Source organism: Brevundimonas sp. SS2672 (genome assembly GCF_059579685.1).
The window spans coordinates 3,022,792-3,079,565 of record NZ_CM184201.1 but is presented as its reverse complement, the minus strand read 5'-3'; the positions used below and the strand labels follow the sequence as shown (position 1 = coordinate 3,079,565).

At 69.1% G+C, this 56,774-nt stretch carries 50 protein-coding genes and 1 pseudogene (2 of these 51 only partly in view); 36 read left to right on the top strand and 15 right to left on the bottom strand.

Annotated elements, in window-relative coordinates; translation table 11 throughout:
• A protein-coding gene (secB, locus tag AC52GN_RS15425; RefSeq protein ID WP_291780472.1) for a protein-export chaperone SecB crosses the window boundary here: on the bottom strand, positions 1-83 show its beginning. 430 nt of this gene lie to the left of the window's left edge; only the first 83 of its 513 coding nucleotides appear in the window; its start codon is at positions 81-83; the stop codon falls past the left edge of the window.
• Between the two features lie 254 nt (positions 84-337).
• Between secB and timA the strand changes: the two genes are divergently transcribed.
• The gene (gene timA, locus AC52GN_RS15420; protein ID WP_291781205.1) at positions 338-955 is read left to right on the top strand and encodes a TIM44-related membrane protein TimA; all 618 of its coding nucleotides are present in this window, start codon (positions 338-340) and stop codon (positions 953-955) included.
• Positions 955-2,106, top strand: a complete 1,152-nt coding sequence (locus AC52GN_RS15415; RefSeq protein ID WP_496527651.1) for an MltA domain-containing protein — start codon at positions 955-957, stop codon at positions 2,104-2,106. The genes timA and AC52GN_RS15415 overlap by 1 nt, the downstream gene beginning before the upstream one ends.
• Positions 2,107-2,110: 4 nt before the next feature.
• Here the strand turns inward: AC52GN_RS15415 and AC52GN_RS15410 are convergent, their stop codons facing one another.
• Positions 2,111-2,470, bottom strand: a complete 360-nt coding sequence (locus AC52GN_RS15410; RefSeq protein ID WP_496527650.1) for a DUF3060 domain-containing protein — start codon at positions 2,468-2,470, stop codon at positions 2,111-2,113.
• Positions 2,471-2,562: 92 nt separating this feature from the next.
• Positions 2,563-4,076 (bottom strand): annotated as a pseudogene (locus AC52GN_RS15405) (helicase HerA-like domain-containing protein).
• A 116-nt stretch (positions 4,077-4,192) separates the two neighbouring features.
• On the opposite strand from AC52GN_RS15405, the gene AC52GN_RS15400 reads away from it, so the two are divergent.
• The 14 genes from AC52GN_RS15400 (at position 4,193) to AC52GN_RS15335 (ending at position 19,940) form a co-directional block, all read left to right on the top strand.
• Entirely contained in the window at positions 4,193-5,377 is a 1,185-nt protein-coding gene (locus AC52GN_RS15400; RefSeq protein ID WP_291780484.1) for an AI-2E family transporter, read from the top strand.
• A gap of 437 nt (positions 5,378-5,814) precedes the next feature.
• Positions 5,815-10,677 (top strand): NAD-glutamate dehydrogenase, encoded by a 4,863-nt coding sequence (locus AC52GN_RS15395; RefSeq protein WP_496527649.1) that lies wholly within the window; start codon positions 5,815-5,817, stop codon positions 10,675-10,677.
• 200 nt (positions 10,678-10,877) lie between these two features.
• Entirely contained in the window at positions 10,878-11,345 is a 468-nt protein-coding gene (locus AC52GN_RS15390; RefSeq protein ID WP_312220218.1) for a universal stress protein, read from the top strand.
• Between the two features lie 87 nt (positions 11,346-11,432).
• Positions 11,433-11,990, top strand: coding sequence for a NifU family protein (locus tag AC52GN_RS15385; protein WP_312220217.1), 558 nt, complete (start codon positions 11,433-11,435; stop codon positions 11,988-11,990).
• A gap of 61 nt (positions 11,991-12,051) precedes the next feature.
• Positions 12,052-12,636, top strand: coding sequence for a helix-turn-helix domain-containing protein (locus AC52GN_RS15380; RefSeq protein WP_312220215.1), 585 nt, complete (start codon positions 12,052-12,054; stop codon positions 12,634-12,636).
• Between the two features lie 60 nt (positions 12,637-12,696).
• Positions 12,697-13,065 (top strand): helix-turn-helix domain-containing protein, encoded by a 369-nt coding sequence (locus AC52GN_RS15375; RefSeq protein WP_346485340.1) that lies wholly within the window; start codon positions 12,697-12,699, stop codon positions 13,063-13,065.
• 57 nt (positions 13,066-13,122) lie between these two features.
• Positions 13,123-13,833, top strand: a complete 711-nt coding sequence (tsaB, locus tag AC52GN_RS15370; protein WP_343830019.1) for a tRNA (adenosine(37)-N6)-threonylcarbamoyltransferase complex dimerization subunit type 1 TsaB — start codon at positions 13,123-13,125, stop codon at positions 13,831-13,833.
• Positions 13,830-14,264: a ribosomal protein S18-alanine N-acetyltransferase gene (gene rimI / locus AC52GN_RS15365; protein WP_496527648.1), complete on the top strand. Its 435-nt coding sequence runs from the start codon at positions 13,830-13,832 to the stop codon at positions 14,262-14,264. Before tsaB ends, rimI begins: the two co-directional genes overlap by 4 nt.
• 37 nt (positions 14,265-14,301) lie before the next feature.
• Positions 14,302-14,772 carry a Fur family transcriptional regulator gene (locus AC52GN_RS15360; RefSeq protein WP_291780508.1) on the top strand — a complete coding sequence of 157 codons (471 nt, stop codon included), beginning with the start codon at positions 14,302-14,304 and terminating at the stop codon, positions 14,770-14,772.
• 67 nt (positions 14,773-14,839) lie between these two features.
• Positions 14,840-16,255, top strand: coding sequence for a tRNA (N6-isopentenyl adenosine(37)-C2)-methylthiotransferase MiaB (miaB, locus tag AC52GN_RS15355; RefSeq protein ID WP_496527647.1), 1,416 nt, complete (start codon positions 14,840-14,842; stop codon positions 16,253-16,255).
• Positions 16,256-16,360: 105 nt separating this feature from the next.
• Positions 16,361-17,368, top strand: a complete 1,008-nt coding sequence (locus AC52GN_RS15350; protein WP_088491473.1) for a PhoH family protein — start codon at positions 16,361-16,363, stop codon at positions 17,366-17,368.
• Positions 17,368-17,823 carry an rRNA maturation RNase YbeY gene (gene ybeY / locus AC52GN_RS15345; protein WP_496527646.1) on the top strand — a complete coding sequence of 152 codons (456 nt, stop codon included), beginning with the start codon at positions 17,368-17,370 and terminating at the stop codon, positions 17,821-17,823. The genes AC52GN_RS15350 and ybeY overlap by 1 nt, the downstream gene beginning before the upstream one ends.
• Positions 17,820-19,409 carry an apolipoprotein N-acyltransferase gene (lnt, locus tag AC52GN_RS15340; protein ID WP_496527645.1) on the top strand — a complete coding sequence of 530 codons (1,590 nt, stop codon included), beginning with the start codon at positions 17,820-17,822 and terminating at the stop codon, positions 19,407-19,409. The genes ybeY and lnt overlap by 4 nt, the downstream gene beginning before the upstream one ends.
• Positions 19,410-19,517: 108 nt before the next feature.
• On the top strand, positions 19,518-19,940 hold the full coding sequence (locus AC52GN_RS15335) for a helix-turn-helix domain-containing protein (protein WP_496527644.1): 423 nt from the start codon (positions 19,518-19,520) through the stop codon (positions 19,938-19,940).
• A 79-nt stretch (positions 19,941-20,019) separates the two neighbouring features.
• On the opposite strand, the gene ahpD is transcribed toward AC52GN_RS15335, so the two are convergent.
• Positions 20,020-20,553: an alkylhydroperoxidase, AhpD family gene (gene ahpD / locus AC52GN_RS15330; protein WP_291780519.1), complete on the bottom strand. Its 534-nt coding sequence runs from the start codon at positions 20,551-20,553 to the stop codon at positions 20,020-20,022.
• A gap of 253 nt (positions 20,554-20,806) precedes the next feature.
• Positions 20,807-21,361 (bottom strand): peroxiredoxin, encoded by a 555-nt coding sequence (locus tag AC52GN_RS15325; RefSeq protein ID WP_291780521.1) that lies wholly within the window; start codon positions 21,359-21,361, stop codon positions 20,807-20,809.
• A gap of 222 nt (positions 21,362-21,583) precedes the next feature.
• On the opposite strand from AC52GN_RS15325, the gene AC52GN_RS15320 reads away from it, so the two are divergent.
• Complete coding sequence (locus AC52GN_RS15320; protein WP_269296483.1) at positions 21,584-22,477, top strand: hydrogen peroxide-inducible genes activator; 894 nt, start codon at positions 21,584-21,586, stop codon at positions 22,475-22,477.
• 10 nt (positions 22,478-22,487) lie between these two features.
• Here AC52GN_RS15320 and AC52GN_RS15315 read toward each other — a convergent pair whose 3' ends face one another.
• The 3 genes from AC52GN_RS15315 to acnA all read right to left on the bottom strand — a co-directional run bounded on the left by AC52GN_RS15315 (position 22,488) and on the right by acnA (position 26,311).
• On the bottom strand, positions 22,488-22,964 hold the full coding sequence (locus AC52GN_RS15315) for an RES family NAD+ phosphorylase (RefSeq protein ID WP_496527643.1): 477 nt from the start codon (positions 22,962-22,964) through the stop codon (positions 22,488-22,490).
• 7 nt (positions 22,965-22,971) lie between these two features.
• Positions 22,972-23,439: an antitoxin Xre/MbcA/ParS toxin-binding domain-containing protein gene (locus AC52GN_RS15310; protein ID WP_291780527.1), complete on the bottom strand. Its 468-nt coding sequence runs from the start codon at positions 23,437-23,439 to the stop codon at positions 22,972-22,974.
• A 166-nt stretch (positions 23,440-23,605) separates the two neighbouring features.
• Complete coding sequence (gene acnA, locus AC52GN_RS15305) at positions 23,606-26,311, bottom strand: aconitate hydratase AcnA (protein ID WP_496527642.1); 2,706 nt, start codon at positions 26,309-26,311, stop codon at positions 23,606-23,608.
• A gap of 186 nt (positions 26,312-26,497) precedes the next feature.
• Here acnA and ccmA point away from each other — a divergent pair, with 186 nt between their 5' ends.
• Positions 26,498-27,118 carry a heme ABC exporter ATP-binding protein CcmA gene (gene ccmA, locus AC52GN_RS15300; protein ID WP_496527641.1) on the top strand — a complete coding sequence of 207 codons (621 nt, stop codon included), beginning with the start codon at positions 26,498-26,500 and terminating at the stop codon, positions 27,116-27,118.
• Positions 27,115-27,780: a heme exporter protein CcmB gene (gene ccmB, locus AC52GN_RS15295; RefSeq protein ID WP_496527640.1), complete on the top strand. Its 666-nt coding sequence runs from the start codon at positions 27,115-27,117 to the stop codon at positions 27,778-27,780. The genes ccmA and ccmB overlap by 4 nt, the downstream gene beginning before the upstream one ends.
• Here ccmB and AC52GN_RS15290 read toward each other — a convergent pair.
• The 3 genes from AC52GN_RS15290 to AC52GN_RS15280 all read right to left on the bottom strand — a co-directional run bounded on the left by AC52GN_RS15290 (position 27,777) and on the right by AC52GN_RS15280 (position 29,266).
• Positions 27,777-28,319 carry a Smr/MutS family protein gene (locus tag AC52GN_RS15290; protein ID WP_496527639.1) on the bottom strand — a complete coding sequence of 181 codons (543 nt, stop codon included), beginning with the start codon at positions 28,317-28,319 and terminating at the stop codon, positions 27,777-27,779. The two genes, ccmB and AC52GN_RS15290, sit on opposite strands and share 4 nt — an antisense overlap.
• 80 nt (positions 28,320-28,399) lie before the next feature.
• Entirely contained in the window at positions 28,400-28,633 is a 234-nt protein-coding gene (locus tag AC52GN_RS15285; RefSeq protein WP_291780541.1) for a helix-turn-helix domain-containing protein, read from the bottom strand.
• Positions 28,634-28,657: 24 nt separating this feature from the next.
• Positions 28,658-29,266 (bottom strand): DUF2975 domain-containing protein, encoded by a 609-nt coding sequence (locus AC52GN_RS15280; RefSeq protein ID WP_291780543.1) that lies wholly within the window; start codon positions 29,264-29,266, stop codon positions 28,658-28,660.
• A 439-nt stretch (positions 29,267-29,705) separates the two neighbouring features.
• Between AC52GN_RS15280 and rdgB the strand changes: the two genes are divergently transcribed.
• The 10 genes from rdgB to AC52GN_RS15230 all read left to right on the top strand — a co-directional run bounded on the left by rdgB (position 29,706) and on the right by AC52GN_RS15230 (position 40,668).
• Positions 29,706-30,308: an RdgB/HAM1 family non-canonical purine NTP pyrophosphatase gene (gene rdgB, locus AC52GN_RS15275; RefSeq protein ID WP_312219960.1), complete on the top strand. Its 603-nt coding sequence runs from the start codon at positions 29,706-29,708 to the stop codon at positions 30,306-30,308.
• A gap of 89 nt (positions 30,309-30,397) precedes the next feature.
• A complete protein-coding gene (gene hemW / locus AC52GN_RS15270; protein WP_496527638.1) occupies positions 30,398-31,597 on the top strand; it encodes a radical SAM family heme chaperone HemW in 1,200 nt (399 codons plus the stop codon).
• A 33-nt stretch (positions 31,598-31,630) separates the two neighbouring features.
• A complete protein-coding gene (gene rsmI, locus AC52GN_RS15265; RefSeq protein WP_496527637.1) occupies positions 31,631-32,503 on the top strand; it encodes a 16S rRNA (cytidine(1402)-2'-O)-methyltransferase in 873 nt (290 codons plus the stop codon).
• Positions 32,500-32,928, top strand: coding sequence for a YraN family protein (locus AC52GN_RS15260; protein ID WP_496527636.1), 429 nt, complete (start codon positions 32,500-32,502; stop codon positions 32,926-32,928). The genes rsmI and AC52GN_RS15260 overlap by 4 nt, the downstream gene beginning before the upstream one ends.
• On the top strand, positions 32,925-33,737 hold the full coding sequence (locus AC52GN_RS15255) for a SirB1 family protein (protein WP_338577455.1): 813 nt from the start codon (positions 32,925-32,927) through the stop codon (positions 33,735-33,737). The genes AC52GN_RS15260 and AC52GN_RS15255 overlap by 4 nt, the downstream gene beginning before the upstream one ends.
• Positions 33,738-33,946: 209 nt before the next feature.
• Positions 33,947-34,897, top strand: coding sequence for a glutathione synthase (gene gshB / locus AC52GN_RS15250; RefSeq protein WP_496527635.1), 951 nt, complete (start codon positions 33,947-33,949; stop codon positions 34,895-34,897).
• A gap of 30 nt (positions 34,898-34,927) precedes the next feature.
• Complete coding sequence (locus AC52GN_RS15245) at positions 34,928-35,617, top strand: hypothetical protein (RefSeq protein WP_496527634.1); 690 nt, start codon at positions 34,928-34,930, stop codon at positions 35,615-35,617.
• A 66-nt stretch (positions 35,618-35,683) separates the two neighbouring features.
• A complete protein-coding gene (locus AC52GN_RS15240) occupies positions 35,684-37,294 on the top strand; it encodes a YifB family Mg chelatase-like AAA ATPase (protein ID WP_496527633.1) in 1,611 nt (536 codons plus the stop codon).
• Positions 37,295-37,317: 23 nt separating this feature from the next.
• A complete protein-coding gene (locus AC52GN_RS15235) occupies positions 37,318-38,877 on the top strand; it encodes a response regulator (protein ID WP_496527632.1) in 1,560 nt (519 codons plus the stop codon).
• Between the two features lie 54 nt (positions 38,878-38,931).
• Positions 38,932-40,668 (top strand): AmpG family muropeptide MFS transporter, encoded by a 1,737-nt coding sequence (locus AC52GN_RS15230; RefSeq protein WP_496527631.1) that lies wholly within the window; start codon positions 38,932-38,934, stop codon positions 40,666-40,668.
• Between the two features lie 56 nt (positions 40,669-40,724).
• On the opposite strand, the gene AC52GN_RS15225 is transcribed toward AC52GN_RS15230, so the two are convergent.
• The gene (locus AC52GN_RS15225; protein ID WP_312219667.1) at positions 40,725-43,004 is read right to left on the bottom strand and encodes an NADP-dependent malic enzyme; all 2,280 of its coding nucleotides are present in this window, start codon (positions 43,002-43,004) and stop codon (positions 40,725-40,727) included.
• 100 nt (positions 43,005-43,104) lie between these two features.
• Positions 43,105-44,007, bottom strand: coding sequence for a diaminopimelate epimerase (dapF, locus tag AC52GN_RS15220; RefSeq protein WP_496527630.1), 903 nt, complete (start codon positions 44,005-44,007; stop codon positions 43,105-43,107).
• Between the two features lie 49 nt (positions 44,008-44,056).
• Between dapF and AC52GN_RS15215 the strand changes: the two genes are divergently transcribed.
• The 6 genes from AC52GN_RS15215 (at position 44,057) to AC52GN_RS15190 (ending at position 53,633) form a co-directional block, all read left to right on the top strand.
• Positions 44,057-44,860, top strand: a complete 804-nt coding sequence (locus AC52GN_RS15215; RefSeq protein WP_312219663.1) for a potassium channel family protein — start codon at positions 44,057-44,059, stop codon at positions 44,858-44,860.
• A 110-nt stretch (positions 44,861-44,970) separates the two neighbouring features.
• Positions 44,971-47,142 (top strand): prolyl oligopeptidase family serine peptidase, encoded by a 2,172-nt coding sequence (locus tag AC52GN_RS15210; RefSeq protein WP_496527629.1) that lies wholly within the window; start codon positions 44,971-44,973, stop codon positions 47,140-47,142.
• A gap of 19 nt (positions 47,143-47,161) precedes the next feature.
• Positions 47,162-49,366 (top strand): prolyl oligopeptidase family serine peptidase, encoded by a 2,205-nt coding sequence (locus AC52GN_RS15205; protein ID WP_496527628.1) that lies wholly within the window; start codon positions 47,162-47,164, stop codon positions 49,364-49,366.
• 79 nt (positions 49,367-49,445) lie between these two features.
• On the top strand, positions 49,446-50,198 hold the full coding sequence (locus AC52GN_RS15200; RefSeq protein ID WP_346519309.1) for a DUF1223 domain-containing protein: 753 nt from the start codon (positions 49,446-49,448) through the stop codon (positions 50,196-50,198).
• Positions 50,199-50,277: 79 nt separating this feature from the next.
• Complete coding sequence (locus AC52GN_RS15195; protein ID WP_338577439.1) at positions 50,278-52,242, top strand: potassium transporter Kup; 1,965 nt, start codon at positions 50,278-50,280, stop codon at positions 52,240-52,242.
• Positions 52,239-53,633: an RsmB/NOP family class I SAM-dependent RNA methyltransferase gene (locus tag AC52GN_RS15190; RefSeq protein WP_496527627.1), complete on the top strand. Its 1,395-nt coding sequence runs from the start codon at positions 52,239-52,241 to the stop codon at positions 53,631-53,633. Before AC52GN_RS15195 ends, AC52GN_RS15190 begins: the two co-directional genes overlap by 4 nt.
• Here the strand turns inward: AC52GN_RS15190 and AC52GN_RS15185 are convergent.
• A complete protein-coding gene (locus AC52GN_RS15185; protein ID WP_496527626.1) occupies positions 53,630-54,433 on the bottom strand; it encodes an ABC transporter ATP-binding protein in 804 nt (267 codons plus the stop codon). The two genes, AC52GN_RS15190 and AC52GN_RS15185, sit on opposite strands and share 4 nt — an antisense overlap.
• Positions 54,426-54,836 carry a metallopeptidase family protein gene (locus AC52GN_RS15180; RefSeq protein ID WP_496527625.1) on the bottom strand — a complete coding sequence of 137 codons (411 nt, stop codon included), beginning with the start codon at positions 54,834-54,836 and terminating at the stop codon, positions 54,426-54,428. Before AC52GN_RS15180 ends, AC52GN_RS15185 begins: the two co-directional genes overlap by 8 nt.
• A gap of 158 nt (positions 54,837-54,994) precedes the next feature.
• Between AC52GN_RS15180 and AC52GN_RS15175 the strand changes: the two genes are divergently transcribed.
• Positions 54,995-56,774, top strand: the 5' portion of a protein-coding gene (locus tag AC52GN_RS15175; RefSeq protein ID WP_496527624.1) for a sensor histidine kinase. Its footprint extends 545 nt past the window's final position; the window shows 1,780 of its 2,325 coding nt (coding positions 1-1,780); it begins with the start codon at positions 54,995-54,997; the stop codon falls past the right edge of the window.

The following is a 56,774-nucleotide window of genomic DNA, read 5'->3' as shown; positions in this document are numbered from 1 at the left end:
AGGATACGGAAGCCGGGGCCTTGCGGCTGGGCTTGGTCGGGCGTCTGGCCGTTGGCGTCGGCGGGCGGCGTGGCGTCGGTCATGAGTCTGGAAACCGTCTTGCAGAAATGGAGGCGTCCCGCTCCCTCCGGAGGCGGGCGTGAAGGGCGGCGGTAGCATGGCGGGACCCTGTGTCGCAACGTCGAGACCGGCGTTCGTCCCTCGCTTCGCCTTGCGTCCGCCCGGATCGACCCCTAATCACGTTGTACGACCTGCCTTTTCGCCTCCCGGGGGAAACCCCGAGGCGTTTCCCGCCCGGGAAGATGAGGCCTGACTAGCCGAGGAACCCACCGTGCCGGTGACCTTTCAGATCGTGATCTTCGCCGTCATCGCGGCGGTGCTGCTGTTCCAGCTCTATAATGTGCTGGGCAAGAAGGTCGGCCGTCAGCCCGAGGACAACCCCAAGCCCGCTCCGGTTCCGGCCGCTCCGGCCGGGGCGCCCGAGGCCCCGCGCGGACCTGTCGTCGATCCCGCGCTGACGGCGGCGATCGCCGGGCTGAAGGCGCGCGAGCCGAACTTCGACCCGCACCGCTTCCTGGAGGGCGCGCGCCAGGCCTATGAGACCATCGTGCGCGCCTACGCCAAGGGCGACCGCGACGCCTTGCGCCCCTTGTTGACCGACAAGGTCATGGGCTCGTTCGAGGCCGGGATCGCGGCGCGCGAAGCCCGGGGCGACACGGAGGGCGCCGAACTGGTCCATCCGCCGCGCGCCGATCTTGAGTCGGCGACCGCCGAGGGCGACCGCGCCCTGGCCAAGGTGCGCTTCCTGGCCGAGGTGCGCGGCTCGCTCACGCCTTCGGGCGGCGAGACGGTGACCGAGGAGCGGCGCACCGCCGAGATCTGGACCTTCGAGCGCCGTCTGGGCGCGTCCGACCCCAACTGGGCCCTGGCCCGCGTCGAGCCGGCGACCGCCTGATGACGGCTCGGTCCGCGCCCCTCGATCAGACGGGCGCGACCCGTCTCCTTACGGCTCCGCTTGGACGACTGGGCGGTCTGTCCGGCGTCCTGGCCCTGTCCCTGCTGGCTGCGGCCTGCGCCTCGACCCCGCGCCCGGTTCCCATGCCGGGCCCCGGACCTGCGCCGACCGTCCCGCCGCCCGTGTCCCCGCCTGTATCGCCGCCCGCGGTCGGCGAGCTCAGCCTGGCCGCCCTGCCCGGCTGGTCCGAAGAGGATCACCTGGCCGCCCTGCGCGCCTACGCCGTCGGCTGCGGTCCGTCGCGCATCGCCGTCGAAACCTGTCGCGACGCGCGCGCCCTGGCCGCCGGGGCCAATCCCAGCGATGCGCGCGCCTTCCTTGAAAACCGCTTCACGGCGACCGAAGTCCGCACCGACGACGGTGGGCGCGGCCTGCTGACCGCCTATTTCGCGCCCGAGTATCCGGCCCGTCGCGTTCCGGACGCGGAGTTCGACGCCCCGGTCCTCAGCCGCCCGGCCAATCTGGCCGACGTCGGCGATCGCGCCGCCATCGAGGCGGGCTCGGCCCAGTCCTCCGTCCTAGCCTGGATGAAGGCCGAGGACCTCTTCTTCCTGCAGATTCAAGGTTCGGGAACCCTGACCTTCCCGGACGGCGCCCGTCTGAGGGCCGCCTACGCCGCCGACAACGGGGCCAAATTCGTCGGCATCGCCCGGCCGATGGCGGAACAGGGTCTGCTGCCGCGCGACGGGACCTCGGGCGAGGCCATCCGCGGCTGGCTGTCCGCCCATCGCGGGGCCGAGGCGCGTCGGGTGATGGCGCTGAACCCCCGCTACATCTTCTTTACCACCAGCGCCGACGACGGAAACGAGGCGACGGGGGCGGCGGGGGTGCCTTTGCCTGCGCGCCGGTCGATCGCGGTGGACCCCTCGCGCTGGACTTACGGCGAGGCGGCCTGGATCGAGGCGGACGGCGGCAATCTGCGCGGCGCGCGCGCCAGCTATCGCGGTCTGGTCATGACGCTCGACACCGGCTCGGCGATCCGCGGCCCCGTGCGCGCCGATCTCTACATCGGCCGAGGCGACGCAGCGGGGCATGAGGCGGGGGCGGTGCGCCACCCCTTGCGGATGTGGCGCCTTGTCCCGCGCGGCTGACTGATCAGTCTCGGACGCGGACGACGCTGTTGTTGGCGCCGCTCAGGCTCTGGCGGGGCTCGCCGGACGAACGCCAGCGCACGGCCTGACCGCTGCCCGAGACGTCCAGCACGGCGTTCGGCGACAGGGTGATGGTGACGAAGTTGTTCGCGCCGGACAGTTCCAGACCCGAACAGACGCCGGTGAAGGTCAGGGCGTGGCCCGTGCCCTGAACCTCGACGCGTCGACCTTCGCAGGGGATGGTCCGTATGTGGCCCATGCCCGCCACCTCTATGAGCTCAGGACCGATGTAGACCGCGCCGATCTGGGTCGGCAGGAAGGCAAGAGCCGTAACGACGATGGAGGCGACAGGCGAAATCAGCATGGGCGGGAATCCAGACGGTCAGGTTGAAGGCCGCGCTCAAATGCGCTGAAGCTTGGCCGGGTTCCCGGAGGCTGGACCTGATGGCGCCCGGCCTATCGTTTTTTCAGACTGCCCAGCACGCCGCGCAGCAGTTCGCGGGTGATGGTCGAGCCGGCGGTTCGCAGCACCGACTTGGTCAGAGCCTCCATCGGCGTTTGCCGGTTGGACGAGGCGCGCGGGCGCGGCGCGGCGGCGCGCGGGACGCAGCGGTCGAACGGGCGGCCTTTTCCGCCGCCTTGGCTTCAGCCGCCGCCGTGGCGGTCTCGGCTTCGATGCGGTCGGCCTGGGCGCGGCGGGCCTTCAGCACCTCTTCGGCCGACTCGCGGTTGACCGCCGTGTCATAGACGCCGCGCACCGGGCTGGCGGCCATGGTCGCGGCGCGTTCGGCCTCGGTCGCCGGGCCGAGGCGCGAGTCGGGCGGACGGATCTTGGTCTGGGCCACCACGGTCGGCGCGCCCTTCTCGTCCAGGGTCGACACCAGGGCCTCGCCCACGCCCAGGGCCTGGATGGCCTCTGCCGTGTCGAAGGCGGGATTGGCGCGGAAACTCTGGGCGGCGGCGCGCAATCCTTTCTGCTCGGCAGGGGTGTAGGCGCGCAACGCGTGCTGCACCCGGTTGCCCAGTTGGGCCAGGACGCTGTCGGGAATGTCGGCCGGGTTCTGGGTGACGAAATAGACGCCGACGCCCTTGGAGCGGATCAGGCGCACGACCTGCTCGACCTTCTCCAGCAGGCCCCTGGGCGCGTCGTTGAACAGCAGGTGGGCCTCGTCGAAGAAGAAGACCAGGCGCGGCTTGTCCGGGTCGCCGATCTCGGGCAGTTGCTCGAACAGCTCGGACAGCAGCCACAGCAGGAAGGCGGCGTAGAGCCGCGGGCTGTTCATCAGCCGCGTGGCGTCCAGCACGTTCACCTGGCCCCGGCCGTCCAGGGCGGTGCGCATCATGTCCTCCAGACGCAGGGCCGGTTCGCCGAAGAAGGCCTTGCCGCCCTGCTGCTCCAGCTGAAGCAGGGCCCGCTGGATGGCGGCGATGGAGGTGGGCGAGACGTTGCCGACCTCGCGGCCGATGGTCTGGGCGTTCTCGCCGACATAGGCCAGCAGGGCGCGCAGATCCTCCAGGTCCAGCAGCAGCAGGCCCTCCTTGTCGGCGACGTGGAAGGCGACGGTCAGCACTCCTTCCTGCACGTCGTTCAACTCCAGCATCCGGGCCAGCAGGACCGGACCGACATCGGAGACCGTGGCCCGGATCGGGTGCCCCTTCTGGCCGTACAGGTCCCAGAAGACGACGGGCGCCGACTTGCCGTTCAGGGTCAGGCCCATCTTGCCCGCGCGCTCGGCGAACTTCTCGACGCCGCCATCCTGGCTGATGCCGGACAGGTCGCCCTTCACATCGGCGCAGAAGACGGGGACGCCCGCCTCAGAAAAGCCCTGGGCCATGATCTGAAGGGTCACGGTCTTGCCCGTTCCGGTGGCGCCGGCGACGACGCCGTGGCGATTGGCCCGGTTCAGCAAGAGGCGCTCGGGCGCGCCCTCGAAGGACTGGCCGAGAAACAGGGCGGGGGCGTCGGTCATGAAGCGGGTCTCCTGCGTGCTCCGCCATGCTTAATCCACCACGCCGTCGCCGCAAGGCGGAACCTCGGCGGTTTACAGCGATTGACGCGGTTCCCGGCCACGACGACAGTTCCGACATGAAGCTTCCGATCACCGTCAGTCATTCCTCCCCGGCCACGAATGCGGTGGTGCTGATCGCCGTCGTGGCGGCGGGGGCCGCCCTCTATTGGCTCAGGGACATCCTGACGCCTCTGGCCATGGCCCTGTTCCTGATGATCATGATCGACGGGGTGAAGCGCGCCATCGAGCGTCGCACCCCGGTTCCGCCGCGCTTTGCGGGGGCGGCCGCCCTGATCGTGGTGGTGCTGGGCTTCCTGCTGTCGATCTGGATCATCGTCGACGGGGCGGCGGGCTTCTTCACCGACGCCTCGGGCGTGGCGGGCAGCATCGGCCCGCGCATCGACCAGATCAGCCGGGACGTCTCGGCCCTGGTCGGGGTCAGCGACCCGCCCACCCTGCAGGACATGATCGCCGGCATCGACGTGCGCGGCTGGCTGACCACGACGGCCTTCCAGGTGCAGGGGGCCGCCACCGGCGCCTTCTTCGTCATGATCTACCTGGGCTTCCTGCTGGCCTCACAGGCGGGCTTCCGCAAGAAGATGGTCGGCATGTTCCCTGAACGCGGCCCGCGCCAGGAGGCGCTGGAGGTGTTCGAGCGCGTGCGCGGCGGGGTCGAGGGCTATCTGTGGGTCCAGGCCGTGACCGGGGCCATGATCTGCGCCGTGGCCTGGGTGTTGATGCGGGCGGTGGGGCTTCAGAACGCCGAGTTCTGGACCTTCGTCATCTTCATCGTCGGCTTCATTCCGGTGCTGGGCGGGGCCGTGGCCGGTTGCGCCCCGCCCCTGTTCGCCCTGGTCCAGTTCGAGAGCTACTGGCCCGCCCTGATCCTGTTCGTGGGCCTGCAGACCCTGCTGTTCCTGGTCGGCAATCTGGTCCAGCCGCGGATGCAGGGCGACAATCAGAACATCGACCCCATCGTGGTGCTGCTGGCCCTGGCCTTCTGGGGCAAGCTGTGGGGCGTGGCGGGGATGTTCCTGTCGACGCCGCTGGCGGTGATGGCCATGGCCATCCTGGCCGAGTTCAAGGGCTCGCGCTGGATCGCGGTCCTGCTGTCGGGCGACGGCGAACCCTACGCCGCCAAGCGGCCGGGCAAGGTCAAGGACAAGGGGGCGGAAGAAGACGCCGCCCAGAAACGTTCCGTCTGGGGACGATCATCCTGGCTTCGCCGTATCCGGGGCCGCGACGTCCCGCCGCAGACATAGAACTCGAAAATTTTCTCTTCTTGTCCTTGAACTGCCGCAATCGACGCCTATTTCACCCTCACACGACGACGCGGTCCTCCCCTCCCCCTCCCGGACCGCGACGTCCCAGGCCGGCGCTTCCCCTCCCCCTCCTGAGCGCCGGACCGAGCAGGCCGTCGGACTCCGTTCGACGGCCTTGTTCGTTTCAGGGCCTGTTTTCGGATTGAAGCTTAAGCCGCTTCTGTCCGATCACGGCGGAATTGGGGCTTTTGTTTCTCGGTTCGACGGCGACCAGGGCCAAAACCGTCCACAACTGGGCCTCTGGCGCAACATGGTGCGCTGCACACCGAAATTCCCTGTGTTTCAGGGCCTCGACGGCCTAGCCGTTCTCGCCGGGAGCGCTAAGGTGCGGCTGTTTTCCCCAGCGGTTTTCCACCGCGCCGTTCGAGACCTGAGTCATGTCCGCTGCTTCGCGCATCGTTCCCGCCGTTCCCGCCGACCTGGGAGCGCTGGAGGCGGCCTATGCGCGGATTGCGGCGCCGCCGGGCGCGGCGGAGAAGACTCTGCTGGCTCAGGCCTTCGACGACTATTCCGCCGATGAGACGCCTGAACTCGGCGGCGACGACCTGGCCGTCCTGCTGGCCGGCGCCTGGCGCGGCGCCGAGGCGCGCAAGGCGGGCGAGCCCGCCCGCATCACCGTCGGCCCGCTGGCCGACGCCGCCGGCGTCAACACCGGCTATGACCAGATCCTGATCCTGCAGGACGACGGGCCGTTCCTGGTCGACAGCGTCCTGGTCGCCCTGGCCGAGGCGGGGGTCACCGTGCGGGCCCTGTTCCACCCGATCGTCGAGATCGAGGCGGGCCGTCGCGACTCCCTGATCATCGTCGTCATCGATCCCCTGCCGCAGGAGCGTCGTGACGCCCTGGGCGAGGGTCTGGCGACCGCCATGGCCGATGTCCGCGTCGCCGTGCGCGATCACGGCGCCATGGTTCAGGCCATGCGCGAGGCCGTCCAGCGTCTGGAGGCCGCGCCGCCGAAGGGCGTGGACCCCGAGGTGCTGAAGGAGAATCTCGAGTTTCTTCGCTGGGCCAAGAGCGACCATTTCGTCTTCCTGGGCGCCCGCGACTACGACTATCCGCGCGACGCGTCCGGTTCGTATGAGGCCGAGGCGCCGCTGAACCAGTCCAGCGACGGTCTGGGCGTTCTCAGCGATCCCGAGCGCCGCGTGCTGCGCCGCGCCTCCGAACCGGCCGTCCTGACCGCCGCCATGCAGCGCCAGCTGGGCGAAAGCGATCCGGTCACCGTGGCCAAGGCCAATATGCGCTCGCGGGTCCACCGGCGGGCCTACATGGATTATGTCGGGGTCAAACGCTACGACGCCGACGGCAAGCCGACCGGAGAGACGCGCTTCGTCGGCCTGTTCACCGCCGAGGCCTATGACAAGATGGCCAAGGAGGTGCCGCTGATCCGGCGTAAGGTGGCCAATGCGCTGGAACGCGCCGGCAAGACTCCGGGCAGCCATAATCACAAGCGCCTGAAGAACATCCTCGAGAACTACCCCCGCGACGAGCTGTTCCAGATCGGCGAGGACGAGCTGCTGGATACGGCGCTGGGCGTCCTGCACCTGTATGATCGTCCGCGCATCCGCCTGTTCACGCGCCGCGATCCGTTCGACCGCTTCGTCTCTGTGCTGTGCTTCATCCCCCGCGAGCGTTTCGACGCGGGCCTGCGCCAGCGCATCGGCGGCATTCTGGCCAAGGCCTGGGGCGGCCGCGTCTCGGCCTGGTATCCGCAGCTGAGCGACCAGCCGCTGACGCGCGTCCACTACATCATCGGCGTGACGCCGGGCGAACACCCCGTGCCCGACCTGAAGGCCCTGGAGGCCGAGGTGGCCGAGGCCGGACGCAGCTGGATCGACCGCTTCGAGCGCGCCCTGCGCCTGGCCGGGGTGGATGAAGCCGCCGTCGGCCCGACCAGCGCCCGCTGGGCCGAGGGTTTCGGCGTCGCCTTCCGCGACCGTTACGACGCGGCCGAGGCCGTGGCCGACCTGGAGCAGTTCGATCGCCTGAACGACGGCTCGGCGGCCGACGGCGTCCATGCCGAGCCGGTGGCGGTGCGCGCCTTCCGCACGGCCGACGAGACCAATCTGCAGTTCCGCTTCAAGCTGTATCGCCGCGGGTCGGCCGTGCCGCTGTCCGACGTGCTGCCGATCCTGGCCGACATGGGCCTGAAGACGCTCGAGGAATCCGACCACGTCGTGCGGACGATCGGCCAGGAGCCGATCTACATCCACGACTTCCTGCTGGAAGACCCGCGCGGCGCCGACCTGGTCTTCGCCGACCTCAAGACCCCGTTCGAGGAGGCTTTCAAGGCCGTGTGGAACGGCCGCACCGAGAGCGACGGCTTCAACCGCCTGGTGCTGGAACTGGGCGTCGACTGGCGCGAGGCGGCCCTGATCCGCACCCTGGCGCGTTACCGCCAGCAGACGGGTCTGGACCCCTCCCAGTCGGTTCAGGAAGCGGCCCTGCGCGAATACCCCGACGCAGCGCGCGCCATTCTGGCCCTGTTCAAGGCCAAGTTCGACCCGGCCCATGGCGGTTCGGTCGCCGAGCGCGAAGCGGCCGTGGCTGAACTGGACGCGAAGATCGAGACCCTGCTGCAGGACGTGAAGAGCCTGGATCACGACCGCGCCCTGCGCCGGATCTCGGCCCTGATCGACGGGATCAAGCGCACCAACTTCTATCAGGTCGACGCCGAGGGGAATCCGAAGGCCCACATCTCGATCAAGATCGCGGCCCAGGAACTGGCCGACCTGCCCCTGCCCAAGCCCTTCCGCGAAATCTTCGTCTGGGCGCCCTACGTCGAAGGCACGCACCTGCGCTTCGGCCCGGTGGCGCGCGGCGGTCTGCGCTGGTCGGACCGTCGTGACGATTTCCGCACCGAGGTCCTGGGTCTGGTGAAGGCCCAGCAGGTCAAGAACTCGGTCATCGTGCCGGTCGGCTCCAAGGGCGGCTTCTATCCCAAGCAATTGCCGGTCGGCGGCACGCGCGAGGAGACGCAGGCCGAGGCCATCCGCGCCTACAAGACCTTCCTGTCCGGCATGCTGGACATCACCGACAACATCGTCGGCGACGGCGCGCCGGTGCGTCCGGCGAATGTCGTGGCCTGGGAAGGCGACGACCCCTATCTGGTCGTGGCCGCCGACAAGGGCACGGCGACCTTCTCGGACATCGCCAACGGGGTGAGCCAGTCCTACGGCTTCTGGCTGGACGACGCCTTCGCCTCGGGCGGTTCGGCCGGTTACGACCACAAGGAGATGGGCATCACCGCGCGCGGCGCCTGGGAGGCGGTCAAGCGCCACTTCCGCGAAGTCGGCAAGGACATCCAGACCGAGCCCTTCACCGTGGTCGGCGTCGGCGACATGTCCGGCGACGTCTTCGGCAACGGCATGCTGCTGTCGCAGGCGACCAAGGTCGTGGCCGCCTTCGATCACCGCGACATCTTCATCGATCCGAACCCGGACGTGGCGAAGTCGTGGGCCGAGCGCAAGCGCCTGTTCGAGACGCCGCGCACCAGCTGGCAGGACTATGACAAGAGCCTGATCTCGGAAGGCGGCGGCGTCTTCTCGCGCTCGGCCAAGTCGATCGCCCTGACGCCTCAGATCAAGGAACTGCTGGACATCGAGGCCGACAGCGTCGACCCGGTCACCTTGATGCAGGCCATCCTCAAGGCCCGCGCCGAACTGCTCTACTTCGGCGGCATCGGCACCTACATCAAGGGTTCGGGCGAGACCAACCTGCAGGTCGGCGACAAGGCGAACGACGCCATCCGCATCAACGGCGGCGAGGTTCGCGCCCAGATCATCGGCGAAGGCGCCAACCTGGGCATGACCCAGCTGGGTCGCATCGAGGCGGCGCGCGTCGGCGTGCGGCTGAACACCGACGCCATCGACAACTCGGCCGGCGTCGACTCCTCCGACCAGGAGGTGAACATCAAGATCCTGCTGGGCGGCGCCATCGCCTCGGGCCATCTGAAGGCCGAGGATCGCAACGCCCTGCTGAAGTCGATGACGGACGAGGTGGCGCATAACGTCCTGCGTCACAACTACGACCAGACGCTGGCCCTGACCCTGCAACAGGCCGAAGGGGCGAACGCCCTGGACGCCCAGCAGGCCTTCATGCAGCACCTGGTTTCGATCGGTAAGCTGAACCGGGCGGTCGAATACCTGCCCGACGACGCCCGCATGGCCGAGATGAAGCTGCAGGGCCAGGCCCTGTCGCGGCCGGAGCTGGCGGTGCTGACCGCCTATTCCAAGCTCGAACTGTTCGATGAGATCGTCGCCTCGGCCGCGCCGGACGACGCCTTCTTCGAGCGGATGCTGGTCGACTACTTCCCGACGCCGCTCGCCCAGTTCGAGAGCGACATGAAGGGCCACCGCCTTCGTCGCGACATCATCGCCACCGTGCTGTCGAACGAGATCGTCAACATGGCCGGACCGACCTTCGCCGACCGCCTGCGCGCGGCGGCCGAGTGCGACACCGCCGCCATGGTCACGGCCTTCGAGACCGCGCGTCACGTCTTCCGCCTCGACGAGGCCTGGAAGGCGGTGTCGGCCCTGGACCTGAAGATCCCGGCCGAGGCCCAGACGGCCCTGTATCAGGAGATCGCCCTGGTCCTGCGTCGCCAGACCTTCTGGCTGGCGCGTCGCGCGGCTCGCACCGAGACGACAGTCGGCGGCATGATCGCCGCCTACCAGCCCGCCGCCGACGCCCTGCGCGCCGCCGGACCGCAGGTGCTGTCGCGTTATGAGCACGCCCGCTACGAGGGCCGGGTCCAGACCTTCATCGGTCTGGGCGCGCCGGAAGAACTGGCGCGCGACATCGCCATGCTGCGTCCGATGGTGGCCACGGCCGACATCGGCGACCTGGCCGGCGAACTGGGCTGGGACGCTCCGGCCATGGCCCGCGTCTATCACCAGGTCGGCGCCGCCTTCGACTTCGACCGCCTGCGCGTGGCGGCCGGGTCGGTGCCGTCGGGCGATCACTTCGATCGCCTGGCCGTGCGTCGCCTGATCCAGGACCTGATGACCGAGCAGCAGCAGCTGACCCGCGCCGTGGCCAAGGCCTCGGCCGAGGCGGCCGGCGCCGGCGAGGACAGCGCGGAACAGGCGGTCGACGCCTGGATCGGCGCCCGCATGGATCAGGTGGAGGCCCTGCGCGGCTCGGTCGACGAGATCGAGACCTCGGGCTCCGGCTGGACCTTCGCCAAGCTGACCATCGCCAACGGCGCGATCCGCGAGGTGTTGGCTTCAGCAAGCTGAAGCCATTCCTGGTAAGAGCGCTAACGCTCGCCGCGCGGCGGCTCGCTGCTTGAGCGCATGAGGCGCTCGAACAGGTGCGGTTCGCGTCGGCGTCGCAATCAGGGCCCGTCCGTTGCGTCGTCTGGCGAGGCGGGCGGGCCTTGGCGTTTGGGGCGAGGTCGGTTTAGGTGGCGCCTGCTGTTCAGTGAACCGGAGGGCCCATGCCCAGGAAGTTCCTCGTCGTCGTCGACGACAGTCCCGAGCTGGGCGCCGCCCTGGCCTACGCCTCGCGCCGCGCCCGTTCGACCGGGGGCCATGTGGTCCTGCTGCGCGCCCTGCCCGGCGGATCGGACGAGCACTGGTCTGGCGTCCGCGACGAAATCCGCCGCCAGCAGCGTGAGGAGGCGGAAGGCCTGCTGGCCCGGCTGGGCGAGAAGGTCGCCGAGACCTCGGGCGCGCCGCCCGTCTATCTGATCGAGGAAGGCGACCCCCAGGCCGCCATCCGCAAGGCGGTGGGCGACGATCCCGACATCAAGATCCTGATCCTGGCGGCCGGGGCCAACGGACGCGGCCCAGGCCCCCTGGTGTCGGCGGTGTTGAAGCAGGGGGCCGCCCTGACCGGCCGCAAGCTGCCCGTCACCATCGTTCCCGGCGAACTGACCGAGGACGAGATTCTGGATCTGGCTTGATCCAAGGGGCGCTATCGCTCGCCCTGCTGCGGCTCGCTGCTTGAGCGCCCACTTGAACCGGGCCGCGGCAGGGCGCATCTGAGGCTCATGTTCATCCAGACCGAAGCCACGCCCAATCCCAACGCGCTCAAATTCCTGCCGGGCCGCGACGTCGCCCCGCAGGCCGTGTTGGAGTATCGCACCATCGACGAGGCGGCCGCCTCGCCTCTGGCCGAGGCCCTTTTCGAACTGGAAGGGGTCGAGGGGGTCTTCTTCGGCGCCGACTACGTCTCGGTCACCCGCGCGGCGCAGGGCCCTGACTGGAGCGAGATGAAGGCGCCGATCCTGTCGGTCATCATGGATCATTTCGTCTCTGGCGCGCCCCTGGTTCGAGCCGGTGAAGCCGTGAGCGAAGACGCCGGCGAGGACACGGAGATCGTCGCGGAGATCAAGGGCCTGCTCGACAGCCGCATCCGTCCGGCGGTGGCCCAGGACGGCGGCGACATCCTGTTCGACCATTTCGACGAGGAAACCGGCGTGCTGCGTCTGCGGATGCGCGGCGCCTGCGCGGGCTGCCCCTCCTCCTCCGCGACCCTGAAGGCCGGGGTCGAGCAGATGATGCGCCATTACGTTCCCGAAGTGACCAGCGTCGAACAGGTGCTGTAAGCGCCGCCCTGTTTCACATGAAACACTCGTCGGACGGCGCGCCCTCGGGCATGATGGCGTCATGAGCGGTTCGGACGAGACATCCCAGGCTCGCGCCCTGGGCGAAGCCCTGGCGGCGCTGCGGCGTGAACGCGGGTTGAGCCAGGCCGAGGCGGGCGCAAGGATCGGCATGACCAGCCAGGGCTGGGGCCTGTATGAGGCGGGCAAACGCTCCAGCCTGTTCCGTCCCGACGTCCAGCGCCGCCTGACCGGCGCCCTGGATGCAACGCCCGAGGCGCTGGTCCTGCAGATGGGCGGCGAGCCGGCTTCGCCTGAAGCCCTTCCCGCCACTGGACTTTCAGCCCGCGGCCGCGTCTTCGACGGCGCGCGCGTTCAGACCCGTCGGCTGCGGCTGGAGACGGACGAACTGGCGCCCTGGGCGTCGGCCGGAACGGTGCTGGAGTATGTGCCGGGGCGTTGGCCCCGGCGGGGCCAGGGCTGCGTCATCCAGATCGACGACGGCGCCCAGAGGGTTCGCCTCTATGATCGCGCCGACGACGCCGAAGTCGTGGTTCTCGGCGCAGGCGGTCTGGACCGGACGGAGCGGATCGCGCGTTCGCGCATCCAGTCGATGTCGGCTGTGACCGGGCGCTTTGACGATGAATGAAACAAAATAGTTGCATCACGCGGTCGTTCATGAAACTCTCTGGTTGAAAGCGGAGGGGTCATGTCGCGTCGCAGCCATCATATCGATCAGGCCGTCGGCCTGCGCATCGCCGCCCGACGCTCCGCCCTCGGCTGGTCCCAGTCCGTCCTGGCGCGAGAACTGGGAGTCAGCTTCCAGCAGGTCCAGAAGTATGAGACGGGCGTCAATCGCGTCTCCGCCTCGCGTCTGCATCAGGCGGCGATGGCTATGGGCTGCTCGGTGGGCGACTTCTTCCCAGCGCGCCCCAAGATCGAGGGCGAGGCGGAGCTGCTGCACCCGGTTCTGACCAGCGCCGAAGGGCGAGGTCTGGCCGAGGCCTTCGCGCGGATTCCCGACGCCGGCGCGCGCCGCGCCCTGACCCGCGTCGCCCAGGCCATGGCGGCGGCCTGACGGTCTTCGGCGTTGAAGCGGTCGCATCCGCGCCGGTTTCGCATTAGGGACAGGGCCATGAAGATCATGGTCATCGACACGGCGCTGGGCGCCTGCGCCGTCGGAGTGTTCGAGGGCGAAGCGGGCGACGCCCTGCTCCAGCCCCAGCCCCGGCACCTGGGCCTGCGCGTCGAGCTGATGACCAAGGGCCATCAGGAGCGACTGGGCGGACTGGCGCGCGATGCGGCGGCGGAGGCGGGCGGTTTCGACGGGATGGCGCGCATCGGGGTGACGGTGGGGCCGGGGTCCTTCACCGGCCTGCGTGTCGGCCTGGCCTTCGCCCTGGGGCTGGGCGCGGCGCTGGATCGGCCGGTGGTCGGAATCTCCACCCTGGACGCCCTGGCGGCCTCGGTCCCGTCCGAGGGCCTGGTCGCCGCTGTCATCGACGCCCGCCGGGGCCAGGTCTATGCGCGCCTGTTCCGCGACGGCGTGGCGCTCGGCGAAGCGGAGGCGCTGTCCCTCGAGGCGGCGCGCGACCGCATTCAGGCTGAAACCGGGGACGCGCGGCCGGTCCTGGTCGGAAGCGGGGCCGAGGTGCTGGCCGAGGCCTTCCCTGAACTGGCGAGCGCCGCCCTCCATCCCCTGCCCGCTCCCGCGCCCGAGGCGCTGGCGGCCCTCGCCCTGGCCGCCGATCCGACGACCGCCCCGCCGCAGCCGCTCTATCTGCGCGCGCCCGACGCCACGCCGCCCAGCCGTCTGCCGGGCCAGCCGCGTCAGCCCGCCGCGTGAGCGACCCGATCTTCCCGGCGGTCGATCCTGCTCGCCTCGCCGCGATCCACGCCGAGGCGTTCGCGGCGGCCTGGGACCGGGCGGCGCTGGCCGAACTCCTGGCCTCGCCGGGCGTATTCGCCGTGGCCGAGGAGGGCGGCTTCATCCTGATCCGCGTCGTGGTCGACGAAGCCGAGATTCTGACCCTGGCGGTGCGGCCCTCGGCGCGGCGCGCGGGGCTGGGCGCGCGACTGGTCGAGGCGGCGGTGGTGCGCGCCGCCGCCCTGGGCGCCGAACGGATGTTCCTGGAAGTCGCCGAGGGCAACGGCGCCGCCCGCGCCCTGTACGCCCGAAGCGGCTTCGTCGAGATGGGGCGACGACGCGGCTATTATTCGCATGCGGACGGACGCCGAGAGGATGCGCTGACGTTGGTCCTGAACTTTTCTCGATAGCTTCCATAAGGCGACGGTCCATCCTATCTTCGCCGCCATGGACCGGATCGAAAAACTCTGCGCCGAGCGCGGCATGCGCATGACCGAGCAACGTCGGGTGATCGCCCGCGTCCTGTCGAATGCCGAGGACCACCCCGATGTGGAGGAGCTGTATCGCCGCGCTTCGGCGATCGATCCGCACATCTCCATCGCCACCGTCTATCGCACCGTGCGCCTGTTCGAAGAGGCGGGCGTGGTCGAGAAGCACGACTTCGGCGACGGCCGCAGCCGCTATGAAGAGGCCGGCGACGACCACCACGACCACCTGATCGACACCAAGACGGGCGAGGTCATCGAATTCTTCGACGCCGAGATCGAGCGCCTCAAGACCGAGATCGCCCGCAAGCTCGGCTATGAGCTGGTCGGTCACAAGCTGGAGCTGTACGGCCACGTCATCCCCGGCGCCGAGCCGGTGGAGCGGGAGGGGCTGATCTACAAGCGCCGCCCCCGCGAAGAGGCCGAAGACTGACCTCGGCCGTCGGCCCCAGACCCTGCCGACGCTTGCCGTCGTCGGTTTCGGCGATCATAAGCCGGACATGACCGATACGCTCGAAAAGCCTGTCCCGGCCCCTGTCCTGGGCCACGGCGTCGCGCCCGAAGGCGAGGCGACGCCCAAGCGTCTGTTCATCAAGACCTACGGGTGCCAGATGAACGTCTACGATTCCGAACGCATGGCCGACGTCCTGCGGCCGCTGGGCTATGCGCCGACGGACACGCCCGAAGGCGCCGACTTCGTCATTCTGAACACCTGCCATATCCGCGAGAAGGCGGCCGAGAAGGTCTATTCCGAACTCGGCAAGCTGCGGCAGATGAAGGAAGAAAAGGCGGCGGCGGGCGACGGCGGCATGACCATCGCCGTGGCTGGCTGCGTCGCCCAGGCTGAGGGCGAGGAGATCATGAAGCGCCAGCCGGCGGTCGATCTGGTGGTCGGGCCGCAGGCCTATCACCAACTGCCGGAGCTGCTGACCCGCACCGCGCGGGCGCGCGGCGAGCGCATCGGCGCCGACTTCGCCCCCAATGAGAAGTTCGACGCCCTGCCGGCGACGCGCGGGACAGAGGGGGTGACCGCCTTCCTGACCGTGCAGGAAGGTTGCGACAAGTTCTGCAGCTTCTGCGTCGTGCCCTATACGCGCGGCGCCGAGTGGTCGCGCCCGGTCGCGGCGGTGCTGGACGAGGCGCGGGCGCTGGCCGACCGGGGCGTGCGCGAAGTCACCCTGCTGGGCCAGAACGTCAACGCCTATGACGGCGAGGGGCCGGACGGGAAGCCGTTCACCCTGGCGAAGCTGGCCTACGCCCTGGCGGACATCCCCGGCATCGACCGCATCCGCTATACGACCAGCCACCCGAACGACATGTCGGACGACCTGATCGCGGCGCACGGCGAACTGGACGCCCTGATGCCCTATCTGCACCTGCCGGTGCAGGCGGGCTCGGACCGCATTCTGCGCCTGATGAACCGCAAGCACGGGCGTCAGAAGTATTTCGACCTGATCGACCGGATTCGCGCGGCGCGGCCGGACATGGCGCTGTCGGGCGACTTCATCGTCGGCTTCCCCGGCGAGACGGATCGCGATTTCGAGGACACCATGGATCTGGTGCGGCGGGTGAACTACGCCAGCGCCTTCTCCTTCATGTATTCGCCGCGTCCCGGCACGCCCGCCGCGACCATGGCGGCCCAGGTGCCGGACGCCGTGGCCAAGGAACGTCTGCACGCCCTGCAGGGCCTGCTGACCGAGCAGCAGGTCGCCTTCAATCAGTCGCTGGCTGGGCGCGTCCTGCCGGTGCTGTTCGAGAAGAAGGGCCGCCACGGCGCCCAGGCCATCGGCCGCTCCCCCTATCTGCAATCGGTCCACGTCGAGGACGCGGATCAACTGATCGGCCAGATCGTTCCGGTCGAGATCATCAGCGGCCAGCAGAACAGCCTGTCCGGCCGCCTGATCCAGACCAACTGACGCCTGTCTCGCCACGCGCCGTGCGTGGGGCCAGGAACGCTTACAATCCCCCTCAAGCAGCCTCGCGCCGCGCGCGAGGCGGTAGGGGACCAACAAGGAGACCTCATGGCGCGAGAGTCCGAGTTCCTGTCCCTCAGCGATGAGGCGTTGCGCGCCGTCATCGGGCCGCAGAGCCGCCACCTGGCCTTGATCGAGGACGCCTTCAAGGTGCTGGTCGAGACGCCGGGCGGCGGGGTGTCGATCAACGGCTCGACGCGGGATCGCGCCCAGGCGCGCCGGGTGATCGAGGCCCTGTCGAACCGGGCCGAGGCGGGCGCGGAGATCACCGAGGCCGACGTACGCACCGCCCTGGGCGCCGCCGTGACCCAGCCCCGCGCCGAACCGGCGGGCCGCAGCGGGGGACGCAGCGTGCCCGAAGGCGCCGCCCTGCCGGTCGGCCGTCGCGGCGCCATCGCCCCCAAGACGGCGTCGCAGGCGCGCTATCTGGAGATGCTGGGCCGTTGCGAACTGACCTTCGGCGTCGGACCGGCGGGCACGGGCAAGACCTTTCTGGCGGCGGCCTATGGCGCCTCCCTGCTGAAGCGGGGTCAGGTGGACCGGCTGGTCATCACCCGCCCGGCCGTCGAGGCGGGCGAGAAGCTGGGCTTCCTGCCGGGCGATCTGAACGAGAAGGTCGACCCCTATCTGGCGCCGATCTGGGAGTCGCTGAACGACATCCTGGGCGTCGACGACGTGCGCCGTCGCCGCGAGAAGGGCGAGATCGAAGCCGCTCCCATCGCTTTCATGCGCGGCCGCACGCTCAGCCACGCCTTCATCATCGTCGATGAGGCGCAGAACACCTCGCGGATGCAGATGAAGATGGTGCTGACCCGTCTGGGCGAGGGCGCGCGCATGGTGGTGACGGGCGACCCGTCGCAGGTCGATCTGCTGAACCCACGCGATTCCGGCCTGGCCCACGCCCTGCGCATCCTCAAGGACGTGGAGGGCGTCGGCGTGCAGCAGTTCAAGTCCGAGGACGTGGTGCGGCACGCCATGGTCGAGCGCATCGTGCGCGCCTATGACAGCGACGCCGCGCGCAGCCGCCCCTTCCCCGACCTTGAGGACGACGCCTGATGATCGAGGTCGAGATCGAGAGCGAGGCCTGGACCGAGGCCCTGCCCGAGGCGGCGGCGATCGCCGAGCGCGCCGCCCTCGCGGCCCTGGGAACGATCGAGGGCGATGTGGTCGTGCTGTTGGCTGACGACGCGGCGGTGCAGGACCTGAACGCGCGTTTCCGCGACAAGGACCGGCCGACGAACGTGCTGTCCTTTCCGGCCGCCGAGAGCGCCTTTCCGCATCTGGGGGACGTGGTGCTGGGCTACGCCTATTGCGCGGCGGAGGCGCAGGCGCAGGGCAAGACCCTGTCGGATCATCTGAGCCATCTGGTCGTCCACGGCGTCCTGCACCTGCTGGGCCGCGACCACCAGGACGACGCCGAGGCCGAGGAGATGGAGGCCGAGGAGCGCGAGATCCTGGGCGAATTGGGTGTCGCCGATCCCTATGCAGCCGAGCATGAGGGCGCCGCGTGAGCGGGGCGCTCGCCGCCCGGTTCGCGGGCCTGCTGAACCATCGCTGGGGCCGGATCGGCTTGGCGCTGCTGGCCGGGGCGGGCGCCGCCCTGGTCCATCCGCCGTTCGGCTTCCTGCCGGGACTGCTGGGCTATCCGTTGCTGCTGTTGCTGGCGGATCGGGCAGAGGGGATGAAAGGGGGCTTCTGGGTCGGCTGGCTGGCGGGGTTCGCCTATTTCTTCATCGGCTGCTGGTGGGTGGCCGAAGCCTTTCTGGTCAATCCGGCGCAGGCATGGATGGCGCCGTTTGCGGCCAGCCTGCTGCCGGCGGGCATGGGGCTGTTCTGGGGGCTGGCGACCATGGCCTATCGCCGGCTCCGGCCGGCCGGGGCGCGGCGCGTCCTGCTGTTCGCCGCCCTGTTCGCCTTGCTGGAGTGGACGCGCGGCCATGTGCTGACCGGCTTTCCGTGGAACCCGGCGGGCGCGGGCTGGGCGGCCGGATCGGCCATGTCGCAGTTCGCCTCGGTCGTCGGGGTCTATGGGCTGGGCCTGATCACGGTGGCGGCGGTCAGCGCCTTCGCGCCTCTGGTCGACGCCGGGCCGCGACGACCGCGCCTGATCGCGGCGGGGCTGGGGGCGCTGACGCTGGCCGGTCTGTTGGCCTTCGGGGCGGCGCGTCTGTCCTCGGCGCGGCTGGTGGAGACGCCGACCATGGTGCGGCTGGTCCAGGCCGATATCCCGCAGGACTACAAATGGAGCCCCGAGGCTTACCAGGCCATTCTGGGCCGCTATCTGGAGCTGACGGCGCGTCCGGGCGACGCTCTGCCTGACGTGGTGATCTGGCCTGAAGGCGCCCTGCCGACGACGGCCAACGACCTGTTCGCCTCCTCGGACGCCCAGGCGGTGGCGGGGGCCCTGCAGACGGGCCAGACCCTGCTCGCGGGATTGAGCCGTGGCGAGCCGGACCCGAGCGCCGAGACGGGCGCCCGCTATTACAACAGCCTGTTCGCCCTGCATGATGAAGGCGCGGCGGGCCTGCGTATCGGTCAGATCTACGACAAGCACCGGCTGGTGCCGTTCGGCGAATACCTGCCGATGGGCGACCTGATGAGTCGGATCGGCGTGCGCAGCCTAGTGCACGTCCCCGCCGACTTCAGCGCCGGACCGACCCCTGCGCCGATCAGCCTGGTCAACGCTCCGCCGGTGCAGCCGCTGATCTGCTACGAAGCCCTCTATCCCGGCTTCACGCCCGCGACGGCGGCAACGCGCCCGGCGTGGGTCGTCAACGTCTCCAACGACGCCTGGTTCGGCCGGACGTCAGGTCCGCGCCAGCATCTGAACCTGGCCTCTTATCGCGCGCTGGAGACGGGCCTGCCGGTGGCGCGGGCGACGCCTACGGGCGTCTCGGCCATGATCGATCCGTGGGGCCGCATCGTCGAGGGCAAGCGGCTGGACCCCGGCCAGGCGGGCGTCATCGACGTGCGTCTGCCGCAACCGGCTCCGCCGACCGTTTACGGCCGCTGGGGCGATCTGGGGTTCGCCGTCCTGTTGGTTATAATGCTGATCGCGGGGCGAGGCCGCGCTGGAAAAGCGAGGCTGGGTCGTTAAGCCTATCGGGGGGCGTCGTTCCCGCGGCGCCCCTGAGACGCGAATTGACATGACATCGGCCCGGCGACGGCGGCATGTCGACAAGAAAAACGGGGAAGAGGGCAGGACATGGTCAGGGGTTCCGGGACAGAAGGTCCCCATCTGGTGGATCGGCATGTGGGGCGGCGCGTGTGCGAGAAACGCATCGCCCTGGGCTACAACCAGACCGATCTGGGCCAGGCGCTGGGAGTCACCTTCCAGCAGGTGCAGAAGTACGAGAAGGGCGCCAACCGGATCTCCGCGTCCAAGCTGTGGGACATCGCCCGCTTCTTCCGCGTCGACATCGGCTACTTCTTCGAGGGTCTGACCGGGACGGCGCAGCCCGGCATCGCCGAGGGCGAGGCCGAGCCCTTCGTTCACGACTTCCCCGCCACCCGCCAGACCATCGAGATCGGCCGCCTGGCGCCGCGCCTGTCGTCACGCCAGCAGAAGCTGGTGGTCGACCTGATGCGAGAACTGGTTGAGGAAGGCGACGCCGAACCCGCCGCCTGAGCCGAGGCCGACGAAACCGGGACAAAGAAAAAGGCGCGGAGCGATCCGCGCCTTTTCCTGTCTTGGAGCTCGTTCGAGATCAGGCGGTCAGCGCCGTCTCCGAGGCGACGATGCGGCTGGCGGCGTGGACCACGGCGCCGATGCGCAGGGCGGCCTGGATCTGCAGGGCCGGGACGGCGTGCTTGCGCAGTTCGCCCTCGTGGGCGTCCAGGCAGGCGCCGCAGCCGTTGATGGCCGAGACGGCGGTGGACCACAGCTCGAAGTCCAGCTTCTCGACGCCCGGATTGGCGATGATGTTCATCCGCAGCTTGGCCGGCAGCGTCGTGTACTCCGGGTTCTTCATCAGGTGCAGCGAGCGGTAGTAGATGTTGTTCATGCCCATGATGGCGGCGGCGGCCTTGGCGGCGGTCATCGCTTCGGGCGACAGGACCGTCGCGGCCTGGGCCTCGATCAGCTTGACCACGGGGGCGACGCCGATGGCGTGGGCCGAGGCCAGGAAGCAGCCCCACTTCTGCTGGTCGTTCAGCACGGTCTCATTGGCGAGCGAGGACAGGTTCAGCGAGATGTCCTTGCCATAGGCCGGGATCAGATCGCGAAGGGCGTCGATGGACATTTTCGTGTTCCTTTCAGGAAGCGACGCTTCAAAGAAGCGGCTATCGTTCGCGACGCGGTCGCTTACTTCTTGAGCCGCCATTTTGAGCCGCATTGCGTGATGGGCGCTCAAGCCGCGAGGCTCCGCGAGCCGAGCATAGCGCCCAAATAAAATCATCAGGCATGAAAAAGGCGGCGACAGTCGCCCGCCGCCGCCTCTTTCGAGGGGCGGCCCGGACCCTACTCACGCGGTCCGGGCCTGTCTGGGCCAGTACTTACGCGGCCAGAGTGTCGCCGCCGACCGGGCGGTTGCAGGCGCACAGCTCGTCGGTCTGCAGAGCATCGACCACGCGAAGCGTGTCTTCCGGCGAACGGCCGACGTTCAGGTTGGTGACGTAGACGTGCTGGATGACGTTGTGCGGGTCGACGACGAAGGTCGCGCGCAGGGCCACGCCTTCTTCTTCGTCCAGCACGCCCAGGGCGCGGGCAAGCTTGCCGCCGTTGTCGGCGAACTGCCAGATCGGCAGCTTGTTCAGGTCGGCGTGGTCACGACGCCAGGCCAGCTTGGTGAACTCGTTGTCGGTCGAACCGCCCAGAACCACGGTGTCGCGGTCCTCGAAGTCCTTGCCCAGCTTGGCGAAGGCGGCGATTTCGGTCGGGCAGACGAAGGTGAAGTCCTTCGGGTAGAAGAAGATGACCTTCCACTTGCCCTCGAAGCTGTCCTGCGTGACCGGCTCGAAGGCCGAGGCGCCGTTTTCCTCGTGGCTGTTGAAGCCCGGCTTCACGCCGATAATTTTGAAATCAGGCAGTTTTTGACCGACGCCGAGCATCGCGCTTCTCCTAGATGCAGAAAAAATGGACCGCCGGAACGCGGGGAGCGCGAACCGTCGAGGCCATGAGATGGGCCTTGGCGCTGCTTAAGTCAAATCGATCATTTTGCTTTCACAAATAGATTTAACTTATCGTGCTGGGCGAGTTATAAGAACGGCCGATGACGTCTGCATCAGACATAGGCGGCGCCTATGTCGCCTCCTCTCTCGAATGCGCGAAACATGTCCGTTCTGCCGACCCTGCGTCAGCTCCAGTATCTGAAACTTCTGGCCGAGCACGGCTCCTTCAGCCGCGCGGCCGAGGCCGCTCACGTCAGCCAGCCCGCCCTGTCGTCCGGGGTGCAGGAGCTGGAACGGGTGCTGGGCGCCGCCGTGGTCGAACGGACGCGCGGGGCGGTGATCCTGACGGCCGTCGGCGCCGAGGCGGTGCGGCGGGCCGAGGATGTTCTGGCCCGCGCCGAGGATCTGGTCGAGGCCGCCCAGAACGCGGGCAAGCCCCTGTCGGGCCGGTTCCGCCTGGGCATCATTCCCACGGTGGCCCCGTTCCTGCTGCCTCAGGCCCTGCCGGGCGTGCGGGATCTCTATCCCGGCCTGCGGCTGTTCCTGCGCGAGGATCTGACGCCGCGCCTGATCGCCGGGCTGAAAGCGGGTCAGCTGGACGCCGCCGTCATCGCCCTGCCCTATGACGCGCCGGGCATCGATCACGCCCGCATCGGCGACGATGAGATCCTAGCGGCGGCGCCGGCCGGTCACGCCCTGGCGGGGTCCGGGCCGATCCCCGAAGGGGCTCTGAAGGCTGAGGACCTGATCCTGCTCGAAGATGGCCACTGCCTGCGCGACCAGGCCCTGGCCGCAGTCAAGATCGACGCGCCGCGCGGCGAGGACGTCTTCGCCGCCACCACCCTGCCGACTCTGGTGCAGATGGTCTCCTCGGGCCTTGGGGTCAGCTTCCTGCCGCAGATGGCGGTGCGGGCGGGTCTGGCCGATCATCCCGGGGTGGTGGTGCGGCCTATTTCCGAAGACGCCCCGCGCCGCGAGATCGTCGTCGCCTGGCGGGCGGGATCTAGTCGCGCCGCCGAGGCGCGCCTGCTGGCCGAGGCGTTGAAGCTGGACTGAGCGAGCCGGATCAGCCGAATAGGCGGCTGTCCCACCAGACCGGAGTCTCCAGCCCCGGCTTGATGCGGGCGAAGTCGGGATGGGCGGTGTTGAAGACGAAGTTGCGCTCCATCCGCGCCACGACCGAGGGCGTGATCAACAGGGCCGAGCGGCCTTCCGCGTGCCAGACGCGGCCGAAGGCGCGGGCCGCCGCCCCGCCCGGCTCGGCCCAGCCGGGAATCAGGTCCGGGTTGACGACCTCGTAGGAGACGCCCGCCGGAATGTGGATCTCCACATGGTGCTGGCCCAGCGGCAGCTCGCCGCCGAAGTGGACCAGCTTCTCCAGCATGGCGGTGGAATAGTGTTCGGCGGCGTAGATCACCCTCTGACCCGCCTCGTGCCACCGGCCCGAGGCCCGGCGCGAGCCGCCGTCGCTCCAGATCGGGTGCTCCCCGCGCGGATCGCCGATGCGGAATCCCTTGAGCGCGTCGTCCAGCCGACGGTGCATGCCGGACCTAGACCGCGAAGCCGGCGTCGGCGCGGCGCACCAGATTGATCACCGCCTCGGCTCCCGCTGAACTGGATTGGGCCATGGCCAGCGGCGTGCGGCCGTTCAGCAGCTGGTGCGGGCGGTTCAGGAAGCGGACCACGGCGGCGCTGTCGCCGCGATAGGCGCGGCCTACGGCGTCGACCACGCGGCCGACCTCGTACAGACGCTCGCTCATCTCGCGCGACAGGGGCTTGCGGCTGGTGCGGGCGCGCCGCAGCGTGGCCTCCGGAATGATCTGGCCGACCACTCGCGGCATGCCGATGACCTGGCCCAGGGCGGCGGCGGCGGCGGGCTTCAGCCCCTGGGACACGCGTTCAGCCAGGGCCACGTCGTCCAGCGCCTCATTGTCGTTCAGGCCCAGCAGCTTGCCGATCCGCGCCGCGTCGCTGGCGGGCAGGGTCTCGGGCGAGGCGTAGAGGTCGAGGGCGGTCATGGCGGCGGCTTTCGTCATATGACGACAATATGGGCGTCAAACGGTGAGGCGGCAAGAGCTTCGCTTCTCCTGCTCATCCTGGCGTCCAAGAAAAAAGGCCGGCGGATCGCTCCGCCGGCCTTCATTCTGGTTGGTCTAACGCGCTTTCGCGCTGCTTGAGACCCTCCTACTTCTCGTCGCCGCGCGCCAGGTTGCGCAGGACGTAGGGCATGACGCCGCCGGCCTTGAAGTAGTCCAGCTCGGTCTGGTTATCGATGCGGCAGCGGACCGGGAAGCGGGCCATCTTGCCGTCCGACGGACGGAACAGCTCGACCCACAGGTCCTGACGCGGCTTCAGCTTGCCGATGTTGGCGTCGGTCAGGCCGCGGATGGTGACGATCTCCTCGCCCGTCAGGCCCAGCTTCTGCCAGCCGTCTTCCTTGAACTGCAGCGGGACGACGCCCATGCCGACCAGGTTCGAGCGGTGGATGCGCTCATAGCTCTCGGCGATGACGGCGCGCACGCCCAGCAGGCGGGTGCCCTTGGCCGCCCAGTCGCGCGACGAGCCGGTGCCGTATTCCTTGCCGGCGAAGACGACCAGCGGACGGCCTTCCGACTGGTAACGCATGGCCGCGTCGTAGATCGACATCGTCTCTTCCGAGGGGAAGTGTTTGGTGACGCCGCCCTCGATGTCGGGGGTGATGCGGTTGCGGATGCGGATGTTGGCGAAGGTGCCGCGCATCATGACTTCGTGGTTGCCGCGGCGGGCGCCGTAGCTGTTGAAGTCCAGGGCGTCGACGCCGTGGTTGGTCAGGTACTGACCGGCGGGCGAGGCCTTCTTGATCGAACCGGCCGGGCTGATGTGGTCGGTGGTGATCGAGTCGCCGAAGATGCCCAGGATGCGCGCCTCGACGATGTCCGTGACCGGAGCGGGCTCCATGGTCAGGCCCTCGAAGTAGGGCGGGTTCTGGACGTAGGTCGAGGTGTCTTCCCACTCATAGGTCTGACCGCCGGTGACGGCGATCGCCTGCCAGTGCTCGTCGCCCTTGAAGACGTCGGCGTAGCGCTTGGCGAACATCTTGGGCGTGACCGACTTCTTCTGGATGGCGGCGATCTCCTGCGAGGTCGGCCACACGTCCTTCAGGAAGACGTCATTGCCCTTCTTGTCCTGGCCGATCGGCTCCTTGGTGATGTCGATGCGCATCGAACCGGCCAGGGCGTAGGCGACCACCAGCGGCGGCGAGGCCAGGTAGTTGGCCTGGACGTCGGGGTTCACGCGCCCTTCGAAGTTGCGGTTGCCCGACAGGACCGAGGCGGCGACGATTCCGTTGTCGTTGATCGACTTGGAGACCGCCGGGTCCAGCGGGCCCGAGTTGCCGATGCAGGTGGTGCAGCCGTAGCCGACCAGGTTGAAGCCCAGGGCGTCCAGGTCCTTCTGCAGACCGGCGTCGGTCAGATAGTCGGTGACGACCTGCGAACCGGGGGCCAGGGAGGTCTTGACCCACGGCTTGGGCTTCAGGCCGAGGGCGTGGGCCTTGCGCGCCACCAGGCCGGCGGCGATCAGCACGCTCGGGTTGGAGGTGTTGGTGCACGAGGTGATGGCGGCGATGACGACGTCGCCGTCGCCCAGGTCGAATTTCTCACCCTCGACGGCGACGCGGGCGGCGTCGGTCGGGCGCGAGAAGACGTCGGCCAGGGCGGTCTCGAAGGCCGGGGCGGCGGTGGTCAGTTCGACGCGGTCCTGCGGGCGCTTGGGACCGGCCAGCGACGGCACGACCGTCGAGATGTCCAGCTCCAGAACGTCGGTGAAGATCGGATCTTCCGAGGTCTCGTCGATCCACAGGCCCTGCGCCTTGGCGTAGGCTTCGACCAGGGCGACGCGCGGCTTTTCACGGCCGGTGGCGGTCAGATAGTCGATGGTGGCCTGAGACACCGGGAAGAAGCCGCAGGTGGCGCCGTATTCCGGGGCCATGTTGGCGATGGTGGCCTGGTCCTCGATGGTCATGCCGGCGATGGCGGGACCGAAGAATTCCACGAACTTGCCGACCACGCCCTTCTTGCGCAGCATCTGGGTGACGGTCAGCACCAGGTCGGTGGCCGTCGCGCCTTCCGGCAGCTTGCCGGTCAGCTTGAAGCCGATGACTTCGGGGATCAGCATCGGGATCGGCTGGCCCAGCATGGCGGCCTCGGCCTCGATGCCGCCGACGCCCCAGCCCAGAACGGCCAGGCCGTTGATCATGGTGGTGTGGGAATCGGTGCCGACCACGGTGTCCGGATAGGCGACGGTCTTCTTGCCTTCCTCGGCGGTCCAGACGGTCTGGGCCAGGTTTTCGAGGTTCACCTGGTGGCAGATGCCGGTGCCGGGCGGTACGACGCGGAAGTTGTTGAAGGCCGACGAGCCCCAGCGCAGGAAGTTGTAGCGCTCGATGTTGCGCTCATACTCGCGCTCGACGTTCTGGCCGAAGGCCTGGGCGTTGCCGAAGTGGTCGACCATGACCGAGTGGTCGATGACCAGGTCGACCGGGACCAGCGGGTTGATCTTCTTGGCGTCGGCGCCGAGCTTGTCCATCGCGTCGCGCATGGCGGCCAGGTCGACGACGGCCGGAACGCCGGTGAAGTCCTGCATCAGCACGCGGGCCGGACGGAAGGCGATTTCGTGCTCGACGGCGCCCTTGTTCTCGATCCAGGCGGCGACGGCCTTCAGGTCGTCCTCGGTGACGGAGACGCCGTCTTCGTTGCGCAGCAGGTTCTCGAGCAGCACCTTCATCGAGCGCGGCAGGCGGGAAATCCCGGCCAGACCGGCTTCCTCGGCGGCGGGAAGGCTGTAATAGGCGTATTTCTTGCGCCCGACCGCGAGGTCCTGGCGGGTCTTGAGGCTGTCAATCGACGGCATGGAGAAGAGTCCTCTGACAAACGCCGCCCGACAATTCGGTTGCGCCTTCGCGCGCTGGACGTCGGGGCGCACAGGTCCCCGGCGCGCGCGGCGAAAGCCTGCTGCGGCGCTTGCGCATATAGTCCCGCGCGCGAGGGCCGTCCATGTATCCACACCCGTGACGTGGACATTGAGAGAGACTCGCAAGTGCTGACCCGGCTCGACATCGAGGGCCTGACCCTGTCGCGTGGAGAGCGGCGTCTGTTCGCTGGCCTGTCCTTCGCCCTGGCGGCGGGCGAGGCGGCGGCCCTGACAGGGGCCAACGGGGCGGGCAAGACCAGCCTGCTGCGCGCCGTGGGGGGCTTCATCCGGCCGGACGCCGGGGCGGTGGTTTTTCACGACGCGACCGGCATGACCGAGGCGGAGACGGCGCGCCGCTCGGCGCTGCATCTGCTGGGCCATCACGAGGGTTTGAAGCCGCAGCGCACCGCGCGACAGGAGCTAGGCTTTCAGATCGAGTGGCTGGGCGGTTCGACCGTCGCCCTCGATGCGGCGGTCGCCCGTTTGAAACTTTCGCCCCTGCTCGACTTGGAGACGCGCAAGCTGTCGGCGGGGCAGAGGCGGCGTCTGTCGCTGGCGCGTCTGGTCGCGGCCCCGCGCGCCCTGTGGCTGCTGGACGAACCGCTGGCGCCGCTCGACGAGGCCTGGCGCAGCGTCGCCGCCGAGCTGATGGCCGAGCATCTGGCGGGCGGCGGCATGATCCTGGCGGCGGTGCATGACCCCCTGCCCGTCCCGGCGCGGTCGCTGGATCTGGGAGGCGTTCGGTGAAGGCTGTCCGCGCCCTGTTCGCGCGCGAGCTGTCGCTGGCCTGGGGCGGCGGCGGCGGGCCGTTGCTGGCTTGCGGCTTCCTGTTGTGCCTGACGGCCATCCTGCCGCTGGCGGCGGGCGGCGATCCGCGGGTCCTGGCTCCTGCGGCCTCGGGGGCCAGCTGGATGGCGCTGGCGCTCGCCTCCCTGCTGTCGCTGGAGCGGATGCTCGAGCGGGATCTGGAGGACGGGGCGCTGGATCTGCTGGCGACCGGTCCCCTGCCGCTGGAGGCGGTGGTCGGGATCAAGGCCCTGGCCCAATGGCTGGCGACGGGGCTGCCCCTGGCGCTGGCCGCCCCGCTTGCGGCCCTGGCCCTGGGTCAGCCGCCGGAACTGATCGGCCTGACGGGCGCCTCGGCGGCGCTGGGCGGACTGGGCTTCGCCTTCACCGGCGCGCTGGGCGCGGCCCTGGCGCTCGGCGCGCGGCGCGGCGGCCTGCTGATCGCCGTGGTGGTGCTGCCGCTGTTCATACCGCCGGTGGTGTTCGGCGCCGGCGCCCTGACCCGCGCCGCCAACGGTCAGAGCCCGGCCTCAGCGCTGGCCCTGCTGGGCGCCTATGTCCTGTTCGCCCTGGTGATCGCGCCCATAGCCGGGGCGGCGGCGGTTCGGAACGCGCAGGGTTAGCGCCCCTTCAGCGTCACATAAAGCGCCCCGTCGCCGCCGTGGCGGCGGTGGGCGGGGGCGAAGCCCGAGACGACGCCGCGCAGGTGCGGCCCGGTCAGCCATTCATGCACCGAGGCGCGGATGATCCCGCCGCCGCGTCGGCCCTGGCCGGTGATGACCAGAACCGAGCGCAGGCCGCGCATCTGGCAGCCGATCAGGAAGCCGCGCAGCTGGTCTTCGGCTTCGAAGCGACCGAAGCCGTGCAGGTCGATGCGCGCTTCGATCGGATCGCGCTCGCGCGACAGGCGGCGCTGGCGGCGCGGCTCCAATTCTTCCGGCGCGGAGCGAGGACGGGGCGCGACGGTCTTTGGCGAGAGCTGGGGCGATGCGGCGACGCGCCCGGCCGAGGCGGGGGTCAGGGCCGTCGCGCGCTTCTTGCCCGCCGCGCCGCGTTGAGGCGGCGCCGTGAGAGCGAGCGCCTCATCGGCTTCGGGCAGAACGGCGCCGGGCGTCACGCGGGCGGCCTTGCGATGGGCGGGCGGCGTCACCGTGGCGGTCACCCTGCCCCAGATGCGCCTATCGTCATCGGTTGTCGCGGATGCGGCTTTCGGCCCCTTTCCGGAAGGGGGACGGGCCACGCTCAGTCCTCGTCGTCGAAGGCGGCCGACGGGCCGGGCTCATGGGCCAGCAGATCGCCGGGCTGGCAGTCCAGCTCGCGACACAGGGCGTCCAGGGTGGTGAAGCGCACGGCGCGCGCCTTGCCCGTCTTGAGGATGGACAGGTTGGCGACGGTCACGCCGACGCGGTCGGCGAGTTCCGTCAGCGACATGCGGCGCTGGGCGAGGATGCGGTCGAGCTGGACGCGGATGGCCATGGGTTGAGCTTTAGCGTTTCTCGTTCAGATCGTCAGTTCGGATTCGCGGCGAAGGCGCGCGCCTTCGCGGAAGACCTCGGCCAGGACGAAGACGACCAGGACGGAAAAGACGGGGGTGAGCAGGTCGCTGATCCCCTGCGGCTCCATGACGCCCGGCGCCAGACGCGAGGCGACCAGCCCCTGCACCACCCAGACGCCCCCGGTCACGACGGCCAGGATCAGGCCCACATGGCGCAGGCGGCGCACATTGTCGGGCTGGAACGGATCGCCAAGGGTCAAGGTGCGGAAGATCTTGCGCAGATGGCGCAGGATGATCAGGAAGCCGCCGAAATAGGCGGTCAGGGCGCCCAGGGCGAACAGCAGCAGCGGACGCGTCAGAGGCATCTCGCGGCCGTCGGCGCCGTCCGAGACGGTCACGTTCAGATTGTCGATCGGGATGAAGATGGAGGCGACCCACAGAAGGAGCAGCAGGCCGGTGACGAGGATCATCACCACATAGGCGGCGTCCAGCGCGATCTTCAGCAGGCTGGCGACGGAGCCGGGACCGATGGTTCTCAGGTTCGGCGTCCGCAGGGAGGAGGCGCGAAGCGGGGTCTGGGCGGGCAGCCGGTTCGGTTTCCGCAAGCGCGTCATCGGGCGTCTCAGGCCGGGAAGGGAGGCGCCGTCGCCGCGGCGGGTCCGGCCGACCCGCGCGCGGCTCTATTCTTTGCGGCGTTCATGGCGATCGTCAAAGTCCCCCTCCGATCCCGCAGGATCAGAAACCCTGGATGATCAGGGCGATCGCCGCGACCGGCAGGGCGGCCAGCAGGAAGGCGTTGCCCAGGCTGTGGGCCAGACGGTCCATAAGGTTGGTCTTTCGCATGGCTTGCATATCAGTCTCTCCGTCAATGCACGTTTTTTGTGCATATTTGTTGTGCCGCTGGGTCATTGTTGCGAGATGTTTCTCTCGCTTGAACGGTGCGGCCTCCGTTCTTGAGAATGAAGATAGGTCATGCCCTACAGAAAGCCAACTTACATATCGTTTAACGATGTTACCATTTCGCAATGGATCCGACGGGAGTAAGGTCGCGTCATGAATCTCAAGCTGATCAAGGGGATGCGGCTCGTCGCCGCCACCCACAATCCGGGCAAGGCGCGCGAGATCGAAGCGCTGCTGGATGGACATTACCGGATCGTCACGGCGGGAGAGCTGAATCTGCCCGAGCCGGAGGAAACGGAGAGCACCTTCGCCGGCAACGCCATGCTCAAGGCGCGCCATGCGGCCCAGGTTTCGGGAGAGGTCGCCCTGGCCGACGATTCCGGTCTGTCGGCAGCTGCGCTGGACGGGGCGCCGGGGATCTATTCCGCGCGCTGGGCGGGACCGGACAAGGATTTCGCCCTGGCCATGAAGAAGGTCGAGGAGCGGCTGGAGGAAACCGGTTCGCGCGATCGGTCGGCCTGGTTCACCTCGGCCCTGGCGGTGGCCTGGCCGGACGGTCCCTGCGTGGTGGTCGAGGGTCGGGTGGACGGCCAGCTGGTCTTCCCGCCGCGCGGCGACGGCGGTCATGGTTACGATCCCGTCTTCCAGCCCGAGGGCTCGGACAAGACATTCGCCGAGATGGACGCCGCCGAAAAGGACGCCGTCAGCCATCGCGGCCGGGCCTTCGACAAACTCAAGGCGGCGCTGATGGATTGATCGTGGTCCTTCTCCCCTTGTGGGAGAAGGCGGCTGCCGAAGGCAGACGGATGAGGGGGCTGTCGGCTCCAGATTCTACGAAGGCCCCCATGCTCAACCCGCCCCCTCATCCGAGCGGCTCCGCCGCCCACCTTCTCCCCCGAGGGGAGAAGGGCGCCGTCGCCCTCTATGTCCACTGGCCCTATTGCGCGCGCATCTGCCCCTATTGCGACTTCAACGTCGTGCGGGACCGAGGCCGGGTCGAGGAACAGGCCGGGCTGGCGCGGGCGATCCTGAACGACCTGGAGGCCCAGGCGGCCCTGGTCGGGCCGCGCGCCCTGGCCTCCATCTTCTTCGGCGGCGGCACGCCCTCCCTGATGCCGCCCGAGGCCGTGGCGGCGGTGGTCGAGCGCGCGCGCGCCCTGTTCCCGCCGACGGGCGATATCGAGATCAGTCTGGAGGCCAATCCGACCGACGCCGAGGCCGGGCGCTACGCCGCCCTGGCGCAGGCCGGGATCAACCGCCTGTCCATGGGGGTGCAGTCGTTCGACGACGCGGCGCTCGAATTCCTCGGCCGCGATCATTCGGCCGCCGAGGCGCGTCGCGCCATCGGCCTGGCGGGCCGCGTCTTTCCGCGCCTGTCGATCGACCTGATCTACGCCCGGCCGGGTCAGAGCGTCGCCGACTGGACCGCGGAACTGGCGACAGCGCTTGATCTGGGGTTCGAGCACGTCTCCCCCTATCAGCTGACGATAGAGGGGACGACGGCGTTCGGTCGGGCCGTGGCGCGCGGGGCCTGGTCACCGCCCGACGAGGACCTGGCCGCTGAACTCTATGAAGCGACGCAGGCGACGCTCGAGGCGGCCGGGTTCGAGGCCTATGAAGTGTCCAACCACGCCCAGGACGTCGCCGCGCGCTCCAGCCACAATCTGCATGTCTGGCGCGGCGGGGATTACCTCGGCCTCGGCCCCGGCGCCCACGGGCGGATGACCCTGGCCGAGGGTCGGGTCGCCACCGTCGCCCAGCGCCGCATCGGGGATTATGTGCAGGGCGTCGCCGCCGGATCGCCTTGGGCCGAGCGCGAGGTTTTCGACCCGCGCGACGCTGACGAGGAGCGCGTTCTTCTGGGCTTGCGCACCGTAGAGGGCGTGTCCCTGACCCTGCTGCAGCGGTTGGGCCTGTCGGCGGGCGAGGGGCGGCTGGCCGATTTGCTGGCGGACGGCTTCGTCAGTCTGAAGAACGACCGCATCGCCGCCACGGTGACGGGGCGACCGCTGCTGGACGCCGTGCTCAAGACCCTGCTGACCTAGACCGCGCCGCGCCGGACTGGCAGGGTCCGGCCGATGTCAGACGCTCCGCTTTTTCCGCCGACCGCCCCGCCCGCGCGCCCCGTTTCGCCGGGCCTCTATCTGGTGGCGACGCCGATCGGAAATCTGCGCGACATGACGTTGAGGGCGCTGGACGTGCTGGCGGCGGCCGATCTGGTGCTGGCCGAGGACACGCGGGTGACGGCCAAGCTGCTGACCGCCTATGGGCTGAAGGCCAGGCTTGAGCGCTGCGACGACCACGCCTCGGCCCGCGCGGCCGAGATCGCGCTCGAGCGGCTGAAGGCGGGCGAGGTGGTGGCCCTGGTGTCCGACGCGGGCACGCCCCTGGTGTCCGATCCCGGCTATGTGGTGGCGCGCGCGGCGGCAGCCGAGGGCCTGCCGATCCATCCTGTGCCCGGCCCGTCCAGCCTGCTGGCGGCCTTGTGCATCGCCGGCCTGCCCGCCGACCGGGTGCTGTTCGCGGGCTTCCTGCCGCCCAAGTCGGCGGCGCGCCGCACGGCGCTGGAGGAATTGCGGCCCGGTCGCCAGACCCTGGTCTTCTTCGAGAGCGGGCCGCGCCTGAGGGACAGCCTGACCGATATGGCGCAGGTGCTGGGGCCGCGCCCCGCCGCCGTCGCCCGCGAACTGACCAAGCTCTATGAGGAATGCGTGCGGGGTGATCTGGCTGAACTCGCCGCCGACCCGCGTCTGGAGGCGCCCAAGGGCGAAATCGTGGTGGTAGTCGGCCCCGGCGAGGCCGAGACGGCCAGCGCCGCCGACGCCGACGCCGCCCTGTCCGAGGCTCTGACCCGCCTGCCGCCCGGCGAGGCGGCGGCCGAGGTGTCCAAGGCGCTGAACCTGCCCAGGAAGCCGCTTTACAAGCGCGCGCTGGAGCTGAAGGGCCGGTGAGCCCGGCCCTGCGGCCGCATCCGCCGCCGAGGAAGCCCAAGGCCGGCTGGCGCCGACAGCTGGGCGGACGGTCGCATCGCCAGGGGCATGACGCCGAATGGATCGCGGCCCTGTGGCTGATGCTCAAGGGCTATCAGGTGCTGGCCTTCCGCCTGAGAGGTCGGGGCGGCGAGATCGACATCCTGGCGCGGCGCGGGCGCGTTCTGGCCGCTGTTGAGGTCAAGCGCCGTGCGACGCTCGAGGCCGCGACGCTGGCCCTGGGGGCGGATCAGCACCAGCGCCTGATCCGCGCGGCCGAGGCGGCGGCGCGCGGACGGCCGGCCCTGGCGGGTCTGGACCTGAGAATCGACATGGTGGCGCTGGCCCCCGGACGCTTTCCGCGTCATCTTCGCGGCGTGATCTCCACGGGAGCGGACCGGTCTTGACGCGCGAGGAAGCAGAAGCGGTGCTGGCGCAGGCGGGACAGGGGCCGGACGAGGCCTTTCCCCTGCTGGATTGCGCCATCGCCTGCGCCATCCACGACTATCCGTTCCGCGACGCCGACGGGGTGCGCATTCTGGCCGATCACGCCGCCCAACGGCTCAAGGAGCGCGCGGCCAATGAAAGCCCCGACGATGCCCTGACCGAGGCCCTGGCCGGCGACCTGCGGTTGAACGGCGACCTGCTGAACTACGACCATCCGGCCAACACCGACGTCATCGACGTGGCCGAACGGCGGCGCGGCCTGTCGGCGGTTCTGGTTATCTTCTATCTGGATGCGGCGCGGCGAGCCGGGCTGACGGCGGCGCCGGTCGATTTTCCGGGCCACGTCCTGCTGCGGGTCGAGACGCCCGAGGGGCCGGTGGCGCTGGACCCGTTCAGCCAAGGGCGGCTGGTCCTGCCGTCGGAGCTGACGCGCCGAGCCCTGCTGGCGGGGCTCACGCCGCACGTGGCCGACCGGCTCGACCTGTTGATGGCGCCGGTCAGCGAGCGCCAGACCTTGATCCGCCTGCAGAACATCCTGTTCACTCGCGCTCTTCAGGCCCGCGACTACGAAGGGGCCGAACGTTCGGCCCTGCGCCGCGCCCTGCTGGACCCCGAGGATCACCGCCCGTGGCTGGACGTGGCCGCCGCCCGCGAGAAGCAGGGCGCCCTGACCGGCGCCATGCAGGCCCTGTCGCGCGCCCGCACCCTGGGCGAGCCGATCGCCGCCTGCGACGCCCGCCTGGACCGGGTGCGGATGCGGTTGAACTGAAGCGCGGCCTTGCGGCGGGCAGGTCCGAGCCTCAAGTAGGCACTAACGGCGTTTCGACGTTCAAGCAGCGCGCGCCTGCGGGCGAACGTCAGCGCCACTAAAACCAGCTCAAGCAGCGAGCGCTCGCGGCGTGAGCGATAGCGACTAAAAACCAGCTCAAACAGCGAGCGCCCGCGGCGCGAGCGATAGCGCCACAAAGAAGGACTCCCATGCTCAAGGTCGCCATCCAGATGGACCCGCTCGAGGCGGTCAACGTCGAGTCGGACACCACCTTCCTGATGGCCCTGACCGGGCAGGCGCGCGGCCACAAGCTGTGGGTCTATGACTTCCGCACCCTGGCGCTGGAGGACGGCCGCCTGTTCTGCCGCGCCCGTCCGGTGACGGTGCAGCGCAAGCAGGGCGACCACGCCGACTTCGGTCCCGAGCAGCGCCTGGATCTGGCCGAGGACGTCGACGTCATCCTGATGCGTCAGGACCCGCCCTTCGACATGGCCTATGTCACCGCCACCTATCTGCTGGAGCGGGTGCATCCGCAGACCCTGGTGGTCAACAACCCGGCCGAGGTGCGCTCGGCGCCGGAGAAGCTGATCGCCACCCTCTTCCCCGGCCTGCAGCCGCCGACCCTGGTGTCGTCCGACCCCGAGGCCCTGGTCGATTTCCATCGCCGCCACGGCGATGTGGTGCTCAAGCCCCTGCACGGCGCGGCCGGTTCGGGGGTGGTGCGGCTGAAGGCGGACGATCCCAACCTGGAGGCCCTGATCGAGATTCACGCCGAGGCCTCGCGCGATCCTCTGGTGATCCAGAAATTCATCCCGGCGGTCTCGGCGGGCGACAAGCGCATCATCCTGGTCGACGGCGAGCCGGTCGGCGCCATCAACCGCATCCCCGCCAAGGACCAGGTGCGCTCCAACCTGCGCGTCGGCGGCACGGCGGCGCCGGTCGAACTGACCCCGCGCGATCTGGAGATCTGCGCCGCCATCGGCCCCTATCTGAAGGAACGCGGCCTGATCTTCGTCGGCATTGACGTGATCGGCGACTATCTGACCGAGATCAACGTGACCTCCCCCACCGGCGCCCAGCAGCTGCTGAAGTTCGCCGGGATCGATGCGACCGAGCGCATGTGGGAAGTCATCGAGCAAAGAAAGTCCGCAGCGGCCTGATCCTGGCCGATCTCTAAGGGAGGGAAAATCATGACGATCATCATCCGGACCGGGGCGCTGGCCGCCCTGGCTATGGCTTTCGCCTATCCGACTGTCGCCGAGGAGACGCCCAAAGGGCCGCCCATCGAAGCGCTGGAGCGGCTTATCACGAGCCGAACGCCGGAAACGCGCGTTGAAGCGCCTGACCATGAGCGCATAAGCGCACGCCGTATCGACATCGTCGACGCCGATGGCGTTATCCGCATGACCTTGGCGGGCGACAACCCTTCGGCGATCATAGACGGCGTCGAGTATCGACGCTCCATCAACGTGGCCGGGCTCATCCTCTATGATGACAAGGGCAGCGAGCGCGGCGGCTTCGGCACGGCGGACGTCGAGGGCGGCATGGCCATCCTGGCGCTGGACCATCCCGCCATGGATGCGATCGGTTGGCGCGTGGCGCCGGACGGCGAGGTCAGCTTCATCATCAACCAGGCGCCGCCGCTGGTGCGCGAACCGAAGTTGGGCGGGGCCCTAGTGCCCGGCGTAGAGACGCCGACTCGTATGCGTCTGTCAGTGGCGCCCGACGGCACGCCTGCTGTCGCCCTGTCCGACAAGAACGACAAGCCGCGCGTGCGCCTGACCGTCACCGAGGAAGGCTTCGGCGCCATCCAGTTCCTGAACGCCGAGGGTCAGGTGATCCATACGATCGCGCCGGAAGCCGACCTGCCGACGAGCTGACCGAACGACGCTCTTGCAGTCGCCATGAGTTCGTGATTTGTTCTCTCGACTGCGGGAGGGAACGGCATGGTCGCGCGGGTGGTGACGGTGGCTTTCGACGGCGTCGATGCGCGTCGGGTCGATGTGGAGGTGCAGCAGGTCGGTTCGCCCGCCGGCGCCTTCGCCATCGTCGGCCTGCCGGACAAGGCGGTGGCCGAAAGCCGTGAACGGGTGCGCGGCGCCTTTGCGGGCATCGGCCTGGCGCTGCCGGCCAAGAAGGTGATCGCCAATCTGGCCCCCGCCGATCTGCCCAAGGAAGGCAGTCATTTCGACCTGCCCATCGCCCTGGCCCTGCTGGCCTCCATGGGGGTGATCGGGCCGGACGCCCTGGACGGCTGGGCGGCGGTAGGCGAACTGGGTCTGGACGGACAGATCGCGGCGGTCGGCGGAACCCTGCCCGCCGCAATGGCGGTGAACGCCATGGGGCTGGGCCTGATCTGCCCCGAGGCCAACGGGCCCGAGGCGGCCTGGGCGGGCGAGGCGCGGTTGTTGGCGCCGCGCTCCCTGATCGGCCTGATCAATCATTTTCGCGGAACCCAGGTGCTGCGTCCGCCTCAGCCGGGGCCGGTGATCGAGGGCCGCGCCGTTCCCGACCTGCGCGAGGTCAAGGGACAGGAGGGCGCCAAGCGGGCGCTGGAGATCGCCGCCGCGGGCGGGCACAACCTGCTGTTCGTCGGCCCGCCGGGTTCGGGCAAGTCGATGATGGCGGCGCGCCTGCCGGGCCTGCTGCCGCCGCTGACGCCGATGGAGCGGTTGGAGACGTCGATGGTCTGGTCGGTGGCCGGATTGATCGAGCGCGGGGCCCTGACACGCGAGCGGCCGTTCCGGGCGCCCCATCATTCAGCCTCCATGGCGGCCCTGACGGGCGGCGGACTGAAGGCCAAGCCGGGCGAGGCCTCTCTGGCGCACAACGGCGTCCTCTTCCTTGATGAACTGCCCGAATACTCGCCCCAGGCGCTGGACAGCCTGCGTCAGCCGCTGGAGACGGGCGAGATCGTGGTGGCGCGCGCCAACGCCCATGTGCGCTATCCGGCGCGGTTCCAGCTGGTGGCGGCGATGAACCCCTGCCGTTGCGGCGTGGGCGGGCCGGGGCGCGGCGCCTGCGGCAAGGCTCCCCGCTGCCAGAAGGATTATCAGAACCGCATCTCCGGCCCGATGTTCGACCGCATCGACCTGACGGTGGAGACGCCGGCGGTGACGGCCGCCGACATGATCCTGCCCGCCCCTGCCGAAGGCACGGCCGAGGCCGCCGCCCGCGTGGCCGCCGCCATGCAGATGCAGGAGAATCGCATGGCCGAGGCTGGGTTGACGGGAATGCAGGCCCTCAACGCCCGCGCATCGGGCGAGGCGCTGGAGCGGTTCGCCGCGCCCGATCAGGCGGGGCGCGCCCTGCTGATGAAGGCCGGAGAGGCCGGGGACCTGACCGCCCGCGGCTGGACGCGGACCCTGCGTCTGGCTCGCACCATCGCCGATCTGGACGGGGCCGACGGCGTGCTGCGCCGCCATGTGGCCGAAGCCTTGATGTACCGGCGCAGCACGGTCGGGGCCCATGAGGACTTCGACCGTCAGGCCAGCCGGCGGATTCTGTTTCCTGTTCGCGAGACAGGGCCGGGACAAACGCCGTTCGTTTGGAATTAACACCTCGGCCCTAGGCTGCCGCCATGGGACAGACGCGCCGCAAACCTTCGTCGCAGACCGAGCTTTTCCCGGCCGCGCCCGCCGCCGCCGTGGATGGAAGCTCGCCCGAACAGCAGTTCCTGCGGCTGATGAGTCACGAGATGCGCACGCCCCTGAACGGGGTGATCGGCATGTTGGGCCTGCTGTCGCGAACGCGTCTGGATGGGGCGCAGCGCGCCTATGCCGAGGCGGCGCAGAAGTCGGCGGAGCATCTGCTGGGTCTGGTCAATGATCTGCTGGATTACGCCCGACTCGAAGCCGAGACGCTGGAGTTCGACCCGGCCCCTGTCGACCTGGAGGGATTGGTGCGGGGCGTGGCTGAACTGCTGAGCCCGCGCGCCCACGACAAGGGATTGGAGATCGTCTGGTCGGTGGCGGCCGAGGCTCCGGACGTCATCGCCGACGAGGGCCGTCTGCGCCAGATCCTGTTCAACCTGGCGGGAAACGCCGTAGAATTCACCGACCGGGGCGGGGTCCGCCTGGCGGTCGAGCCCATCGGCGAACGCCTTGGATCGCGCACGCGTCTGGCCTTTATCGTCGACGACACCGGCCCCGGCGTGCCGGAGGAGGCGCGGGGGCGCATCTTCGAGGAGTTCGGCCACGCCGACGCCTCCGACGCCGCCCGGTTCGACGGCGCCGGACTGGGCCTGGCGGTCGTGCGGCGGCTGGCGCGCGCCATGGGCGGAACCGCGGTGGTCGAGGATCGCCCGGACGGCGTCGGCGCCCGCTTCCGTTTCGAGGCCGAGTTTCCCGTGGCGGACGAGGTTGAAGCGCGTGCGCGGCCCCTGGCGGGGCTGGCCGTGGCCATCCGCACGCCGGATCCCTTCGTGCGCCGTGCGGCCGCCGATCAGATCGAGGCCTCGGGCGGCCGGGTCGCGCGCCAGGCCGGGGTGACCCTCGTCGATCATGCGGGCGCCGAAGACGGGGCGCTGGCGGTCCGGCCCAGCCAGGGCCAGGCCATCATCCTGCTGCGCCCGTCCGAACGGGATCTGATCAGCCGCTATCGGGCGGCGGGTTTCTGCGGCTATCTGATCAAGCCCCTGCGCCGGGCGTCCCTGGCCGAGCGCGCCCTAGCGGCGGCCGCGCCGCGCCGGGGCCTGCCCGCGCCGCCGGTCCGGCCGGGCGACGACGACCGGGTGGCCCATGTGGCCTTCAAGGGCGTGCGCGTCCTGTTGGTCGAGGACAATCCGGTCGGCGCCCTTCTGGCGAGGACGCTGCTGCGGCGGGAGGGTTGCGTGGTCCAGACCGCCGCCGACGGCCAGGAGGCGCTGGACTCCCTGAAGGCGGCGCGCTTCGACCTGGTTTTCATGGACATGCGGATGCCGCGCCTGGACGGGCCGAGCGCGGCGCGCGCGCTGCGGGCGCGCGGGGACCAGACGCCGATCATCGCCCTGACCGCCAACGCCTTCGCGGAGGACCGCGCGGCCTGCCTCGAGGCCGGGATGGACGATCACCTGGCCAAGCCGCTGGAGGCGGACGCCCTGCGCGTCGCCCTGGCGCGCTGGACGAACGCCGCCAACCGCGCCAAGGTCGCGGCGTCCTAACCGCCAGTAGTCCGTCGTCCGTATCGCCCGGCGGCGCCTCCGCCGGAGCCATGCATGACTGATTTCAAGACGCCCGCTTCGGCCGCCCGAGGCCTGGGGGGGCTCGCCGTCTATGGCGAACGGCGGCCGATGGCCATGCTGCTGCTGGGGTTCGCGGCGGGTCTGCCCAATCTGCTGATCTATGACACCCTGTCGGCTTGGTTGCGCGACGCGGGCGTGACGCTGGAGATGATCGGCTTCTTCGCCCTGGCCACCCTGACCTATGCGTTGAAGTTCGTCTGGGCGCCCCTGTTGGACCGCACCAATATTCCGGGTCTGACGCGCTGGCTGGGACACCGTCGCTCGTGGATGCTGGCGACGCAGGTCGTCATCATCGCCGGCCTGTGGTTGATCTCGGGCTCCAATCCACAGACCTCCCTCGGCGCCGTGGCGGCCTTCGCGGTCATGGTGGGCTTTTTCGGCGCCACCCAGGACATCGCCATCGACGCCTGGCGCATCGAGGCCGTCGACGATAGCCGTCAGGGCGCCATGGCGGCCGCCTATCAGCTGGGCTACCGGGTTGCTCAGATCGTCGCGGGCTTCGTGCCCCTGGCCTTGGCGCAGTTCTACAACTGGAACCTGTCCTACGCGATCATGGCCGCCCTGATGGGCGTCGGCGTGATGGGCGTTCTGCTCGCCCCGCGCGAGAAGCAGCACGTCGTGCGCGCCATTCCGGTATCCGACATTCCCTCGCGACCCGTGGCGGAGAAGGCCGAATGGGTCCTGCGCCTCGGCCTCATCTTTGTCTCGGCGGTTCTGATCGGGACCGGCTTGACCGATAAGATCGACGCCTTCGCCTGGGCTTTCGGCGCCATTCTGCCCCAGGAGATCCTGAGCGCTCTGACAGCGGGTCTTGTCGAGAGCGGCGGCGTCGGCGTGCTGATCCAGTTCGGCTGGATCGTCCTGGGCTTCGGCCTGCTGTTCTTCGCCTGCGCGCCGGTGCCGGGCTGGCGCACGCGCCCGGGCGCCTATCTGGCAGGCTCGTTCGGCGCGCCGCTGAAGGACTTCTTCGTGCGTTTCGGCCGGCTCGCCGGCCCGATCCTGGCGCTGATCTGCCTCTATCGCCTGGCGGACTTCGTGCTGAACATCATGAACCCCTTCTACATCGACCTGGGGTTCAGCCTGATCGAGATCGGCGAGGTGCGGAAGCTGTTCGGCGTGATCGCCATGTCGCTAGGCGTCTTCATCGGCGGCTGGTCGGTCGCCCGTTTCGGCTTGATCCGCACCATGGTGGTCGGCGCCTTCATGAGCCCGGTGTCGAACCTGGTCTTCGCCTGGCTGGCCACCCAGGGCCATGATCTAACCGCCCTCTTCGTCGCCATCGGGGTGGACAACCTGGCCACCGGATACGCCGGCACGGCCTTGATCGCCTATATGTCCAGTCTGACGTCGATCGGTTTCACGGCGACCCAGTACGCCCTGTTCAGTTCGCTGTACGCCCTGCCGGGCAAGCTCATCGCGTCCCAGTCCGGCAAGATCGTCGAGGCGTCCGCGCGAGCGGCGGACGCAGGAGGGCCGCTGGGGGCGCTGAAAGGACTGTTCCACGCCCTGCCGCCGGAATCCCTTGTTATCGGGGCCGCCAAGAGCGGGGTCACGCCCGCCGGACTGGGGGCGGGCTATGTCACCTTCTTCCTCTATTCGACAGTGATCGGCGTGTTCGCAATTGTTCTGGCCTTCTACGTCGCGCCGCGTCATGCGCGCCTGATCGCCGAGCAGAAGAAGGCGGCGGCCTCGGAAGACGCTCTGTCCTGAAACGCAAAGAGGCGGCCCGAAGGCCGCCTCTAGACGTTGTCACGATGGGTCGGCGGTCAGTCCTCGACCTCCACCCCTTCGGCGTAGGCGGCGAAGGTGGCCGCCGTCATGATCTCGCTGACCGAGGCGCCCAGGGGCACGATCTGGACCGACTTCTCCAGACCCACCAGCAGCGGACCGATCACCGTGGCGCCGCCCAGAGCCTGGACCAGTCGGGTCGAGATGGCGGCGGAGTGGATGGCCGGCATGACCAGGACGTTGGCGTCGCCGGTCAGGCGCATGAAGGGGTAGTTGGCGCGGGCGTCGGAGTTGAGCGCCAGGGCCGGCGGCATCTCGCCTTCATATTCGAAATCGAGATCCATGCCGTCGAGGATGCGGATGGCTTCGCGCACCTTCTCGCCGCGGTTGCCCGGCGGATCGCCGAAGGTCGAATAGCTGAGGAAGGCGACGCGCGGCTTGCGGCCCAGGGTCTTGACCGTGGCGGCGGCCTTGACTGCGATCTCGGCCAGTTCGGCCGCGTCGGGCAGTTCGTGGATCGAGGTGTCGGCCACGAACAGGGTGCGCCCCTTGGCCAGCAGGATCGACAGGCCGATCATGCGGTCCGTGACGTCGAGGACGCGGCGGACTTCCTTCAGCGCCATGTTGAAGTTGCGGGTCACGCCGGTGACCATGCAGTCCGCTTCGCCGCGCGCGACCATGGCGGCGGCGAAATAGTTGCGGTCCTGATTGATCATGCGCTGGACGTCGCGACGCAGATAGCCGCGACGCTGCAGGCGGGCGTAGAGCCAGTCGACGTATTCGGCGTTTCGGTCCGACACGCGGGCGTTCATGATCTGAATGCCCAGCTCATCGAAGCTCAGGCCGGCCTCGGCGGCGTTCTGGCGGATCAGCTCCTCGCGGCCGACCAGGATGGGCGTGCCGAGATCGGCCTGCTTGAAGGCCCAGGCGGCGCGGATGACCGACTGCTCCTCGCCCTCGGCGAAGACGACGCGCTGTTTCGGACCCGAGCGCACGCTGGCCTGGATCTTCTGCATCAGGGCGGCCGACGGATCGACCCGCTGGCGCAGGCTGATGCGATAGGCGTCCATGTCCTCGATCGGCTTGCGCGCCACGCCGGTCTCCATCGCCGTCTGGGCGATGAAGGGCGGGATGTACCAGATCAGGCGCGGGTCGAACGGGGTCGGAATGATGTATTCCGGGCCGAACTTCAGCTTGCGGCCCCGATAGGCGGCGGCGACCTCGTCCGGCACGTCCTCGCGGGCCAGCGCCGCCAGGGCGTGGGCGCAGGCGATCTTCATCTCGTGGTTGATCTGGCGTGCGCGCACGTCCAGCGCGCCCCGGAACAGATAGGGGAAGGCCAGGACGTTGTTGATCTGGTTGACATAGTCCGAGCGGCCCGTCGCCATGATGGCGTCCGAACGGACCGACTTGACGTCTTCCGGGGTGATTTCCGGGTCGGGGTTGGCCATGGCGAAGATGATCGGATTGGGCGCCATGGAGGCGACCATCTCCTTGGTGATCGCGCCCTTGGCCGACAGGCCCAGCACGACGTCGGCGCCGACCATGGCCTCGGCCAGGGTGCGCAGAGGCGTGTCGGTGGCGTGCGCGGCCTGCCATTGGGAGACGTTGTCGCGGCCCTTGTAGATGACGCCCTGGCGATCGCAGATGACCGTGTTCTCCGCCTTGACGCCGGCGGCCTTCATCAGGGCGATGGACGACAGGCCCGCCGCCCCGGCGCCCGACAGGACGACCTTGAGGTCTTCCAGCTTCTTGCCGACGATGTGGGCCGCGTTGATCAGGCCGGCGGTCGAGATGATGGCCGTGCCGTGCTGGTCGTCATGGAAGACGGGAATGTCCAGCAGGTCCTGCAGCTGGGCTTCGATCTCGAAGCACTCAGGGGACTTGATGTCCTCCAGGTTGATGCCGCCCCAGGTGTCGCCGATGTTCTTGACCACGGTGACGAACTCGTCCGGGTCGATGGTCTTCACCTCGACGTCGAAGCTGTCGACGTCGGCGAAGCGCTTGAACAGGACCGACTTGCCTTCCATCACCGGCTTGGAGGCCATGTGGCCCAGGTGACCCAGGCCCAGGATGGCGGTGCCGTTCGAGATGACGGCGACCATGTTCCCCTTGGAGGTGTAGTCGTAGGCCTTGTCCGGGTCCTCCGCGATGGCCAGGACCGGCACGGCCACGCCCGGCGAATAGGCCAGCGACAGATCGCGCTGGGTCGCCATCGGCTTGGTCGGGGCCATAGAGATCTTGCCCGGCGTCGGATCGCTGTGGAACTCCAGAGCGTCGTCGTCGGAGAAGGTCTGTTTATCGGTCAATTCGGGCATTTCGATCTCGGGAAGAGGCAGGCGCATTTCGTTCCTAGATCGTGGGACCTTCGCCGACAACCGCTGACGCCGGGTCAAGGGCGATTGCGTGGTTTCTCCGTCACGCCACGGGCAGGAATCCGGTTCCTTCGATCTCGACAGGACCCGTCATGAAGACGTGGTTCGACGCTTCGTCCCAGTTGATGGTCAGTTCGCCGCCGTCGACGATCACCGTCGCCCGGCGATCGGTCAGTCCGCGCCGCGCCGTGGCCACCAGGGCGGCGCAGGCGCCGGTGCCGCACGCCAGGGTCAGGCCCGCCCCGCGCTCCCACACCCGCAACCGGATGCGGTCGCGCTCCAGGACGTCGGCGAAGCCGACGTTGACCCCTTCGGGGAACAGGGGGTGGCGTTCGACCAGGGAGCCGGAGCCGCGCACGAAGGCGTCGTCCTGCTGGTCGGTGAAGAAGACGACGTGGGGGTTGCCCATCGACACCGCGCCCGGCGTATGCAGCACGGGCGCGTCGATCGGTCCGACCTGAAGCTCGATCCCGCGCGTGTCCATCGCTTCGGCCAGCGGCACTTCGGACCAGTCGAGACGCGGCGCCCCCATATCGACCGTCACTTCGTGGATGGCCGCGGTCGTCGACCCTTCGGGATCTCCCGACCCGGCGCGGCCTGGAAGAGAGGATGAGGCGCGGCGCGCGGTGGTGGGGCCGCCGAGGGTGTCGATGACCACCTCTTCCTTGTCGGTCGCCTCCAACATCAGCCAGCCGACGCAGCGCAGGGCGTTGCCGCAGGTCTCGACCATGGAGCCGTCGGCGTTCCATACCCGCATGAAGGCGTCGGCCGTTTCGGACGGCTCGATGCCGATCAACTGGTCGAAGCCGCCCAGGCCCGCCGCCGGATCGGCCAGGGCGCGCACCTGGTCTGCGGTCGGGTGAAAGGGCTCTTCGAAGGCCTGGACGACGATGAAGGCGTTTCCGGCGCCGTTCATGCGGATGTAGGGTCGGGCGGGTTGGCTCATGACGCCCTTCATATAGGATTTTTCGCCGGTTCATGTATCGCTGACGACGATGACGTCTGATCATAGCGAAACCGCCAAACCCGACGGGCTGCGGCTGAGGGCGCGCCTGCGCTACCTCTATCACGGCGCCCAGCCGGCGGCGGTGAAGTTCCGCCTGATGGTCATCATCGTCGACCTGATCATCATCGGCTTCTTCCTGGCCGCGCCGATCCTGAAGGAGGCAGGCTGGGTCTTCTATGTCGCCGACTACTTCATCGCCGCCATTCTGGGCCTGGACCTGGCGGCGCGGGCCTATGCCTATTCCGACATCCGCGACTGGCTGAAGAAGCCCATCGTCTGGGTCGACCTGTTCGTGCTGGCGACCCTGCTGTTCCCGGCCTGGCTGGCGAATTTCGGCTTCCTGCGGCTGCTGCGGTTCTGGAGCCTGCTGAACAGCGACCTGTTTTGGCGCACCATCGGTCGCCGGTTCGACGACACCCGCGTCGAGGAGATCACCCGCGCCTTGGCCGCCCTGGTCACCTTCGTCTTTGTGACGACCGGCTTCGTCTACGCCTATTTCCGGGGCAAGGCCGAGCACATCAACGGCTATCTGGACGCCCTGTACTTCACTGTCGCCACCCTGACGACGACGGGCTTCGGGGACATCACCCTGCCGGGCAACTGGGGGAGGGTCATCTCCATCGTCGTCATGCTGGTGGGCATCACCCTTTTCATCCGCCTGGCCCAAACGCTGATCCGGCCGCACAAGGTGAAGTTCCCCTGTCCCACCTGCGGGCTGCAGAAGCACGACCCCGACGCCGTGCACTGCAAGGCCTGCGGCCAGATTCTGTGCATCCCGGACGATGGCGATTGAGCCGCAGCCTGCGGCGAAAGATTACAAGCCCGTAAGATTACAGGCGCTTGCCCCTCGCCGCCGCCCTCGCCAAGGTGCCGCGCGAAACATTCGTCCGTTGGGGGACATCTATGACCATCCGCTCGTTGGCGTCCGTCGCCGCCCTTCTTCTCGCCGCCGGAGCCGCACCCGTCGCCATGGCCCAGACCACCGTTTCCACAAGCGCCGCCTCGACGGCTCCGGGCTTCGCGACCAGCGATGCGACCGACCCCTATCTGTGGCTGGAGGAGGTCGAGGGCGACCGCGCCATGGAATGGGTCAAGGCGCACAACGAGACCTCTCTGGGGACGCTGCAGGGCGACCCACGCTATGAGACCCTCCATCAACAGGCGCTGGACCTGGTGCAGTCGCGCGACCGCATCCCCTCGCCCGGTTTCACTCACGACGGCCACGTCGACAACTTCTGGCAGGACGCCGACCATGTGCGCGGCATCTGGCGGCGCACGACGCTGGCGTCCTATCGCACCGATGCGCCGCAGTGGGAGACCATCCTGGACATCGACGCGCTGTCGGCGGCCGAGGGCGCCAACTGGGTCTACAAGGGCGCGACCTGCCTGGCGCCGGAGGAGCGTTACTGCCTGATCTCCCTGTCGAACGGCGGCAAGGATGCGGTGACGATCCGCGAGTTCGACAGCGTCACGAAAACCTTCGTCGAAGGCGGGATTTCGCTGCCAGAATCCAAGGGCGGCGCCAGCTGGATCGACAAGGATACGCTGCTGATCTCGCGCGATTTCGGCGAAGGGTCGCTGACGGACTCTGGCTATCCGCGCACCGTGCGTCTGATGAAGCGCGGCCAGAGCGTCGATCAGGCGGTCGAGGTCTTCGCCGGTCAACAGACGGACGTCTCGGTTTCGGGCTACACGCTGCGCGACGCGGACGGCGCGGTTCAGGCGGTGCTGCTGAACCGGGGGATCAACTTCTACGAAAGCGAGACCTGGCGCCTGAACCCCGACGGTTCGACGACGAAGCTGGAGCTGCCGCTCAAGTCCAACATCAACGCCCTGGTCGCCGGCCAGCTGGTGGTGACGACGGATCAGGACTGGACCGCGCCCTCGGGGCAGGAATTCAAGACCGGCGACGTCATCGCCTGGAACCTGCAGGCCTGGCTGGCTGATCCCAAGACCCCCGCCGGTCTGGTGATCCGCCCCGGCGAGCGCGAGGCGATCGAGGGGCTCAACGCCACCCGCAACAAGCTGGTCGTGGCCCTTTACGAGAACGTGCGCGGCTCGGTCTATGTCTATGACCCGGCCGACTGGAGCCGCACGCGCCTGGACCTGCCGCAGAACGTCTCGGTCGGCGTCGGCTCGGCCTCGGAACAGGACGACAAGGTCTTCGTCAGCGTCACCGGCTATCTGAACCCGTCCAGCCTCTATCTGGCCGATGCGGCGACCGGCGCGGTCGTGCTGACCAAGGCCCTGCCGGAAAAGTTCGACGCCAGCGGCATGCGCGTCGATCAGTTCGAGGCGCGCAGCGCCGACGGGACGATGATCCCCTATTTCGTCGTCCACAAGGACGCCATGGCGATGGACGGCTCGAACCCGACGCTGCTGTACGGCTACGGCGGCTTCCAGTCGTCGCTGCTGCCCGGCTATTCGCCGACGGTGGGCAAGCTGTGGCTGGAGCGGGGCGGGGTCTATGTCATCGCCAACACCCGCGGCGGCGGCGAGTTCGGACCGAAATGGCACCAGGCGGCCCAGCAGGAGAACCGCCAGCGCGCGCATGAAGACTTCCAGGCCGTGGCTCAGGACCTGATCACGCGCGGGATCACCTCGCAGCCTCACCTGGGGATCATGGGCGGCTCGCAGGGCGGACTGTTCATGGGGGCCATGCTGACCCAGCGCCCGGACCTGATCAACGCGGCGGTCATTCAGGTGCCGCTGTTCGACATGCTGCGCTTCCACAAGTTGCTGGCCGGCGCCAGCTGGATGGGCGAATACGGCGACCCGGACATCCCCGAACAGCGCGCCTGGATCGAGCAGTATTCACCCTATCAGCGTCTGACGGCGGGTCAGCCCTACCCCGAGGTCTTCATCCACACCTCGACCAAGGACGACCGCGTGCACCCCGGCCACGCCCGCAAGGCGGCGGCGCGGATGGAGGAACTGGGCTATCCGGTGCTCTTCTATGAAAACACCGACGGCGGCCACGCGGCCGGCGCCAATCTGCGCGAGACGGCCCGCCGCATCGCGCTGGAATACACCTATCTGACCCGGCGGCTGATGGATCAGCCGGCGCAGCCCTGATCGCATGGAGCCTGAGAGCATGATGAAGTCCCTGTTCTTGTCTGTCGCCCTGCCCGCCCTGGTGCTGGCCGCCGCGCCCGCCCTGGCCGAGGGGGCGGCGTCCGACCCGGTCGCCGCCTCGGCGACGACCCCGCCGCCGCACTTCCCGCGCGACCTGTCGCCCGAAGGGGTCAAGGCCGCCGACGACCATCTGGCGCTGGAAGAGGTGGACGGCGCCGAGGCGCGCGCCTTCGTCGCCGCCGAGAATGAAAAGTCACTGGCCGCCCTGACCGGCGACCGTCGCTATGAGCCTTTCCGCCAGCAGGCCGAGGCCATTCTGACGGCCACCGACCGTATCCCCGGCGTCAGCTTCCTGGGCGAGGGCCTCGGCAATTTCTGGCAGGACGCCGCCAATCCGAAGGGCGTCTGGCGCCGCACGACGCTGGACTCCTATCGCACCGCCCAGCCCCAGTGGGAGACCCTGCTGGACATCGACGCCCTGGCCAAGGCCGAGGGCAAGGACTGGGTGTTCAAGGGCGCTGACTGCCTGGCGCCGGACGAGACCCGCTGCCTGATCAATCTGTCGGACGGCGGCATGGACGCCGTGACGGTGCGCGAGTTTGATCTGATGACCAAGCGGTTCGTGGACGGCGGCTTCGTCATCCCCGAAGGCAAGCACCGCATCTCCTGGCTGGACCGCGACACCCTGCTGATCGCCACCGACTTCGGTCCCGGCAGCCTGACGGAGTCGGGCTATCCCTACATCGTCAAATCCCTGACGCGCGGCCATCCGCTGGAGCACGCGACCGAGGTCTATCGCGGCCAGCAGGGCGACGGCGGCTACGGCGCCTCGCCCATGGTCTTCCGCGACAAGGCGGGCGCGGTCGAGGCCGTGCTGTTCAGCCGCCCGCTGGACACCTTCCGCTCGGAAATCTGGGCCCTGGGAGCCGACGGCAAGCCGTATAGGTTGAACCTGCCCGAGCGCGTGGGCGTCCAGGGCGTCCTGGGCGGGAAACTGGTCTTCTCGCCGGAACAGGCCTGGAGCTTCGACGGTCAGGACTACGCCGCCGGTTCGTTGGTCGCCCTGCCGCTGGGCGTGCTGGGCGACGTACGCCAGAGCATCCGCATCGACGCGAAGTCCGCGACCATCTTCGCGCCCGGCCCGCGTCAGTCGCTACAAAATGTCCGCGTGTTCGAAGACAGCATCGTCGCCGTGATCGCCGATAACGTCGTCGGCACGCTGAAGCGCTTCGCCCCGACCGCCGAGGGCTGGACTGCGACCGAACTCGCGGTGCCGGCCAACAGCGCCGTGGGTCTGGGCGACAGCTCCAAGGCCAAGGGTCAGGTCTTCGTTTCGACGCAAGGCTTCCTGACCCCGCCGACCCTCAGCCTGGCGGACGTCTCGACCGCCGCCCTGACCGAGCTGAAATCGGCCCCGGCCAAGTTCGACGCGTCGACCCATGTGGTCGAGCAGTTCGAGGCGACCTCGACCGACGGGACCAAGATCCCCTATTTCGTCACCCGGCCGAAGGACCTGGCGATGGACGGGACCGGCCCGACCATCCTGTTCGGCTACGGCGGCTTCCAGGCCAGCTTCCCGCCCGCCTACAAGCCCGAGATGGGCAAGCTGTGGCTCGAGAACGGCGGCGTCTTCGTCCAGGCCAACATCCGCGGCGGCGGCGAATTCGGTCCGCAGTGGCACCAGGCGGCCCTGCGCGAGAACCGCCAGCGCGCCTTCGACGACTTCGCCGCCGTGGCCCGTGATCTGGAGCAGCGGCGCATCACCAGCCCGCGCCATCTGGGCATCTACGGCCGCTCCAACGGCGGGGTGCTGACCTCGGTGTCCATCACCCAGCATCCGGAACTGTTCAACGCGGCGGTCATCGAGAGCCCCCTGATCGACATGCTGCGTTATCAGGAGCTGCCGGCGGGCGCCTCGTGGATGGGCGAATACGGCGATCCGCGCATTCCGGGCGACGCCGAATTCATCGCCCGCTACTCGGCCTATCAGCAGTTGAGGCCCGAGGTGAAATACCCGCGCGTCTACATCACGACGAACACGCGCGACGACCGGGTCCACCCCGGCCACGCCCGCAAGTTCGCGGCGCGTCTGGGCGACCAGGGCCACGACCACCTCTATTTCGAGGACACGGCGGGCGGTCACTCCAATGACGCCGATCCGGTCGCCAACGCCCGCCGCTGGGCCCGCCACTACGTCTACCTCAGCCAGCAGCTGATGGACTGAAGCAGCGCTCGTCGCGCCCGACGCGCCGCTCACGCATTTATGAGCGGCGTTATCGGGTCGAAGGGATAGGATCGCCGCCATGATGGCACGGGGCCTGTTCAGGTACGGGATGACGGCGGCGGCCGCAGGCTTGGGCTTGCTGGTCGCCGCCGCCGCGCCGTCGCGCGAGCGCGACGCTCCGGTCCAGCCGGTCGTGGTCGAACTGTTCACCGCCCAGGGCTGCGCCGGCTGTCCCGACGCCAACCGCACGGTCGAGACGGTGGCCGAGAATCCGGGCGTGATCGTCCTGACCTACGGCGTCGACTATTGGGACTATCTGGGCTGGTCCGACACCTTCGCTCGGCCCGAGTTCGCCGAGCGCCAGCGCGCCTATCGCCAGGCGTTGAAGCTGCGGAACGTCTCGACGCCTCAGGTGGTGATCGACGGGCGGCGTCATGTCTCCGGCGCTCGTCCGCCCGAGTTGAAGGCCGCCGTCGAGGCCGAGGCGCGTGACCGGGGCTGGCCGCCCGAGATCGAATTCCGCGAGACGGGCGATCGCGTCGGCGTGGGCTCGGGTCGTCCGCCGGAAGGCGGCGCCGAGGTCGTCGCCGTCGTCTATCAACCGGGGCAGCAGACGGTCGAGGTCAAGGGCGGCGACAATCGCGGCCGGGCCGTGACCCACGTCAATGTGGTGCGCGAGGTGCGCCGCCTGGGCGACTGGAACGGGCGACCGGTGCTGTTCCCCCTGCCTCAGGACACGGGGATCGATGAAGGGGTGGTGGTGCTGCTTCAGGCCAAGGACGACCGTCGCATCCTGTCGTCCGCCGCGCGCCCGGAACCGGGGCGCGATTGAACCGCTGACGGAAAAGGTCTAAAGGCCCGCCGCTCTTGATGGGCGCGCGCCTCCTCGCGCGACCCGGAGAAAACATTGCATGGTCGGGGACACGCCCCGCGGCGACGCCGCGCCAACCGCCAACGCCTCCTCTCCCGCGAACGCCCAGATTCCGCCTGACGGCGGGTCCCGGGGCCAGGGCGGCAAGGCCGGCCGTCGCGCCCTGATCCTGGGCGCCATCGGCGTGGTGTTCGGCGACATCGGCACCAGCCCCATCTACGCCCTGCGCGAGGCCATCGGCCACGCCCAGAAGGGCGTCGAGGGCGACCTGGCCGTTATCGGCGTGGTGTCGCTGGCCTTCTGGGCGCTGATGGTGGTGGTGACGTTCAAATACGTCATGTTCCTGATGCGGGCCGACAACAAGGGCGAAGGCGGCACCCTGTCGCTGATGGCCCTGGCCCAGCACGCCATCGGGCGACGCAGCGCCTGGCTGTTCATCCTGGGCGTCTGCGGCGCGGCCCTCTTCTACAGCGACGGCGTCATCACCCCGGCCATTTCCGTGCTGTCGGCCATCGAGGGCCTGCAGGAGGCGCCGGGCCTGAACGGGCGCCTCGACCCCTTCATCGTGCCCCTGGCGGCGGGGATTCTCATCGCCCTGTTCCTGGTGCAGTCGCGCGGCACGGCCGGATTGGCCAGGTTCTTCGGCCCCATCACCCTGGTCTGGTTCCTGTCCCTGGGCCTGATGGGGGTGGCGCACATCTTCGACGACCTGTCGATCCTGAAGGCCCTGTCGCCCTATTACGGGATCAAGCTGCTGATCGCCGACGGCTTCCTCGGCTTCGTCATCCTGGGCAGCGTCTTCCTGGCCGTCACCGGCGCCGAGGCGCTGTATGCGGACATGGGCCATTTCGGCAAGTCGCCGATCCGCCAGGGCTGGCTGTTCATCGTCCTGCCCTGTCTGACCCTGAACTACCTGGGTCAGGGCGCCTTCCTGCTGTCGCACCCCGGCGCGGCTGACAACCCCTTCTGGAACATGGTGCCGCAGCTGGTCTATTGGCCCATGCTGATCCTGGCCACGGCGGCCACGGTGATCGCCAGCCAGGCGGTCATCACAGGGGCCTTCTCGGTGACGCAGCAGGCGGTCCAGCTCGGCCTCCTGCCGCGACTGGACATCCGCAACACGTCCGAGACCCAGGCGGGCCAGATCTATGTGCCAGCGATCAACAGCCTGCTGATGGTCGGGGTGCTGTTCGTGCTGGTGACCTTCCAGTCCTCGCACAATCTGACGGCGGCCTATGGGGTGGCGGTGACCGGCACCATGATGGTCAACACCCTGATGTCCTTCACCGTGGTGCGGCACAAGTGGAAGTGGCCGATGTGGGCCGTGCTGCTGACCCTGGTGCCGTTCGGCTTCATCGATGCGGTCTTCCTGACCTCGAACCTGCTGAAGATTCCCGCCGGGGCGTGGATGCCGCTGGTGCTGGGCGGCGGTCTGGTCATGCTGATGTGGACCTGGGTGCGCGGCACGCAGATCCTGACCGACAAGACGCGCAAGGACAGCTTGCCGCTGACCGATCTGATCGAGATGCTGCGCGCCCGCCCGCCGCACCGGGCGCCGGGCACGGCCATCTTCCTGACCTCGGACGCCGATGTCGCGCCGGTGGCCCTGATGCACAACCTCAAGCACAACAAGGTGCTGCACGAGAAGAACATCATCCTGACCGTGCACACCTCCGACCGGCCGCGCGTGCCGGACCTCCAGCGGGTGGCGGTCGAGCCGATCAGCGACGATTTCAAGCGCCTGACCCTGACCTTCGGCTATATGGAGACGCCGAACGTGCCGCGCGCGCTCGGCCTGTGCCGCAAGCAGGGGCTGAAGTTCGACATCATGTCGACCAGCTTCTTCCTGGGCCGCCGTTCCGTCGTTCCCACCGCCCGCCAGGGCATGCCTCTTTGGCAGGACAAGCTGTTTATCTTCCTGATGCGTAACGCCGCCAACCCGACCGACTTCTTCCGCATTCCGCCCGGCCGCGTGGTCGAACTCGGCACCCAGGTGTCGGTGTGAGCGGGGGGACGCCCAAGGGCAAAAGCTCCGCCGCGCGCGGCCGCCGCATCGCCGAGAAGGCGCGCGGCCCGCGTCGCGAACCGGCGCCGCGTCCGGTCGCCGACGACCCCCACGCCGACATCGGCGTCGAGGCGCGCCTGGTCGCCGGCCTGCTGCTGAACGCGGCGCTGGAGAAGCGCACCGGTCTGGACGAGGCCCTGTCCCAATCGCCAGCGCGCGACCTGCCGCCTCAAGATCGCGCCTTCGCTCGCGCTGTGGCCATGGCGGCCCTGCGCCGTCTGGGCGAGATCGACCAGATTCTGGAGCGCCGCCTGCAGAAGGCGCCGCCGCTGGCCGTCATGACCATCCTGCGCATCGCCCTGGCCCAGACGCTGGTGCTGGAGACGCCCGCCTTCGCCGCGGTGTCGACAGCGGTGAAGCTGGCCGAGCGCGATCCCAAGACGCGCCCCTACAAGAATCTGGTCAACGCCGTGCTGCGCGGCGTCGGCCGCGACGGTCCTGGCCTGACGACGGCGGAAGCCAATCTGCCCGACTGGCTGGCCCAGCGCTGGAAGGCGACCTATGGCGAGGCGGCCCTGATCGGCCTGGCCCTGGCTACGCGCGAGGAACCGGCGACCGACCTGACGGCCAAGCCTGGCGTCGATCCCGCCGAACTGGCGGCGTCGGTCGAGGGCGAGGCCCTGCCAGGCGGCACGGTCCGCACCGGCAAGCGCGGCGATGTCGCCTCCTGGCCCGGCTTCGAGGCGGGCGACTGGTGGGTGCAGGATGCGGCGGCCGCCGTGCCTGCGCGCCTGCTGGCGGTCAAGGCGGGCGAGACGGCGCTGGACCTGTGCGCCGCGCCGGGCGGCAAGACGCTGCAACTGGCCGCCGCCGGAGCTGAAGTTGTCGCGCTGGACCGGTCCGAGGCGCGCCTTAAGCGCCTGCGCCAGAATTTCGAGCGCATGAACCTCAAGGCCGAGGTCGTCGCCGTCCCGGCCGAGGACTGGGAAGACGACCGCGCCTTCGACGCCGTTCTGCTGGACGCGCCCTGCACGGCCACCGGCACCTATCGCCGCAACCCCGAGGTTCTGCGCGCCACCCGTCCCGCTGATGTGGCCAAGCTGGCCGACGTTCAGCACCGCCTGCTGGACGCCGCCGCCGAGAAGGTGAAGCCGGGCGGCCGTCTGGTCTATTGCGTCTGCTCGCTGGAGCGCGAAGAGGGCGAGACGCAGGTGATCGCCTTCCTGCGCCGCAATCCGGCTTTCCGCACCGTCGCCGCCGTTCCCGCCGAGGTCGGCGCCCCGGACGAGGCTCTGACGCCGGAAGGCTGGCTGCGCATCCTGCCGTCGCAATGGGCGGAAAAGGGCGGTCTGGACGGCTTCTTCGCGGCGAAGCTGGAACGGATCGCCTAGCTGAGCTGAAGACCGAACCAGCCGTCGCGGCTGGAGACCGTCATCGGCAGGCCGAACAGGTTGGTCAGGGCGGCGTCGGTCAGCATGTCGGCCTTGGCGCCGTCGCGGGCGACGCGGCCGTCCTTCATCATGATGACGCGGTCGATCTCGGGCAGGATCTCCTCGATGTGGTGCGTCACCAGGATCAGGGTGGCGCCGCCCTGCGCCAGCGGACGAAGGCTGGCCAGAAACAGGCGGCGCGTCGCCGGGTCCAGCCCGCCGCACGGTTCGTCCAGCAGGATGGCGTCCGGCCGGTGGGCCAGGGCGCGGGCGATCAGCACCCTGCGCGCCTCGCCCGACGACAGGGTGGCCATCGAGCGGCCGATCAGATGCTCGACCTCCATACGGTGCAGGGCCTCGGCGGCGGCGTCGCGCATGGCGGGCTCGACAGTCTCGCGCCGCCAGACCCCGCGCGAGGCGAAGAAGCCCGAGACGACGGCGTCCATCACCTCCAGCGCATCCTCGCTAGTCAGGTCCGACTGGGCGGCGGGCGAGACGAAGCCGAGGCGGCGACGCAGGGAAAAGACATCCCATGGGCTCTGACCGAACACCTCGACCCGCGCCCCATGCACCGGATAGAGTTGATGCAGGATCAGTTTGACCAGCGTCGACTTGCCCGAGCCGTTGCGGCCCAGGATCGCCGTGTGATCGCCCGCCGCAATGGTCAGGCTGACATCGTCCAGAATGCGGCGCTCGCTGCGCACGACGCTGGCGTTTTCGATCCGCAGCAGCGGGATGGAGGTCTCGGCCGCTTCAGTCATCGTCATCTTCGATGGAGTGAATCTGATCGTCGTCCAGGCCCAGGTGGTGGCCGATCTCGTGGATCAGGACGTGGGCGATGATCTCGGCCAGGCCGACGTCGCCGCGCTCGCACCATTCGTCGAGGATGGGACGGCGATAGAGGAAGACGCGCGAGGGCTCCGGCGCCGGACCCATGGCGTCGCGTTCGCCGATGTGGACGCCTGAATAGAGGCCGGTCAGTTCGAACGGGTCCTCGATCTCCAGATCGCGCAGGGTCTCCTCGTCGGCGAAGTCGTCGATGCGGATGACGACCTCCCCGGCCGCCTGGCGAAACAGGTCGGGCAATCCGGCGAAGGCCTCCTCGGCCAGGCGGGCGAAATCATCGAGCGAAGGGGCGAGTTGGTCTGTCCAGGGCGTGGTCATGGCAAGGGATATCGCCCGCGCCGGAGCCGGTCGCAATCAGGGACGCGGCCGCGCGTGCATGGGCCGCATCGCAATTCGCCCAATCAGAGTATGGTAAACGCCGAATCGGCCTGTCCTGACGGGCGGCTGACGCTTGGATCGGGATTTCTGGGGAAGGCATGGCCGAGGCGGATCTCGCGGCCGACATCGCCTTTGCGGCCACGGCGGGGGCGGCGGGGCTGGCGCTGGCGGTCAGCGTCTGGGCCTGGCGCCTGCGCGCCCGGCTGGTCGCGCGCGAGATGGAGGTCGAGGAGAGCCTCGCCGGCGCCCAGGTCCAGGCGACCACGGGCGCCACGGCGTTGATGGCGTTCGACGACGTGCGCCTGGGCCTCGACCCGGACGGCGAGATCGAGAGCGTCTTCGGCGCCCCGGACATGCTGGCGGCCCTGGCGCCGGGCCGGGATGCGGCGGGGGCCGCCGAGGCTGTCCTGTCGACCCTGAGGCAATCCCACACCGGCCGCATGGAGGCGCTCGTCAACGCGGGCGAGGCGTTCGAGACCCTGCTGGAGACCCCGGACGGCGCCTGGGCCGTCGAAGGGCGGGCGCACGGCGGCGGGACCTGGTTGCGGCTGTCGCGCCTGGGCGGACCGGACAAGGGCGGCGAGGCCGGCCCCGGCGCCCTGGCCGAGCAGTCCCCGGCCCCGACCTGGGTGGTGGACGGGGCGGGCCACCTGATCTGGGCCAACAGCGCCTGGCTGCTGGAGACGGGCGCCGAGACGCTGGACGAGGCGCGTAGCCGAACCCTCAGCTTCGATCGGGGCGCCGACGCCGTGGTGGCTGAGGCCTTGCGCCTGAACGCGCGTCAGGAAGGCTTCCGCTGGACCACGGCGGGCGGGCGGCGCCGGGCGTGGAAGATCCTGGCCGAGCCGCTGGCCGGCGGACGCGGCGCCGTGATCGCCTTCGCCATCGAAATGACCGAGGCCGAAGAGACGCGCGACACCCTGCGCCGCCACGTTGAGGCCCATGACGAGACGTTGAACCACTTGGCGGACGCCGTGGCCATCTTCGGCCCGTCCAAGCGGCTGGCCTTCCACAACACCGCCTTCCAGTCGCTGTTCGGGGTCGATCCGGCCTGGCTGGACGAGCGCCCGACCCACGCCGAACTGCTGGACCGACTGCGTCAGAAGCGCCTGCTGCCGGAGGTCGTCGACTACGCCGCCTGGAAGGCCGAGGAGTTGGACTTCTACGGCGCCGCCCAGGCCTCGCCGGACGACAGCTGGTCCCTGCCTGACGGGCGGACGCTGCGGGTGGTGCGCCAGCCGCACCCGTTGGGCGGCATCCTGCTGATCTTCTCGGACATCACCGGCGAGTTGCAGCTGCGCAGCCGCTACAACGCCCAGATTCAGGTCCAGCGCGCGACGCTGGACAAGCTGAACGACGCCGTGGCCGTGTTCGGCTCGGACGGGCGGCTGCGGCTGCATAACGAAGCCTTTGAGAGTTTCTGGGGCGTTCCCGGCGAGCGGCTGATGGAGGCGGGCGACTTCGACGCCGTGGCCGCCCTGTGCCGCCCGGTCCTGCCCGACGCCGCCCTGTGGCTGGGGTTGAAGGCGCGGGTGGCCGATCCCGATCCGGAAAGCCGCGTGGCCATTTCCGGCGAGGGTCGCACCGAGGACGGCCGCATCGCCGCCTGGCAGACGCGCCCCCTGCCCGACGGCGCCACCCTGGTCGCCTTCTTCGACGTAACCGCCCGGCGCGAGCTGGAACAGGCTCTGGCCGCCAAGGAGGCCGCCCTAGCCGAGAGCCAGGCCTTGAAGCGCGAGTTCGTCGGCAGCGTATCCTATGAGCTGCGCACGCCGCTGACGACAATCGTCGGCTATTCCGAACTTCTGGAGGCGATGGGCGACCTGCCCGAACGCAGCCGCCAGCACGCCGGCGCCATCCGCGTGGCGGCCAGCCATC

Excerpts from the sequence above, each read along its gene's own strand:
- AC52GN_RS15410 (WP_496527650.1), bottom strand. The coding sequence starts at position 2,470 with ATGCTGATTTCGCCTGTCGCCTCCATCGTCGTTACGGCTCTTGCCTTC.
- AC52GN_RS15395 (WP_496527649.1), top strand. The coding sequence starts at position 5,815 with ATGTCCGCTGCTTCGCGCATCGTTCCCGCCGTTCCCGCCGACCTGGGA.
- miaB (WP_496527647.1), top strand. The coding sequence starts at position 14,840 with ATGACCGATACGCTCGAAAAGCCTGTCCCGGCCCCTGTCCTGGGCCAC.
- AC52GN_RS15320 (WP_269296483.1), top strand. The coding sequence starts at position 21,584 with ATGTCCGTTCTGCCGACCCTGCGTCAGCTCCAGTATCTGAAACTTCTG.
- acnA (WP_496527642.1), bottom strand. The coding sequence starts at position 26,311 with ATGCCGTCGATTGACAGCCTCAAGACCCGCCAGGACCTCGCGGTCGGG.
- AC52GN_RS15325 (WP_291780521.1), bottom strand. The coding sequence starts at position 21,361 with ATGCTCGGCGTCGGTCAAAAACTGCCTGATTTCAAAATTATCGGCGTG.
- AC52GN_RS15180 (WP_496527625.1), bottom strand. The coding sequence starts at position 54,836 with ATGACCACGCCCTGGACAGACCAACTCGCCCCTTCGCTCGATGATTTC.
- AC52GN_RS15205 (WP_496527628.1), top strand. The coding sequence starts at position 47,162 with ATGATGAAGTCCCTGTTCTTGTCTGTCGCCCTGCCCGCCCTGGTGCTG.
- AC52GN_RS15390 (WP_312220218.1), top strand. The coding sequence starts at position 10,878 with ATGCCCAGGAAGTTCCTCGTCGTCGTCGACGACAGTCCCGAGCTGGGC.
- AC52GN_RS15380 (WP_312220215.1), top strand. The coding sequence starts at position 12,052 with ATGAGCGGTTCGGACGAGACATCCCAGGCTCGCGCCCTGGGCGAAGCC.
- gshB (WP_496527635.1), top strand. The coding sequence starts at position 33,947 with ATGCTCAAGGTCGCCATCCAGATGGACCCGCTCGAGGCGGTCAACGTC.
- AC52GN_RS15385 (WP_312220217.1), top strand. The coding sequence starts at position 11,433 with ATGTTCATCCAGACCGAAGCCACGCCCAATCCCAACGCGCTCAAATTC.
- AC52GN_RS15185 (WP_496527626.1), bottom strand. The coding sequence starts at position 54,433 with ATGACTGAAGCGGCCGAGACCTCCATCCCGCTGCTGCGGATCGAAAAC.
- AC52GN_RS15195 (WP_338577439.1), top strand. The coding sequence starts at position 50,278 with ATGGTCGGGGACACGCCCCGCGGCGACGCCGCGCCAACCGCCAACGCC.
- rsmI (WP_496527637.1), top strand. The coding sequence starts at position 31,631 with ATGTCAGACGCTCCGCTTTTTCCGCCGACCGCCCCGCCCGCGCGCCCC.
- AC52GN_RS15415 (WP_496527651.1), top strand. The coding sequence starts at position 955 with ATGACGGCTCGGTCCGCGCCCCTCGATCAGACGGGCGCGACCCGTCTC.
- AC52GN_RS15245 (WP_496527634.1), top strand. The coding sequence starts at position 34,928 with ATGACGATCATCATCCGGACCGGGGCGCTGGCCGCCCTGGCTATGGCT.
- AC52GN_RS15335 (WP_496527644.1), top strand. The coding sequence starts at position 19,518 with ATGGTCAGGGGTTCCGGGACAGAAGGTCCCCATCTGGTGGATCGGCAT.
- AC52GN_RS15280 (WP_291780543.1), bottom strand. The coding sequence starts at position 29,266 with ATGACGCGCTTGCGGAAACCGAACCGGCTGCCCGCCCAGACCCCGCTT.
- AC52GN_RS15400 (WP_291780484.1), top strand. The coding sequence starts at position 4,193 with ATGAAGCTTCCGATCACCGTCAGTCATTCCTCCCCGGCCACGAATGCG.
- tsaB (WP_343830019.1), top strand. The coding sequence starts at position 13,123 with ATGAAGATCATGGTCATCGACACGGCGCTGGGCGCCTGCGCCGTCGGA.
- AC52GN_RS15240 (WP_496527633.1), top strand. The coding sequence starts at position 35,684 with ATGGTCGCGCGGGTGGTGACGGTGGCTTTCGACGGCGTCGATGCGCGT.
- AC52GN_RS15215 (WP_312219663.1), top strand. The coding sequence starts at position 44,057 with ATGACGTCTGATCATAGCGAAACCGCCAAACCCGACGGGCTGCGGCTG.
- ybeY (WP_496527646.1), top strand. The coding sequence starts at position 17,368 with ATGATCGAGGTCGAGATCGAGAGCGAGGCCTGGACCGAGGCCCTGCCC.
- AC52GN_RS15310 (WP_291780527.1), bottom strand. The coding sequence starts at position 23,439 with ATGACCGCCCTCGACCTCTACGCCTCGCCCGAGACCCTGCCCGCCAGC.
- AC52GN_RS15230 (WP_496527631.1), top strand. The coding sequence starts at position 38,932 with ATGACTGATTTCAAGACGCCCGCTTCGGCCGCCCGAGGCCTGGGGGGG.
- hemW (WP_496527638.1), top strand. The coding sequence starts at position 30,398 with ATGCTCAACCCGCCCCCTCATCCGAGCGGCTCCGCCGCCCACCTTCTC.
- AC52GN_RS15350 (WP_088491473.1), top strand. The coding sequence starts at position 16,361 with ATGGCGCGAGAGTCCGAGTTCCTGTCCCTCAGCGATGAGGCGTTGCGC.
- AC52GN_RS15225 (WP_312219667.1), bottom strand. The coding sequence starts at position 43,004 with ATGCCCGAATTGACCGATAAACAGACCTTCTCCGACGACGACGCTCTG.
- AC52GN_RS15210 (WP_496527629.1), top strand. The coding sequence starts at position 44,971 with ATGACCATCCGCTCGTTGGCGTCCGTCGCCGCCCTTCTTCTCGCCGCC.
- AC52GN_RS15315 (WP_496527643.1), bottom strand. The coding sequence starts at position 22,964 with ATGCACCGTCGGCTGGACGACGCGCTCAAGGGATTCCGCATCGGCGAT.
- AC52GN_RS15285 (WP_291780541.1), bottom strand. The coding sequence starts at position 28,633 with ATGGCCATCCGCGTCCAGCTCGACCGCATCCTCGCCCAGCGCCGCATG.
- dapF (WP_496527630.1), bottom strand. The coding sequence starts at position 44,007 with ATGAGCCAACCCGCCCGACCCTACATCCGCATGAACGGCGCCGGAAAC.
- AC52GN_RS15200 (WP_346519309.1), top strand. The coding sequence starts at position 49,446 with ATGATGGCACGGGGCCTGTTCAGGTACGGGATGACGGCGGCGGCCGCA.
- AC52GN_RS15375 (WP_346485340.1), top strand. The coding sequence starts at position 12,697 with ATGTCGCGTCGCAGCCATCATATCGATCAGGCCGTCGGCCTGCGCATC.
- rdgB (WP_312219960.1), top strand. The coding sequence starts at position 29,706 with ATGAATCTCAAGCTGATCAAGGGGATGCGGCTCGTCGCCGCCACCCAC.
- ahpD (WP_291780519.1), bottom strand. The coding sequence starts at position 20,553 with ATGTCCATCGACGCCCTTCGCGATCTGATCCCGGCCTATGGCAAGGAC.
- AC52GN_RS15360 (WP_291780508.1), top strand. The coding sequence starts at position 14,302 with ATGGACCGGATCGAAAAACTCTGCGCCGAGCGCGGCATGCGCATGACC.
- AC52GN_RS15235 (WP_496527632.1), top strand. The coding sequence starts at position 37,318 with ATGGGACAGACGCGCCGCAAACCTTCGTCGCAGACCGAGCTTTTCCCG.